Here is a 55,498-nt window from a genome sequence, read left to right as displayed (position 1 = left end):
TGAGCATGGCGCGCAGGTCCAGGCCGGCGGAGCCTGGAGTGGCGTAGGCCGGCAGAGGAAATTCGTTGCCGATGCGGGGGTCGAGGATCTTGGCTTGCAAAGCGTGCATGTAAATTAAACCTGGTTCAGCCGTTGGGCGATAAATGAGATCAGTTGACGGGCAATCTTGCCCTTGCTGGTCTGGGCGAAAAGGGTGGCGTGCAGCTCGCGGTCGATCACGCTGCAGGCGTTTTCCTCGCTGTTGAAGCCGATGCTCGGGTTGGCGACATCATTGGCAACGATCAAGTCGAGGTTTTTGTCTTTCAACTTGCGTGCGGCGTAGTCCAGCAAGTGCTCGGTTTCGGCGGCGAAACCGACGCTGAACGGGCGGTCCGGGCGCGTGGCGATGGTGGCGAGGATGTCCGGGTTGCGCACCATTTGCAGGAGCAGGCCGTCGCCGCTTGTAGGGTCTTTCTTAAGCTTTTGCGGGGCGACAACCTCCGGGCGGTAGTCTGCAACCGCTGCCGAGGCGATAAACAGGTCGCAGGGAATGGCCGCTTCACAGGCCGCCAGCATGTCCCGGGCGCTGACTACGTCGATTCGCGTGACGCGATCGGGTGTTGGCAAGTGCACCGGGCCGGTGATCAGGGTGACGCGTGCGCCTGCCTCGACCGCGGCTTCGGCCAAGGCAAAGCCCATTTTTCCTGAGCTATGGTTGGTGATGTAACGCACCGGGTCGATGTTTTCCTGGGTCGGGCCGGCGGTAATCAGCACATGTTTGCCCGTGAGAGCCAGGTGCTGAAAGCACTCGGCGGCGCACAGCGCGAGGTCGGTGGCCTCAAGCATGCGGCCCATGCCCACGTCGCCACAGGCCTGGCTGCCCGAAGCCGGGCCAAACACTTTGAGGCCACGGCTTTGCAGGAGTTGGGTGTTGGCCTGGGTGGCCGGGTCGCGCCACATGGCCTGGTTCATGGCCGGTGCGATGGCGACGGTGGCGTCGGTGGCCAGTACCAGAGTGGTCAGCAGGTCATCGGCGATGCCCTGGGCCAGGCGGGCGATCAGGTCGGCGGTGGCCGGGGCGATCAACACCAGGTCGGCCCATTTGGCCAGCTCGATGTGGCCCATGGCGGCTTCGGCCGCCGGGTCCAACAGGTCCAGGTGAACCGGGTGGCCAGACAGGGCCTGCATGGTCAGCGGGGTGATGAACTCACTGCCACCACGGGTCATGACCACGCGCACTTCGGCGCCCTGGTCCAGGAGCCTGCGAACCAGTTCTGCGCTCTTGTAGGCGGCAATGCCGCCGCCGACGCCGAGAACGATGCGTTTCCGATACAGACGCTGCATTGGTTTGCCTTTCCAGTTCAGTGATGCCGGTTCAGTGACGCCTGCGATGCCCCCTCCCCAGGGGAAATCACATGCAAAAAAGAGGGCTTAAGATAACACAGCGACCGCCAGGCAACAGCGGCGCGCGTGCAGAGGGAGGCGGGATGAGTATTCGCGATTGGCCTGTGGCGGAACGCCCACGGGAGAAGCTTTTGGAATGGGGCGCGGCGAGTCTTTCGGATGCCGAGTTGTTGGCGATCTTCCTGCGTACCGGGGTTTCCGGCAGAAGCGCAGTCGACCTGGCGCGCCATCTATTGGCGCAATTCGGTGGTCTGCGCCCGCTGTTGGAGGCCAGCCAGACCCTGTTCAGCCAGCACTTGGGGCTGGGGCCGGCGAAATTTGCCCAGTTGCAGGCGGTGCTGGAAATGTCTCGGCGGCATATGGCCGAACGCTTGCGTGACGACTCGGTACTGGAAAGCCCGCTGGCCGTACGTGAGTACCTTAAGGCGTTGCTGCGCCACGAGCCCCACGAGATATTCGGCTGCCTGTTTCTTGACTCAAAGCACCGGGTGCTGGGCTTTGAGGCGCTGTTTGAGGGCACCATCGACACGGCCATCGTTTATCCGCGACAAGTGGTCAAGCGCGCGCTCGCTTACAACGCGGCGGCGCTGATCCTGTGCCATAACCATCCGTCCGGGAGCGTCGAACCGAGTGCGGCTGATCGAAAATTAACCAAGATATTGCAGAAGGCCTTGGAGTCGGTGGATGTGCGGGTGCTCGACCACATCATCGTGGGCGATGGCGACCCGCTGTCGATGGCGGAATACGGGTGGTTATAGCCCCGCCCATTGGGACGGGGCCGGCTCTCAAGGCTTGACGCTGACCTTGGAGAAGTCCTGGCGCCCAAATGGGCTCACCTGATAGCCATTGATATTCTTGCGTGCCAGAGCGAACGCAGTGGGGTGCGCCAATGGCAGCCACAGGGCCTGCTGCTGAATCTGTGCCTGGGCCTGTTGGTAGAGCTTGCTGCGCACACCTTGTTCACTGGTGGTCTTGCCGGCGCTGATCAGCTTGTCCAGGGTCGGGTCGCAGTAGCGGGCGAAGTTGGTGCCGGATTTTACCGCTGCGCACGAGAACTGCGGGGTGAGGAAGTTATCCGGGTCGCCATTGTCACCGGCCCAGCCCATGAACAACAGGTCATGTTCGCCGGCTTTGGCGCGGCGGATCAGTTCGCCCCACTCGATCACGCGAATCTCGGCCTGGATGCCGACCTTGGCCAGGTCCGCTTGCAGCAACTGAGCGCCGAGGTTGGGGTTGGGGTTCAGCAGGCTGCCGGTGGGGCGAGTCCAGATGGTGGTCTTGAAGCCATTCTTGAGTCCGGCTCTTTCCAGCAGCGTTTTGGCCTTGGCGATGTCCTGTGGATAACCCGGCAAGTCCTTGGCGTAGCTCCAGGTATTGGGTGGGTAAATGCCATTGGCCGCTTCGGCTGTGCCTTCAAATACGGCCTTGAGGTAGCTGCCTTTGTCGAAAGCCAGGTTGATCGCCTGGCGCACTTCGGGCTTGTCCAGCGGCGGGTGCTGGCTGTTGATCGCGACGAATGCGGTCATGAAGGCCGGGGTTTTTTCTACTTTGAGCGCGGGATCTTTCTCGGCCTCACCCACATCCAGTGGCTTGGGTGACAGGGCGATCTGGCATTCATCGCGGTGCAGCTTTTGCAGGCGCACGTTGGCATCCGGGGTGATGGCGAAGATCAAGTTATCCACAGCCGGTTTGCCGGCAAAGTAATCCGGGTTGGCTTTATAGCGGACCACGGCGTCTTTCTGGAACCGTACAAACACGAACGGGCCGGTGCCGATTGGCTGGCTGTTGAGTTTTTCGGGCGTGCCGGCCTTGAGCAGCTTGTCGGCGTATTCGGCCGGGTAGATCGAGGCAAAACCCATGCTCAACGCGGCGAGGAAAGTGGAATCGGCGTGATCCAGGGTGAAGCGCACGGTCAATGGGTCCAGGGCGTCGATCTTCTTGACCAGTGTGGGCAATTGCAGCGACTGCGCATGGGGGAAGCCGCTCTGGGCGATCTTGTGCCATGGGTTGGCAGGGTCGAGCATGCGCTCAAAACTGAAGCGCACGTCTTCGGCCGTCAGGGTGCGGCTTGGGGTGAAATACTCGGTGCGGTGGAATTTCACGTCAGGGTGCAGCTTGAAGGTGTACACCAGCCCGTCCGGCGACACTTCCCAGCTGTCCGCCAGGCTCGGCACCAGTTTGCCGGCGGTGGCGTCGTAGTCCACCAGGCGGTTCATCAGCACGTCGGCCGAGGCATTGGTGGTGGTCAGCGAGTTGTACTGCACCACATCGAACCCTTCGGGGCTGGCCTCGGTGCAAACGCTCAAATTAGTGGCCGCAGAGGCCAGCGGCGCGATAAATAGAGGGGCGAGCAATAGGGGTAGGGCAGCGAGGCGCATATTCGGTTTCCTTTGCAGATCGAAGGCCCATCTGCGAGTGCAGTCTGGAAAAAGCCTACCGTAGTGGTCTGATTGATAAATGACTAGCCCATTTTTGCCTGTGCTTTTGGCGCGAATGCTGTTTTGATGGCGCCTCAGCGCGTTTCGTCTTGCACTTTTGTGTGCCGGCGGGCGCGGTAAATCATTCTGTGCGACGAGTGGTCGGCTGTTGCAGCGGCCCCTCCTGGCAACGGTTCGGGCATCTATTGCCAAGATTTACGCCGGTAAAAACACACGGGCTGTTGTTGCATCAGGGTCTTTCTGGTATAAAGCAGCGCTCTTTTCTAGGGGCCCGGTTCCTTCACTGTAGGTGTAGCCGGTAAGACCCTTAAAGAAACGCGGCGCCTGGCGCCAAATGACTGAGAGATTAAGCGGCCAACCCATGCCGGGTTGGGCATGTGGTTTTAGAGGGCTGAGGCATGTCGAGAGTCTGTCAAGTTACCGGTAAGGGTCCGGTGACTGGGAATAACATTTCCCACGCAAATAACAAAACCCGTCGTCGTTTCCTGCCGAACCTGCAGCATCACCGCTTCTGGGTTGAAGAAGAGAAACGTTTTGTTCGCCTGCGTGTATCTGCCAAAGGCATGCGTATCATCGACAAGCGTGGCATCACTGTCGTGCTGGCCGAAATCCGCGCCGCTGGCAAGATTTAAGGAGCTTTATCATGCGTGAATTGATTCGAATGATCTCTAGCGCCGGTACTGGTCACTTCTACACTACCGACAAGAACAAGCGTACTACCCCGGACAAGCTCGAAAAGAAAATGTTCGACCCGCGCGTTCGCAAGCACGTGATCTACAAAGAAGGCAAAATCAAGTAATTGATTTTCTTCCTTGTGAAAAAAAGCCCGTCTCTCACGAGACGGGCTTTTTTTTGTCTGAAATGCGCTGATCAGGCTTTCTGCTCGAACACTACGTAGATCTTGCGGCACGGCTCCAGCACTTCCCAGGTGCCGCTGAACCCGGCGGGGATCACGAAGCGGTCGCCGGCACGCAAGGTCTTGGCATTGCCATCGGCATCACGCAGTACCGAAACCCCCTGCACAATCTCGCAATACTCATGCTCGCTGTAATTGACCTTCCACTGCCCGACTTCACCTTCCCACACGCCGGCGCTCATCTGGCCGCACGGGCTGTTGTAGTGGTTATAAAGGGTCTGCTCGGGGTCGCCCTTGAGAATTTTTTCGGCGGCCGGGCGGTAGCGGTCCGGGGCGGTGTTGGCTTGGCTGAAGTCGACGATATCCTGGATGCTCATGTGCGTGTCCCGTCTGGCCTGCGGTTGGAGAGTCCAAAGTCTATGTTTATTAAAATGAACATCGCAAGGGCGTTTACCGCCGTTATGTCAAATATATTGAAACACCCCCAGCCGCTGGTTTAGGGTGGCAGCTGCCTTGAGCCGAACAGCAGGCTGGCCGGGCAAGAATTCTTTGAGGCTGCCGGGGGACATCACCTGGCCCTTGTATTCAATAAGAGGAGGACACTCGCATGACCACCCTGACCCGTGCCGATTGGGAACAACGCGCCAAGGATCTGAAGATCGAAGGCCGCGCCTACATCAATGGTGAGTACACCGCTGCTGTTTCCGGTGACACGTTCGAATGCATCAGCCCGGTCGATGGCCGCTTGCTGACCACCGTTGCCAGCTGTGACGCCGCCGACGCCCAGCGTGCTGTCGAAAACGCCCGCGCGACGTTCAATTCCGGTGTCTGGTCGCGCCTGGCGCCGGCCAAGCGCAAAGCCGTCATGATCCGTTTCGCCGCGCTGCTCAACGCCAATGCCGAAGAGCTGGCGCTGCTCGAAACCCTGGACATGGGCAAGCCGATTTCCGACTCCCTGGGAATTGACGTGCCTGGCGCCGCCAACGCCCTTAGCTGGAGCGGCGAGGCGATCGACAAGATTTACGACGAAGTCGCCGCCACCCCGCACAACCAGTTGGGCCTGGTGACCCGCGAGCCGGTCGGCGTAGTGGGTGCCATCGTGCCGTGGAACTTCCCGCTGATGATGGCGTGCTGGAAACTCGGCCCTGCGCTGTCCACCGGTAACTCGGTGATCCTCAAGCCGTCCGAAAAATCCCCACTGACGGCCATCCGCATCGCGGCCCTGGCGGTTGAAGCCGGCATTCCAAAAGGCGTGTTGAACGTGCTGCCGGGCTACGGTCACACCGTCGGCAACGCGCTGGCGCTGCACATGGACGTCGACACCCTGGTGTTTACCGGTTCCACAAAAATCGCCAAGCAACTGTTGATCCGCTCCGGCGAGTCGAACATGAAGCGCGTGTGGCTGGAAGCGGGCGGCAAGAGCCCGAACATCGTGTTTGCCGATGCGCCAGACCTGCAAGCCGCCGCCGAATCTGCCGCGGGCGCCATCGCCTTCAACCAGGGTGAAGTCTGCACCGCCGGCTCGCGCCTGCTGGTCGAGCGCTCCATCAAGGATAAATTCCTGCCGCTGGTGATCGAGGCTCTCAAGGGCTGGAAGCCAGGCAACCCGCTGGACCCGGCGACCAACGTCGGTGCCCTGGTGGACACCCAGCAGATGAACACCGTGCTGTCATACATCGAAGCAGGCCATGCCGACGGCGCCAAGCTGGTGGCGGGCGGCAAGCGCACCCTGCAAGAAACCGGTGGCACCTACGTGGAGCCGACGATTTTCGACGGCGTGACCAACGCCATGAAGATCGCCCAGGAAGAAATCTTCGGCCCAGTGCTGTCGGTGATCACTTTCGATAGCGCCGAAGAAGCGGTCGCCATTGCCAACGACACCGTTTATGGCCTGGCCGCAGCCGTGTGGACCGCTGATATTTCCAAGGCGCACCTGACTGCCAAGGCCTTGCGCGCCGGTAGCGTGTGGGTCAACCAATACGATGGCGGCGACATGACCGCGCCGTTTGGTGGTTTCAAACAGTCGGGTAACGGTCGCGACAAGTCGCTGCATGCGTTCGACAAGTACACCGAGCTGAAATCGACCTGGATCAAGCTGTAACTTTCAGGCATTACCGCGGTTAAAAATGTGGGAGCGGGCTTGCTCGCGAATGCGGTATGACAGTCGCAGTTGTTTTGACTGACACACCGCATTCGCGAGCAAGCCCGCTCCCACACTGTTTTGTGTGATCTTGATAATTATCCACAGGAGCGTGGAAATGCGTTGGGCGACTTATTTCGCCGTGCTGGCCTCTGTCCTCAGCGTCGGCCTGGCCCTGGGCGTCAGCATGCCGCTGGTGTCCCTGCGTCTCGAAGGCTGGGGCTATGGCAGCTTCGCCATTGGCGTGATGGCCGCCATGCCGGCTTTTGGCGTACTGCTCGGCGCGAAGGTCTCCAGCCGGATGGCCTCGTGGCTGGGCACCGCCAACCTGATGCGCCTGTGCTTGTGGGCCGGTGCCATCTCCATAGGCTTATTGGCGATCCTGCCCAGCTACCCGGTGTGGCTGGTGCTGCGGCTGATGATCGGCGTGATCCTGACCATCGTGTTTATCCTGGGTGAAAGCTGGATCAACCAGTTGGTGGTTGAGCAATGGCGTGGCCGCCTGGTGGCGCTGTACGGTTGCAGTTATGCCTTGAGCCAGCTGTCGGGCCCGCTGCTGCTGGGCGTACTCGGCACTGACCATGACTATGGCTTCTGGGTGGGCGTTGGCTTGTTGGTGGTCGCGCCGCTGCTGTTGCTGGGGCGTTCCGGCGCTCCAACCGCCGAGTCCTTCAGCGTGACCTTCAGTGACCTGTGGCGCTTCTGCCTGACTTTGCCGGCAATTGCCTGGGCGGTGGCCTTGTTCGCCGCGTTCGAGGCGATGATTCTGACGCTGCTGCCGGTGTATTGCCTGCAGCAGGGTTTCACTGCCGAGATTGCCTTGGCCATGGTCAGCACCGTGGTGGTCGGTGATGCGCTGTTGCAATTGCCCATTGGTGCTTTGGCCGACTACCTGCCGCGCCGCACCTTGTTCTTGAGCTGCGCGGTGTTGTTGCTGGCCTCAAGCCTGGCGATTCCATTGCTGCTGCATACGCAATTGATATGGCCGGTGTGGGTGATCTTTGGCGCCAGCGCCGGTGGGTTGTTCACCTTGTCGCTGATCCTGATCGGTGAGCGTTATCGCGACGACGCGCTGGTGCGCGCCAATGCCCATGTGGCGCAGCTGTGGGGCATCGGTTGCCTGATCGGCCCGCTGGTAGCCGGGGCGGGCAGCCAATGGATCAGCGGGCATGCGCTGCCGTTGCTGATGGCGGCCGGGGCGCTGGGGCTGGTGGTGTTGCTGCTGCGCCAGGGCGCATTCGGCGCCGCACAGCCTGCTTAAACCTTGAAATGCAATCAACTGTGGGAGCTGGCTTGCCTGCGATAGCGGTGTGCCAGCTTGCCCATAAGTACCTGACACTCCGCCATCGCGGGCAAGCCCGGCTCCCACAGTTGAGCTGCACCTTTCTTACAGCATGCGCTCCAGGCCAACACTGGTGGCGAACCACGCATTAAACCTGCGCCACCAACTGCCCGGCTCCCGTGTCAGGGTGTGCAATTGGCCGTTATCCTCGGTCACCCACACCACCTGGCCATTTTGCAGTTTCGCCTCATAGCTCAACGCCGGCGCCATGCCTTGCAGTGCCAGGTTGCGCACGTGTTCCGTCAGCTCGGGGCTGTCCACCAGTACGCCGACTTCGGTGTTCCACAGCACCGAGCGCGGGTCGAAGTTGAACGAGCCGATAAACGACTTTTGCCGATCAAAGATCATCGCCTTGCTGTGCAGGCTGGAGTCCGAGCCGCGAAAGGTGCCGCGGCGAAACAGGTGCGGTCCGCTGCCTGAACTTGAATCGCCCGGTTGGCGGCGCAGCTCGTAGAGTTTCACACCGTGTTCCAGCAACGCCTTGCGATAGGGGGCATAGCCGCCGTGCACGGCGGGTACGTCGGTGGCTTCGAGGGAATTGGTCAGCAGGCTGACTGATACACCCGCATCGGCGCGCCCGGTCAGGTACACCAGCCCGGGTTGCCCCGGTACGAAATACGCCGAAATCATCATCAGCTCATGGCTGACGCCCTCCAGCTCCGGTGCCAGTTGGGTGGTCAACAGCAAGCGTGGATCGGGGTCGGCCTTGGCCAGCACTTTGCTCGGCGCATCCCACAGCGCCTGGTTCCAGGCCCAGATCAGCTCGCGGCGCCAGATGTTCATGCGCGGTTGTGTCTGGTAAGTGCGCAAGCGGTTGTAGAGAGCGTGATTCTGCTGACGCGACTCGGCCAGCGAATCTTGCAGGCGTGCGCGTGCGGCGTTCAGGTCGCCCCTGGATGGGGTGCTTGAGACGAAATCGTCGATGGGCTTGCTCAGCGCGCTGTTCCAGTACTGATCAAAGCTGTGCCCGAGCTGCTCGGCCACCGGGCCGACGCTGAGCATGTCGATATCGGTGAAGTTGAGGTTGGGCTCGGCATCGAAATACTCATCGCCCAGGTTGCGCCCGCCGACAATGGCCACGCTGTTATCCGCCAGCCACAGCTTGTTGTGCATGCGCCGGTGTTGCAGCGACAGGTTGAACAGCCGGCCCATCGCCCGTGTCACGCCGGTGCTGCGGCCCAGGTGCAGCGGGTTGAACAGGCGAATCTGGATCTGCGGGTGGGCGGCGAGGGTGGCAATAACCTGATCGAGGCCGTCGCTGGTGGTGTCGTCCAGCAGGATGCGGATGCGCACGCCACGGTCGGCGGCTTTGAGCAGTTCATCCACGAGCATGCGCGTGCTGATGCCGTCGTGCACGATGTAGTACTGCAGGTCGAGGCTGCTCTGGGCATTGCGGATCAGCTCGGCACGGGCCATGAAGGCTTCGCTGCTATTGGGCAGCAATCGAAAGCCCGAACGACCCTGGTACGGCGCCGCCTGGGCCTGGATCGAGCGGCCGAACGAGGATTGCGCCGCAGGCAGGGCGTCGCTGGGGATGCGCGGTGCATCGACCGTGGCGCAGCCGGCCAGGGCCAGGGCGCTCAGCAGCAAAAACGGTAAAAGCCGTCGAATCATCAAGGGCACTGCTTCCAGGTCGGGGCGGTTGTGGGATATGACGGCAGATTGCGGGGAAAGGTCAGTCGGCCACCTCGGCGAGCATCCTCATCGCGGCGGCGCCGACCTTGCGCACTGCCTCTTCGATCTGCGGCGTTGGCTTGGCAGCGTAGTTCATGCGCAGGCAATTACGGTATTTGCCGGAGGCGGAAAAGATGCTGCCCACTGCCACCTGTACGCCTTGTTCCACCAGCACGCGGTTGAGTTTCAAGGTATCAAAGCCTTCCGGCAGCTCCACCCACAGCATGAAGCTGCCTTGGGGCCGGCTGGCACGGGTGCCTGCGGGGAAATAACGGCTGACCCAATCGAGCATCAAGTCGCGATTACGCTGGTATTGGGTGCGCATGCGCCGCAAATGCGGTTCGAAGTGGCCGTTTTTGAGAAACTCGGCGATGGCGATCTGCGGTTGCGTCGCCGTGGAACCGGTGCTGATGTATTTCATGTGCAGCACCCGCTCAAGATAGCGCCCCGGCGCCACCCAGCCGATGCGCAGGCCGGGCGCCAGGGTTTTCGAGAACGAGCTGCACAGCAGCACACGGCCATCTTCGTCGAAGGATTTGATCGTGCGCGGGCGTGGGTAACTGTAGGCCAATTCGCCATACACATCGTCTTCAATAATCGCCACGTCAAAACGCTGGGCCAGGGTCAGCAGCGCGCGTTTGCGTGCCTCGGGCATGATGTAGCCCAGCGGGTTATTGCAGTTGGGCGTCAGCTGGATGACCTTGATCGGCCACTGTTCCAACGCCAGCTCCAGTGCTTCGAGGCTGATACCGGTGATGGGGTCGGTGGGGATTTCCAGCGCCTTCATGCCCAGGCCTTTGAGGGTCTGCATGGCGCCGTGAAAGCTTGGCGAGTCGACTGCGACAATATCCCCAGGCTCGCAAATCGCGTGAATGCTGGCAGACAGCGCCTCATGGCAGCCGGTGGTGATCACGATATCTTCGGCAGTCAGCTGGCAGCCGGAATCCAGAGACAGTCGGGCGATCTGCTCACGCAACTCCATACAGCCAAGGATATTGTCGTAATACAGCCCCGGCAGGTCCTGGCGTCGGCTCACGCGGGCCAGGCTGCGCAGCAGGGGCTTCATGGTCGGCGACAATACATCCGGCATGCCGCGGCCCATCTGTATGACGTCTTTGCGCGGCACGGCGCGAATCAGCTCCAGCACCTGGTCCCACTGCGAGATTTCCACCGGGCGCTGTGCCGGGCGGCCGATTTCCGGCAGCGCCGGCAACTCGCGTCCGATCGGCACAAAGTAGCCAGACTTGGGCTTTGGCATCGCCAGGCCGTTGTCTTCGAGCAAGCGATAGGCTTGTTGCACCGTGCTCAGGCTCACCCCGTGTTCCACACTCAAGGCCCGCACGGACGGCAAGCGATCGCCGGGGCGATAGAAGCCCTGCTCGATGCGCGTGCCCAGTAATTCGGCGAGGTTGACGTAGAGGGTCATGGTGATCGCTCCGAGGGGACCAGTACAGATAGGCGAAAAATACAGGATTCAGCCCTTCATGGGCAGTATCTGTATGGATTTAATAAACGCGGGTTGAATCTGTAATGGTTTTGCCTGCGCGCCCATCCTAGTCACTCATGGCAACAGGCAAATGAGGGGCAACACGATGAACGGCATGAGCGATGTGCGGCTGATGTTACACAGTCAGCAATTGCAGGCAGGGCAGGCGCGGGCGAAGGCGCCGCGCGAGATCAGCCGCTGGAGTCTGTTCTGGCACCGCCGCCACACGCGCAAAGCCTTGCTGCACCTGACCGGTGAGCAGCTGCGTGACGTCGGGTTGACCGCCGAACAGGCGCGCCAGGAAGGCATGAAGCCGTTCTGGCGCGACTGATCAGAGCAGTTCTTTGAAGCGGTGCCAGAGCATCCCCAGCGCCAACAGCGGCGAGCGCAGATGTTGGCCGCCGGGGAAGGTGATGTGCGGCACCTGGGCGAACAAATCAAAACGCCCCTGCTGTTGGCCGCTGATGGCTTCGGCCAGCAGCTTGCCTGCCAGGTGGGTGGCGTTGAGGCCGTGGCCGGCGTATGCCTGGGCGTAATACACATTGGGATGTTCGGCCAGCCGGCCGATCTGCGGCAGGCGGTTGGCGCCGATGCCGATCATGCCGCCCCATTGGTAGTCGATCTTCACGTCCGCCAGTTGCGGGAACACCTTGAGCATTTTGGGGCGCATATAGGCGCCGATGTCCTGCGGGTCGCGGCCGGAATAGTGGCAGGCTCCGCCGAACAGCAGGCGGCGGTCGGCGGACAGGCGGAAGTAATCCACGGTCACGCGTTGATCGCACACCGCCATGTTCTGCGGCAGCAGGCTGGCGGCCTGGGCTTCACTCAAGGGTTCGGTGGCGATGATGTAGCTGCCGGCGGGCAGCACCTTGCCGCTTAAATGCGGGTTCAGGCCGTTGAGATAAGCGTTGCAGGCCAGCACCAGGGTGTTGGCGCGCACGTTGCCTTTGGCGGTGTGCACCTTGACCTCGGGGCCGTAGTCGATGCGCGTCACTTCGGACTGCTCAAACAGCTTCACGCCCAGCTGCTGCGCGGCGGCGGCTTCGCCGAGGGCCAGGTTCAGCGGGTGCAAATGGCCGGAACCCATGTCGATCATGCCGCCCACATAGCGCTCGGAGCCGATCACGCTGCTCATCTCGTTGGCTTGCAGCAGACGTACTTCATGGCGATAACCGAGGTTGCGCAGTTCTTCGGCGTCTTCGGCCAGGCCGATCAAATCGCGGGGTTTGTTGGCGAGGTCGCAGTAACCCCAGGTCAGGTCGCAGGGGATCTGATAGCGCTCGACCCGCTCGCGCACGATCTCGACGGCTTCCAGGCCCATCAGCTTCATCTGGCGCACGCCGTCGCTGCCGATCACGTTGCTGAACTGGTCCAGGCCGTGGCCGACGCCGCGAATCAACTGCCCGCCGTTGCGGCCGCTGGCACCCCAGCCGAGCTTGCGCGCTTCCAGCAGCACCACGCTAAAGCCGCGCTCGGCCAGCTCAAGCGCTGTGTTTATGCCGGAATAGCCGCCGCCAATCACGCATACATCGGCGCGCACTTCGCCCATCAACGCCGGGTAGTCTGGCTGTGAAACGCTGCTGGCGGCGTAGTAGGACGCGGTGTGCCGGGCGCTGGCGGTCATGGGAGCATCCCTGTTTGGAAAATTTGACGCAGGATACAGCGGTCGGACGAAGCTGTCTGCGCAGCACGTTTTGCGTCAGAATCCACGCCTATTCGCCGTTCGGTAAGTGTTTCGATGAGTTGCAACAGCCAGAAAATCAGCGCGCTGCGCAGGCAGATCCCTTCGTTCGAGTGTGTCCCCGGCTGCCACGACTGCTGTGGGCCGGTGACCACCTCGCCCGAGGAAATGTCGCGCCTGCCCCGCAAGACTGCCGCCGAGCAGGAGGCGGCCATGGACGAGCTGAACTGCGTGCACCTGGGGCCGAATGGCTGCACCGTGTATGACGAGCGGCCGCTGATTTGCCGGTTGTTCGGCACGACCAAGACCTTGCCGTGCCCTAATGGGCGGCGGCCGGTGGAATTGATTCACCCTCGGGTGGAAAAACAGATCCATCAGTACATGGCGAGCACCCGGCAAGTACTGGTCTGACGGATGTACTGGGTCAAAATGTGGGAGCGGGCTTGCTCGCGAATGCGGTGGATCAGTAAAAATTGCTTTAGCTGACACACCGCATTCGCGAGCAAGCCCGCTCCCACATTTGACCGAGTTGTGTCATTTGGTCAGTCAGGTATCGGCAGGTTCAGGCTCTCTTTCACCTCTTCCATCACGATATAGCTCTTGGACTCGCGCACATGCGGCAGCTTGAGCAAAATATCGCCGAGCAATTTGCGGTACGAGGCCATCTCGGAAATCCGCGCTTTCACCAGGTAGTCGAAGTCGCCTGACACCAAATGACACTCCAGCACATGGGGCAACTTCAGCACGGCGCGGCGGAATTCCTCAAAGGTGTCGCCCGACTTGTAATCCAGGCTGATCTCGACAAATACCAGCAAACTCCCCTTCAAATGCTGCGGGTTGAGCCGCGCGTTGTAGCCCATGATGATCCCTTCGCGCTCCAGGCGGCGGACCCGCTCGGTGCACGGCGTGGTCGACAGCCCGACCTTTTCCCCCAGCTCCGTGAACGAAATACGCCCATCGGTTTGCAGGATACGCAGGATATTGCGGTCGATCTTGTCCAGCTCCCGCTTGGTCTGGGTGTTGGTACGCATAGGGGATACGCCTCTGTGAAAAGGGTTTTTGCCGAGAATTGTCGCCAAATATAGGCATTTATATAGTGAAATGCACTGGTCATTGTTTTTTACACTGCGCCCATCATTGCTCGAATAACACACGTCAGCGGCTAAGCCCGTGATGAGGATATAAAAATGCGCGTTCTGGTCTTGGGTAGCGGCGTCATTGGGGTGACCAGTGCCTACTATTTGGCGCGGGCCGGCTTTGAAGTGGTTGTGGTCGACCGTCAGCCCGCCGCTGCCATGGAAACCAGTTTCGCCAACGCAGGCCAGGTGTCGCCGGGTTATGCCTCGCCATGGGCCGCGCCAGGCGTGCCGCTCAAGGCCATCAAGTGGTTGCTGCAACGCCACGCGCCACTGGCGATCAAGGCCACCGCCGATATCGATCAGTACTTGTGGATGGCGCAGATGCTGCGCAACTGCACCCAGAGCCGTTACGCGGTGAACAAAGAGCGCATGGTGCGCCTGTCCGAGTACAGCCGTGATTGCCTCGACGAGTTGCGTGCAGAAACCGGCATTGCCTACGAAGGCCGCAGCCTCGGCACTACCCAGTTGTTTCGCACCCAGGCTCAGTTGGATGGCGCGGCCAAAGACATCGCCGTATTGAAAGAATCCGGCGTGCCGTTCGAGCTGCTCGACCGCGCCGGCATTGCCCGCGTTGAGCCAGCCCTGGCCAGCGTCACCGATATCCTCGCCGGCGCCTTGCGCCTGCCCAACGACCAGACCGGCGACTGCCAGATGTTCACCACGCGTCTGGTGGACATGTGCAAGCAGTTGGGCGTGGAATTCCGTTTCGAGCAGGACATCCAGCGCCTCGACTACGCCGGTGATCGCGTCAATGGCGTGTGGATCGATGGCAAGCTGGAAACCGCCGACCGCTACGTACTGGCCCTGGGCAGTTACTCGCCCAAGCTGCTCAAGCCGCTGGGGATCAAGGCGCCGGTGTATCCGCTCAAGGGTTACTCGCTGACCGTGCCGATCACCAACCCGGCGATGGCGCCGACTTCGACCATTCTGGATGAAACCTACAAGGTCGCGATCACCCGCTTCGACAACCGCATTCGCGTCGGCGGCATGGCTGAAATAGCCGGTTTTGACCTGTCGCTGAACCCTCGTCGACGTGAAACCCTGGAGATGATCGTCAACGACCTTTATCCTCAGGGCGGCGATTTGACCGAGGCCACTTTCTGGACCGGCCTGCGCCCGACCACACCCGACGGCACGCCGATTGTCGGCGCCACCCCGTTCAAGAACCTGTTCCTGAACACCGGCCACGGCACCCTTGGCTGGACCATGGCGTGCGGCTCCGGCCGCTTGCTGGCTGACCTGATGGCGAAAAAAACCCCGCAGATCAGCGCCGAAGGTCTCGATATTTCCCGTTACGGCAGCAACCACCAGGAGTCCGCAAAACATGTCAATCCAGCGCCAGCTCACCAATGAGCGCATGAGCCAGGTCGTTGTTCACAGCGGTACCGTGTATCTGGCAGGGCAAGTCGGCGACGACATGAATGCCGGGATTGAACAGCAGACCCGCGAAACCCTGGCCAATATCGAGCGCTTGCTGGACCTGGCCGGCACCGACAAAACCAAGTTGCTGTCGGTGACGATCTACCTCAAAGACATCGACGCCGATTTCGCCGGCATGAACGCAGTGTGGGACAAGTGGCTGCCTAAAGGCGTGGCTCCGGCCCGTGCGACGGTTGAGGCCAAGCTGTGCGAACCGGAAATTCTGGTAGAGCTGTCCGTGGTGGCTGCGCTGCCTTAAACATAGCTTTTTCCCCCGGCGCCGTGGCTGATAGTCGGCGCCGGTTTTTCTTCACATTACCGCCTAGAAGCCTGCCGCCATGCGTCCTGCCCGTGCCCTGATCGACCTCCAGGCCCTGCGCCATAACTACCAACTGGCCCGTGAAGTCACGGGGGCCAAAGCCCTCGCCGTGGTCAAGGCGGATGCCTATGGCCATGGTGCCGTACGTGTGGCCCAGGCGCTGGAAGCCGAGGCGGATGGGTTTGCGGTGGCGTGCATCGAAGAGGCGTTGGAGCTGCGGGCTGCCGGTATTCGTGCGCCGGTATTGCTGCTGGAAGGTTTTTTCGAAGCTGACGAACTGCCGCTGATCATCGAGCATGATTTTTGGTGCGTGGTGCATTCGTTGTGGCAGTTGGAAGCCATCGAGCAAGCCCGGCTGAGCAAACCGCTGACCATTTGGCTCAAGCTCGACTCGGGCATGCACCGCGTGGGCCTGCACCCCAAGGATTACCACGAGGCGTACCAGCGCCTGCTGGCCAGCGGCAAAGTGGCCAGGATCGTACTGATGAGCCACTTCGCCCGCGCCGATGAGCTCGATTGCGTGCGCAGTGATGAGCAAGTGGCGGTGTTTGAAGCGGCGCGCCAAGGGTTGTCGGCCGAAGTGAGCCTGCGCAATTCGCCGTCGGTGATGGGCTGGCCGACTATGTCCAGCGACTGGGTGCGCCCAGGCATCATGCTCTACGGTGCTACGCCGTTTGGTGAGGAGCAGGCCATTGCCGCACGTTTGCAGCCGGTGATGACCCTGGAATCGAAAGTCATCTGCGTGCGTGAACTGCCGGCCGGTGAGCCGATCGGTTACGGCGCCAAGTTCATCACGCCAAAACCGATGCGCGTCGGCGTGGTTGCCATGGGCTATGCCGACGGCTACCCGCGCCATGCACCGACCGGCACGCCAGTGCTGGTGGCAGGCCAGCGCAGCCAGTTGCTGGGCCGTGTGTCCATGGACATGCTCTGCGTTGACCTCACCGACGTGCCCCAGGCCGGGCTCGGTTCCAGCGTGGAGCTGTGGGGCAAAAATATCCTTGCCAGTGACGTCGCGGCGGCTGCCGAGACTATCCCCTACCAGATTTTCTGTAACCTGCGCCGCGTGCCAAGGCTCTATTGCGGGGCTTAAGCCGCGCCTACGAGCAGAGCCTGCCGGGATTTAGGCCCAAGTGTTGTAAATACTGAACGCTGTCGCCATGATAACGCTCAACTACAACAAAGCCTGAATCCTAGGAGGCTCCTGCATTGGACGTCGGCGAACGACTGCAATCCATCCGTAAACTCAAAGGTCTTTCCCAGCGTGAGCTCGCCAAGCGCGCGGGTGTCACCAACAGCACCATTTCGATGATCGAAAAAAACAGCGTCAGCCCCTCGATCAGCTCCTTGCGCAAGGTGCTGGGCGGCATCCCCATGTCCATGGTCGAGTTTTTTTCCGAGGAGATCCTCCAGGAAAAACCGACGCAGATCGTCTATAAAGCCAATGAGCTGATCGACATCTCGGACGGCGCCGTCACCATGAAGCTCGTAGGGCGCGCGCACCCGAGCCGGGCGATCGCGTTTCTCAACGAGATCTACCCGCCGGGGGCCGACACGGGCGAAGAAATGCTCACCCACGAAGGCGAAGAAACCGGGATTCTGGTGGAAGGTCGGTTGGAGTTGGTGGTCGGACTTGAAACTTTTGTGCTCGAAGCCGGCGATAGCTACTACTTTGAAAGCACCAAGCCGCATCGTTTTCGCAACCCGTTCGACGTGCCGGCGCGACTAATCAGCGCAGCCACACCCGCGAACTTTTGACAGAAGAGGCGTGCTGCCAGCGTTGCAGACACACCCGTCGCTGTAACCGTGTGGCCGAATCTCCCTTTATTTAATAGGGTTGTTTCGGCCTGACGGGCTAACCGTTATACTTTCGCCGCCTGCGAAACCGTGGCCGCAGGCGTGAATAGCCACCATTGAGGGTGAACGCGTGAACCTAATTATGAAAATGCTGGCTGCACCAGCAACCGTACTGGCCCTATGGGCTGTCAGCGCTCAAGCTGCGACCAATGATGAGATTGCCAAGCGCCTGGAGCCTGTCGGCCAGGTGTGTGTCCAGGGCCAGGAATGCAAAGGGATGGAAGTTGCCGTGGCTGCGGGCGGCGGCGGTGGCGCGAAGACGCCGGATGACGTGATTGCCAAGCACTGCAATGCGTGCCACGGCACCGGTTTGCTGGGTGCACCAAAAATCGGTGACACCGCAGCCTGGAAAGACCGCGCCGACCACCAGGGCGGCCTCGACGGCTTGCTGGCCAAGGCCATCACCGGCCTGAATGCCATGCCGCCCAAAGGCACTTGCGCGGACTGCTCGGATGACGAGCTAAAAGGCGCAATCGAGAAGATGTCGGGTCTGAAATAAACCGATCTTCGCCAAAAAGCCGCTGACCAGCGGCTTTTTTGTGCCCGCGATTTGTACTTCGACGCTGTTCATTGCAGCAAAGACCCGGCAAGCTCGGTCCAACCCCTAATCACGGAATGTTCAGGAGGGTCGGATGGTGCAGTTGTGTTCAATCGAGCAAGCAGTTGACGACGTACTGGCGCGCTTGCCGGCGCATATCCACATGGGCATGCCGCTCGGTTTGGGCAAGCCCAACCTGTTCGTCAACGCGCTGTACCGGCGTATCGCCAAGCTGCCGGAGCGCGAGCTGACGATTTACACCGCACTCGCCCTGGGCCGCCCGACCCTGGGTGACGGGTTGCAGAAGCGCTTTCTGGAACCCTTTATCGAGCGGGTATTTGGTGATTATCCCGAGCTGGACTTTCTAGCGGATTTGCACAAGGACAGCCTGCCAAGGAACATCCGCGTGCAGCAGTTCTTCATGCAGCCCGGCAGCCTGCTGCACAGTACGTCGGCGCAGCAGGACTACGTCAGCAGCAACTACAGCCACGCTGCCCGCGATATCAACGCCGCCGGTTTGAACCTGGTGGCGCAATTGGTCGCCAGCAGCGCCGAGCACCCCGACCGGCTGAGCCTGAGCTGCAACCCCGATATCACCCTCGACCTGCTGCCGATGATTGCCAAGCGCCGCGAAGCAGGCGACACCATCCTTGTCGTCGGCCAGGTTCACAGCGATTTGCCCTATATGCCCGGCGATGCCGAACTGGGCATGGACGCCTTCGATTACCTGATCGACGAGAAGGACAGCACCACGCTGTTCTCCACACCGAATATGCCGGTCGGCTTTCAAGACCACTTTATCGGCTTGCATGCCAGCACCCTGGTGCGCGATGGCGGCACGTTGCAGATTGGCATTGGCTCGATGGGCGATGCGCTGACCGCCGCCTTGCTGGCGCGCCAGGCCGATAACGAAGCCTATCGCTTATTGCTGACGGACTTGGATGTGTATCAGTGGGCGCCATTAATCAGCCGCGAAGGCGGTGTCGAGCCCTTTGCCCGCGGCCTTTATGGGTGCAGCGAAATGTTCGTCAACGGCCTGCTGGTGCTGGCTGATGCCGGGATTATTCGGCGCAAGGTCTACCCGGATGTGACGACCCAGCAGCAGGCCAACGCCGGCACCCTGGATGACGCCGCGCAGCCCGACGGTGTTTCCATTCACGGCGGTTTCTTCCTCGGACCGCGCAGCTTTTACCAGCGGTTGCAGGAAATGACTCACGCCAAACGCCTCGAATTCAACATGACCGGCATCAGCTACATCAACGAGCTGTACGGGCAGGAGGAACTCAAGCGTCTGCAACGCCTGGATGCGCGCTTTATCAACAGCGCGATCATGGTGACGTTGCTCGGCGCAGGCGTGGCCGACCAGCTGGAAGACGGCCGCGTACTCAGCGGCGTGGGCGGGCAGTACAACTTTGTTGCGCAAGGCCATGCGCTGGAAGGCGCGCGTTCGATCCTGATTCTGCGCAGCTGGCGCGAGTCGGCGGGGGAGGTCAGTTCCAATATCGTCTGGGAGTACGGGCACTGCACCATCCCGCGGCACCTGCGGGATATCGTCATCACCGAATACGGCATTGCCGATTTGCGTGGTCAGACGGATGCCAAGGTGATCGAGGCGCTGCTTCAGGTCACCGACTCACGCTTCCAGACCGACCTGATCGAACAGGCGCAAAAGGCCGGCAAACTGCCCAAGGACTTCGAACTGGACCCACGCTTTTCCGACAATACGCCGGAGCGGCTCAAGGGCATTCAGGCGCGTCATCGCCGGTTGTTCCCGGAATATCCGTTGGGCACTGATTTTACCGATGAGGAACGGGACCTGTTGCGCGCCCTTAACTGGCTCAAGAGCAAATTCAAGCTGACGGAGATTCTGGAATTGGGCCGGGCGGCACTGGATGCGCCGGAGCCGGAGGCGTTTCCCGAGCATTTGAAGCGGATGCGGCTGGATCAGCCGGAGGGGTTGAAAGAGGATCTGTACCAGCGCTTATTGCTCGCCGGCCTGCAGGCCACCGCGCACTGACAGGCACCAAAAATCAAATGGGGGAGCTGGCAAGCCAGCTCCCCCATTTCTAATCGAGGTCAGGCAGTGATTACTCGATGAAGGTGACGACGCCACCGGCCAACGACTTCACCCGCGCCAGCGACTCCACCCGATAACCCTGCGCATCCAGCTCCGCACGGCCACCCTGGAACGACTTCTCGATCACAATCCCCAAGCCTGCAACGGTCGCGCCGGCTTGCTTGATGATCGAAATCAGCGCCTGGGACGCCTTGCCGTTGGCCAAAAAGTCATCGATCACCAGCACGCGGTCGCTGCTGGTCAGGTGCCGTGGGGAAATCGCCACGGTGCTTTCGACCTTCTTGGTGAAGGAATACACGGTCGCCGACAGCAGGTTTTCGGTCAACGTGAGGGACTGTTGCTTGCGGGCGAAGATCACCGGTACACCCAGGTTCAGACCGGTCATGATCGCCGGGGCGATGCCCGACGCTTCGATGGTGACGATCTTGGTGATGCCCGAGTCCTTGAACCGCGCAGCGAATTCGTCGCCGATCAACTTCATCAGCGCCGGGTCGATCTGGTGGTTCAAAAAGGCGTCAACCTTGAGGACCTGATCGGAAAGCACGATGCCTTCTTCGCGAATTTTCTTGTGCAGTGCTTCCACGGAAAGCTTCCTCTAATGGCGCGGTGTGCGCCGAAAGTAGATTAAAAAGTAGTCGATTCTAGCGCTTTAACATCGCGCGTATGTCCGCCAGGGCGGTGTTGCCGCGAACGGCCTTCACTTCGGTCGGGGTGTCGTCATTGCCTTCCCAGGCCAGATCGTCCGGCGGCAGTTCATCCAGGAACCGGCTGGGCGCACAATCGATGATCTCGCCGTATTGCTTGCGCTTGGCGGCAAAGGTGAAGGCCAGGGTCTGACGTGCACGGGTAATGCCCACGTAAGCCAGGCGCCGTTCTTCTTCGATGGTGTCAGCTTCAATGCTGGAGCGGTGCGGGAGGATTTCCTCTTCCATGCCCATGATGAACACGTAAGGGAATTCCAGGCCTTTGGACGCGTGCAAGGTCATCATCTGCACACCTTCAGCGCCGTCTTCTTCTTCCTGCTGGCGCTCAAGCATGTCGCGCAGCACCAGCTTGCCGATGGCGTCTTCGACGGTCATCTCGCCTTCTTCGTCCTTCTCCAGCGTGTTTTTCAACGCTTCGATCAGGAACCAGACGTTGCCCATGCGGTAATCCGCAGCCTTGTCGCTGGAACTGTTGGTGCGCAGCCAGTTTTCATAGTCGATGTCCATGACCATGCTGCGCAGGGCGCTGATCGGGTCTTCGCCGGCGCATTGCTCGCGCACCTTGTCCATGAAGCGCTTGAAGCGCGACAGGCGATCGGTGAAGCGCGTGTCCAGGTGCTCGCCCAGACCGATTTCGTCGGTGGCGGCGTACATCGAAATCTTGCGTTCGGTGGCGTAGTTACCGAGCTTTTCCAGGGTCGTCGAACCGATTTCCCGACGCGGCACGTTGATCACGCGCAGGAAGGCGTTGTCGTCATCCGGGTTCACGATCAGCCGGAAGTAGGCCATCAGGTCTTTTACTTCCTGGCGTCCGAAAAAGCTGTTGCCGCCTGAAAGGCGATACGGCACCTGGTGGTGCTGCAACTTCAGCTCGATCAGTTTGGCCTGGTAGTTACCGCGATACAGGATCGCAAAATCGCTGTAGGGCCGGTCGGTACGCAGGTGCAGGCTGAGGATTTCCACGGCCACGCGCTCGGCTTCGGCGTCTTCGTTGCGGCAGCGGATCACGCGGATCTCGTCGCCGTGACCCATCTCACTCCACAGTTGTTTTTCAAACTCGTGGGGGTTGTTGGAAATAAGCACGTTGGCGCAACGCAGGATACGGCTGGTGGAGCGGTAGTTCTGCTCCAGCATCACCACTTTCAGGGACGGGTAGTCGTCCTTGAGCAACATCAGGTTTTCCGGGCGCGCGCCACGCCAGGCGTAGATCGACTGGTCGTCGTCGCCTACCACGGTGAACTGGTTGCGCGTGCCGATCAGCATTTTCACCAGCAGGTATTGGCTGGCGTTGGTGTCCTGGTATTCGTCCACCAGCAGGTAGCGGACCTTGTTCTGCCATTTTTCGAGGATGTCGGCGTGTTCCTCGAACAGCTTTACCGGCAACAGGATCAGGTCGTCGAAGTCCACCGCGTTGAACGCCTTGAGCGTGCGCTGGTAGTGGGTGTAGACGATGGCGGCGGTCTGTTCCTTGGGGTTGCGCGCGTTTTCCAGGGCCTGGGGCGGCAGGATCAGGTCGTTTTTCCAGGCGCCGATCATGTTCTTGATCTCATCCACGCCGTCGTCGCCTGCGTACTCCTTTTGCATGATGTCAGTCATCAGCGACTTCACATCGGTCTCGTCGAAGATCGAGAAACCCGGCTTGTAGCCCAGCCGCGCATGCTCCTTGCGGATAATGTTCAAACCCAGGTTGTGGAAGGTACACACCGTGAGGCCACGGCCTTCGCCGCCCTTGAGCAGCGTGCCGACACGCTCCTTCATTTCGCGCGCGGCCTTGTTGGTAAAGGTCATGGCGACGATGTACTGGGCACGGATGCCGCAGTTCTGGATCAGGTGCGCGATCTTGCGGGTGATCACGCTGGTCTTGCCGGAGCCAGCACCGGCGAGCACCAATAGAGGGCCGCCGACGTAGTTCACGGCTTCTTGCTGCCGGGGATTGAGTCGGGACATACAGAAAATTCAGGAGTCGTTGTTCAAAAGGGCGGGCATTTTAACAGGCTGGCAAGATTCTGCTGCTTTAGAACGACGGTGTGACGTACCACTCGATCTAAATTTGCCGGTTTTGATACTTTGCCGCAGGATGTGGGCACTTGTACGACGAATGCTTGCAGCTGTCGTATTTGATAACCCCTATCATTGGTGATTATCAGGCCGCGCGTCATAATGCCCGCCGCCAAAAATTTTGCAGAGTCTAGGGAGCTAGCTTGTCTACGCCTGTCGAACCCTTGCGTTTGCTGCTACTGGCCGATGAGCCAGCGTGGGCAGCGTTGTTGCGCGAGTGCCTGGCGCCGATGGGCGATGGGGCTGTGCTGGTCAGCGCGCCCAACTGGGACTCGGTGAGCCGTCTGTTCGATGACGACCACAGTGCCGTGTTATTGACCACACCCAGCCTGCAACCCGGCCCAGGCCGTTGCAGCCTGCCGTGCATATTGCTGCTGGAGCAGGAACCGCTGGTTTCACCGCTGGGCGTGAGCGATTGGCTGGTCCTTGGTGCATTGGGCACCGATACCTTGCGCCGCTGCCTGCGCCACGTGCGTGAGCGCGGCGTGCTGGAAAACACCCTGCAGCGCCTGGCCGAACAGGACCCGCTCACCGGTATCGCCAACCGCCAGGGTTTCCAGACCTTGCTGGCAGCGCGTCTGGCCGAAAACGAAGGCCGTGGCCTGGCCCTCGGCCATCTGGACCTCGATAACTTCCGTCACGCCAACGACGCCTTGGGCCATCAGGCTGGCGATCGCTTGATCCTGCAAGTGGTCTCGCGGCTCAAGAGCCAGCTCGAAGCCGGCGATCAACTGGCGCGCCTGGGCAGCGACGAATTCGCCCTGTTGATCGACACCCGCCGTGCGCCCCAGCGCGCCGAGTGGATGGCCGAGCGCATTACCGAAGCCATGGCCGAGCCGTATTGGGTGGATGGCGAAAGCCTGCTGATCGGCTGCAGCCTGGGCGTGGCACACGCCCGTGCCCGCGCCGGGGCCGACCCGCTGATGTGGCACGCGCACATCGCCATGCAGCAGGCCAAAAGTACTCAGGGCTGCACCTTTCATATCTTCAATGAACGCATCAACCGCAACGCCCGCAGCCTGGCCGACCTGGAGAGTGAACTGCGCCGTGCGTTGCGTCGCGACGAACTGGAGCTGCATTACCAGCCGCGCCTGGACCTGGACGACGGGCATATCGTCGGCCTGGAAGCTTTGGTGCGCTGGCGCCACGGCGAGCGTGGCCTGTTGCCGCCCAGCGAGTTCGTGCCCTTGGCCGAACAGAGTGGCCTGATTGTGCCGCTGGGTTACTGGGTGATCTCCCGCGCCCTGCGCGACATGCAAGACCTGCGCGAACGCGGCCTGCCGCCATTGCACATGGCGGTCAACCTGTCGTTTCGCCAGTTCCAGGACAGCCAGCTGCTTTCCACGTTGAGCCGGCTGATTGCCGAGCGTGGCGTGGAGGCGCAGTGGCTGGAATTCGAGCTGACCGAAACCGCCGTGATGCGCCGCAGTGACCTGGTCAAGCAGACCATGGACGCCCTTGGCCGCCTGGGTGTGCGGTTTTCCCTGGACGATTTCGGCACCGGTTTTTCCTCGTTCGTGCACCTCAATAGCCTGCCGATTGCCTTGCTGAAGATCGACAAGAGCTTTGTCGGCGGCATGGAAGAGCGCGAAGAAAACCGCAAGCTGGTGCACGCCATGATCAACCTGGCCCACAACCTCAACCTGGAAGTGGTCGCCGAGGGTGTGGAAACCCCTGAGCAGCTGGCGTTGTTGCGGCTGTTTGGGTGTGATCAGGCTCAGGGTTACCTGATCAGCAAGCCGTTGCCGTTGCCGGAGTTGGTGGAGTATTTGACGTTCGGCAAGAGCCAGCAGGCGCTGCTGGGCTAAGGGTTGTAAACCCAATCAAAAATGTGGGAGCTGGCTTGCCTGCGATAGCGGTAGGCCAGCCAGCCAATTTGGCACCTGACACACCGCCATCGCAGGCAAGCCAGCTCCCACATTGACCGAGTACATGCTTCAGTCTGGCTGCATGGCTTGAAATTGCGTGTGCACTTCAGGCTCCTGCCGAATCATCCGCTTCATCTTCGCCTCAAACGCCCACGTCAGGCTGACGGCCGCACACGCCAGCCCAAGCGCCAACCCCCACCACACGCCCGTTGGCCCCCAGCCCAGCGTGAACGCCATCAACCACGCCGACGGCGCGCCGATCAGCCAGTAACACCCGAGCCCGACCAGGAAGGTGGTCTTGGCGTCCTTCAGCCCGCGAATACAGCCCATGGCAATGGTCTGCACGCCGTCGAACAATTCAAACCAGGCTGCCACGGCCAACAGGCTGACCGCCAGCACGATGACGTCATGGAAAGCTGGGTCGTTATGGTCCAGAAACAGCCCGATAAGCGCATCGGAAAACAGCCACAGCACCACGGCAAACCCCAACATCACCAATGCGCCAAAACCGATCCCGACCCGCCCGGCCATGCGAGCCTGCAGCAATTTCCCGGCGCCGTAATGCTGGCCGATGCGCATGGTGATCGCGTAGGACATCCCCGCCGGCACCATGAACGCCACCGAAACGATTTGCAGGGCAATCTGATGCGCTGCCAATTGCGTACTGCCCATGGTGCCCATGCACAGCGCCGCGAAGGCGAACAAGCCGACCTCCACCGCGTAGGTGCCGCCAATCGGCAGGCCCAGGCGCCACAGCTCACGCAGATACTGCGTGTTAAGGCGCAACAGGCCCGTGCCGAGCGGGTAGGCCGCATAAGCGCGGTTGCTGCGGATGTACCACATCAACGCCAGGGCCATGCAGTTGGCGACGATCGCTGTGACCAGGCCGATGCCCATCAAGCCGAGCTTCGGCAGACCGAACATGCCCTCGATCAGCGCATGGTTGAGCAGGTAGTTAATGACGGTGCCGCCCAGGCTGATCACCATCACCGGTGTCGCCTTGCCGATGGCGCTGGTAAAGCCGCGCAACGCCATGAAGCTCAGGTAGCCGGGCAGGGCGAACGGCAGGATGGTCAAGAATTGCCCCGCCGCCTGCACGTTGGTTTCGGTCTGGCCAAACATCAGCAGCACCGGCTTGAGGTTCCACAGCAGCAAACCGGCCACCAACGCCATCAGCCAGGCGAGCCAGAGCCCGGCCTGGGTCAGGCGCGTGGCGCCTTCGATGTCACCGGCACCCTGGCGGATGGCGACCAGCGTGCCGACGGCGGCAATCACGCCGATACAGAAAATCGCCACAAACGAATAACTCGCCGCGCCCAGGCCTCCACCGGCCAGGGCTTCGGGGCTCAGGCGGGCCATCATCAGGGTGTCGGTCAGCACCATCAGCATGTGCGCCAACTGTGAGGCAATCAACGGCCCTGACAGCCGCAGAATAGCCCAGAGTTCAGTACGCACCGGATGTTGCATGATCATCACGCTCAAAAAGTCAGAGGTTGGGGAAAGGGTTGATTCTCGGCGCTCCTGGCGCATTACACAAAAGGATAAAAGCGATCACTCGCATGATTAAAACTCATGCTAGGGTGGGGTATTGCTCTGAGGAGGTTCTTTCATGCCACGTCGTCTGCCTCCGCTGTATGCCTTGCGCGCCTTTGAAGCCGCGTCCCGGCACAACTCATTCACCCGTGCGGCGGATGAGCTTTCCATTACGCAAAGTGCGGTCAGCCGGCATATCCGCACGCTCGAAGAACACTTCGCCTGCCGCCTGTTCCAGCGCAGTGGCCGCAACCTGCAGCTCACCGAAGCGGCGCGTCTGCTGTTGCCCGGCGTGCGCGAAGGTTTCGCGGCGCTGGAGCGCGCCTGCCACACCCTGAACGCCGAAGACGATATCCTGCGCATGAAGGCGCCGCCGACCCTGACCATGCGCTGGTTGCTGGCGCGGCTCAGCCGTTTCCGCGCCTTGCAGCCGGGCAATGAGGTGCAACTGACCAGCGCATGGATGAGCGTGGATGAAGTGGACTTCAACCAGGAACCCTTCGACTGCGCTGTATTGCTGAGCTACGGGCACTTCCCGGCGGATTGGGAGGCCTGTTACCTGTTCCCCGAATTACTGATCCCTGTGGGCGCGCCTAACCTGCTCAATGACGGCCCCTGGGATATCCCGCGCCTGGCAAGCGCTGAGCTCCTGCACCCCACGCCCGACCGCCGTGACTGGCGCAATTGGCTGGAGCGCATGGGTTTGTCGTCTCAGGTGTCGCTCAAGGGCGGGCAGGTGTTCGATACCCTGGAGTTGGGCATGATCGCCGCCGCGCGGGGTTACGGCGTGTCCATGGGCGATTTGCTGATGGTGGCCGAAGAAGTGGCCCAGGGCCGCTTGAGCCTGCCGTGGCCGACGGCGGTGGCCAGTGGGGAAAATTACTACCTGGTGTGGCCGAAAACCCGCCCCGGTGGGGAGCGCTTGCGGCGATTGGCGGAGTTTCTTCAAGGCGAAGTCAACGCCATGGAATTGCCCCAGGTTGAACGCCTTGCCTAGCCCTTCGATGCAATCGTTTGCGCGATACCCCTGTGTATCGCTCAAGTATTGCCCGCGCTTGCCGAAGAAGGTGTGTTGGAACCCCCGTTTCCAGCGTTTCCCACCCGATAATTTGCCGAGCTGCGCTAAGAGATCAGGATGATCCTGGCCCCGGCCAGGAGCTGTCATGTCTCAACCTCGCGCTCGGATCGCCTCCCAGTTAGGCCTTGCCCTGGCCGTCATTTTGGCGGTCGTCATCAGCGGCAGTACGGTATTTGCCCTGCGTTCCCTCGACTCGGCCAACCTCGACACCCGCGAGGAACACCTGGCCAGCGAGGCCCGCTTGCTGGCCGACCAACTCAACACCTTCCACAGCACCTTGCGCGAGAGCACTCAGCGATTGAGCGGGCTGTTTGAAAAGCGCTTTGGCGCCGGCTTGAGCGTGCGCCCGGACCAACAGGTTGCGGTGGCCGGTGTGCAGACCCCAAGCCTGCTCCTGGGCGATGAGGTGTTGAACAACAACTTCGCAGAGGTGGACGAGTTCAAGCAGATGTCCGGCGGGGTGGCCACGGTGTTTGTGCGCAGTGGCGAAGACTTCATCCGCATCAGCACCTCACTGACCAAACAAGACGGCAATCGCGCTATCGGGACTGTGCTGGATCACCAGCATCCGGCCTACCAGCGCCTTTTGGCCGGGCAGAATTACATTGGGCGGGCGGTGTTGTTTGAGCGTGCCTACATGACCCAGTACAGCCCCGTGCGCGATGCCGCCGGCAAGGTGATCGCCGTGTTGTTTATCGGCTTTGATTACACCGACGAGCAAAAGGCCCAGTTCGACAACCTCAAACGCTTCCGTATCGGCCACACCGGCTCGCTCGCCTTGTTGGACGAGCAGAAGCACTGGCTGGTGCCGCCGGCGGGTGTGCAGGCGCTGGATCAGGCGGTCCCGGTGATGCTCGATCTGGCCAAGAGCCCAGGCAAAGGCCGCTTCTGGAGCGACAAGGACGAAGACTTCTACAGCGTTGCGGTGCCGTTCGATGGCGGGCCGTGGTCGGTGGTGGCGAGTATGCCGAAGTCCGAAATACGTGCAGTCACGTGGGCAGTCGGTATTCGCCTGGTGATCGGCAGCGTGCTGGCGATGTTGCTGGCAGTAGGCGCGGCGGTGTGGTTGCTGCGCAGCAAATTGCAGCCTTTGAGCGACTTGGTACGCCAGGCCGAAGCCTTGGGCGCCGGCGATTTGAGCGCGCGCTTGAATGTGTCCAGCCATGACGAAATCGGCCAGTTGGCGAGCAGCTTCAACCAGATGGGTGAGGCGCTGTCGACCATGGTCTCGCACATCCGTAAAGCGGCCGAAGAGGTCAACAGCCGGGCTCAGGCGTTGTCCGGCCTGTCGGGTGGGGCCTATGAGGGCATGGAGCAGCAGTCCGGCGAAATCACCAGCATGGCCGGCGCAGTGGAAGAGTTCAGCGCCACCTCGCTGAACATCGCCGACAACATGGGCAATACCGAGCGACTGGCCCAGGAAAACGCCCAGCAGACGCGTATTGGCCGCACCTCGATGCAAGAGGCGTCGTCGTCGCTGGAGCATATCGCCACCGCCCTCAACAGCACGGCCACGGTGATCAACACCTTGGGCCAGCGCTCCCAGGAAATTGGCGGGATTGTCGGCGTGATCACCTCGATTGCCGAGCAAACCAACCTGCTGGCGCTCAACGCCGCCATCGAGGCGGCGCGGGCCGGTGAACAAGGCCGGGGCTTTGCGGTGGTTGCCGACGAAGTGCGCAACCTGGCCTCGCGCACGCGCCAGGCCACCGACGAAATCTCGGTGATGATCCAAAGCATCCAGCAGGAAACCGGCAACGCCATCAGCACCATGGAACACGGCAACGCGTTGATGCAGGAAGGCCTGTCGCGCAACGCCGACGTGGCCTCGGCCCTGGCGCGCATCGACGAGCAAAGCCGTTCGGCAGGCCAGCAGTTTGCCGCCATTACCACTGCGACCCAGGAGCAGAGCAGCACGGCCAACGTGCTGAGCAGCAACTTGCAGAGCATTGCATTGGCCAACAGCGAACAGCGCGAAGTGGTGTCCAACCTGGCCATTACCGCCAAGGAACTGGAAACCCTGGCGGCAGGCTTGCGGCAGGAGGTCGACCGTTTTCGTTAAGGCTTAATGCTCGCCTAGGCCTGGGTCCACGCGCTTGCCGATATCCTTGAGGCGCGCCAGTTGGTCGACCATCCCCGGTGCCTCGTCCATGCTGGTGACGAAGGTCCACAGACAGGTCAGGACCGCGTGTGCTGTGTTTCCCCGCATAGGCTTAACCCATTGCGGCGGGCCGGTACTGCAAGGCTTCCTGCAAATGATGCCGGGCGATATTTTCCACCCGCTCAAGGTCCGCCAGGGTGCGCGCCACCTTGAGCAAACGGTGGGCTGCGCGCAGGGACAAGGTCAGTCGTTCGCAGGCGCTTTCCAGCCAGCTTTCATCGGCCTTTGCCAGTTGGCAGTGCTTGCGCAGGCCTGGCAGGTCCAGGAAGGCATTGGCGCAGCCTTGGCGTTTTTGCTGGCGCTCACGGGCCTCGGCGACTTCCGTCGAGGCTGTTGCGGTATTGTCGCCATCCTGTGGGAGCGGGTTCAGCGCGGTGGCTTCCCGGGCAACAGTGAGGTGCAAGTCGATCCGATCCAGCAATGGCCCCGACAGCTTGTTGCGGTAGCGCTGGATTTGCTCCGGCGTACACCGACAGCGCCCGCTGGGTTCGCCCAGGTAGCCGCAAGGGCAGGGGTTCATGGCGGCCACCAATTGAAACCGTGCCGGGAAACTCACCCGGTCACGGGCGCGGGAGATCACGATGTGCCCGGATTCGAGCGGCTCGCGCAGCACTTCCAGCACCTTGCGATCAAACTCCGGCAGCTCATCCAGAAACAGCACGCCATGATGGGCCAGGGTGATTTCCCCCGGCTGCGGTTTTGACCCGCCGCCTACCAGCGCCGGCCCCGACGCCGAATGATGCGGCTGACGGAACGGGCGGTGCGGCCAATGGCTCAATGGCGCCAGGCTGACCACTGACTGAATGGCCGCCACTTCCAGGGCTTCCTGCTCACTCAAGGGCGGCAGCAAGCCAGGCAGGCGGCTGGCGAGCAAGGTCTTGCCGGTACCGGGTGGCCCGCTTAACAGCAGGTTGTGCGCGCCGGCCGCCGCGATCAGCAGTGCACGCTTGGCGGCCAATTGGCCTTGCACCTCACTCAAATCCGGGTAGGGCTTGTTCAAGTACAGCAAACCGTCGGATTTATACGGCTCAATCGGCACAACCCCATTCAGGTGCGCCACCACTTGCAGCAAGTGGTCCACCGCAATCACCTTCAACCCCGACGCCAGGCACGCCTCCTCGGCATTCGCCCGCGGCACTATCACGGTGCGCCCGGCCTTGCGTGCGGCCAGTGCGGCCGGCAGCACACCCTTGACCGCCCGCACCTCACCCGACAGTGCCAATTCCCCCAGGCATTCCACGTCATCGAGCATCAATGCCGGCACCTGCACGCTGGCGGCCAGGATGCCCAAGGCAATCGCCAAATCAAAACGCCCGCCATCCTTGGGCAGGTCGGCGGGCGCGAGGTTGAGGGTGATACGACGGGCCGGGTATTGCAGGGCGCAGTTGAGGATGGCGCTGCGCACGCGGTCCTTGCTTTCCTTCACGGCGGTTTCCGGCAGGCCCACCAAGGTCAGCGAGGGAAGACCATTGGCCATATGCACTTCGACGGTAACGGCGGGGGCTTCTACGCCAATTTGGGCACGGCTGTGGACGATGGCGAGGGACATGCTCGTTCCTTGAGTGGGAGGCCGCTTCCTGCGGGTTTTTCAAGGGTAGACGAGGTGAGATGCTTTCGAGGGCGGGAGGTTTTACTGAACGTATCCAAAGAGCGATGCAAAACAGCTGTGGGAGCGGGCTTGCTCGCGAATGCGGTGGGTCAGCCAACATCCAGGTGTCTGACAGATTGCATTCGCGAGCAAGCCCGCTCCCACATTTTGACCGAGTTGTGACCGTTATTCGGCAGCGGGTGCCAACCGCGCTTCCAGCTCCGCTACCTTCGCTTCCAGACTCTCCAGCCGCGCACGGGTGCGGGCCAGTACGACCATCTGGCTGTCAAATTCTTCCCGGCTCACCAGGTCGAGCTTGCTGAAGCCGCTTTGCAGCAGGGCCTTGAACTGGCTTTCGATTTCGTTGCGGGGCAGCGGGGTTTCGCCGCTGAACAGGCGAGAGGCGTGGCCGCTCAGGGCGTCGAGGAGGTCTTTGGGCGCGAGCATGGGAAATATTCCGGAAAACTGTTGGCCGGCAGTGTATCACGCAGCGTCTATAGTCTTTTTTACGGCCGCGGGCGCACGCTTTTCGCGCAGAGGGCCGGGCGGTGGCGCACTGTTTTTGTGCGCATTGGTGCCGCGCAAACGCCCTGCGGGTGGGCATAAGTGGGCAAAGGACTGATTTCAGTGATTTTTACGGAGCTGGCAAGGTTTCTGCTTAGACGATCATGACCCATGCACTGATGCAGTCGCTGTGACGAATGCAGTGCGCCGACGGATCAGGGGTACAGGTTTCGTCACCAGTGGTTCGCTGGCGTCGCGACGGCAAATGCCGAGGCGACGACGCGTTACAAAGCCAGGCACTGCGCTTAGACTTGAGACGGGTTTGTTTTCCTGGGGCAAGTCCACCAATTCGGGAGAGAGTTTTCATGAAGCTAGTCACTGCCATCATCAAGCCGTTCAAGTTGGACGATGTTCGCGAGTCACTGTCCGAGATCGGCGTGCAGGGCATTACCGTTACTGAGGTCAAAGGCTTCGGTCGGCAGAAGGGTCACACCGAGCTGTATCGCGGCGCGGAATACGTGGTCGATTTCCTGCCAAAGGTGAAGATTGATGTCGCCATTGACGACAAGGATCTTGACCGGGTTATCGAGGCGATAACCAAGGCGGCCAACACCGGCAAGATCGGTGACGGCAAGATCTTTGTGGTCAATCTGGAACAGGCTATTCGCATCCGTACCGGCGAAACCGATACCGACGCAATCTAAGCCGCCAAACCCCCAACGCCCCAGGAGAAAACAATATGACTCTGCGTAAATTCGCAGGGCTAGGAGCCCTGTTGTCCCTCGTAATGCCAGCCCTGGCATTGGCGGCGGACCCAGCCCCTGCTCCAGTCCTCAATTCCGGCGACACGGCATGGATGCTCACATCCACCGCGCTGGTACTGTTCATGACCATTCCGGGCCTGGCGCTTTTCTACGGCGGCATGGTGCGCTCCAAAAACATTCTTTCCGTGATGATGCAGTGCTTCGCCATCACCGGGCTGATCACCATCCTGTGGTTCGTTTACGGCTACAGCATGGCGTTCGACACCACCGGTATGGAAGCAGGCGTCGTCAACCTCAACTCGTTCGTGGGCGGCCTGTCCAAACTGTTCCTGTCGGGTGTAACACCGGCGAGCATCACCGGCCCTGCGGCGCTGTTCCCTGAGGCGGTGTTCGTCACCTTCCAGATGACCTTTGCCATCATTACCCCTGCGCTGATCGTCGGTGCATTCGCCGAGCGTATGAAGTTCTCTGCGATGCTGATCTTCATGGGCGTCTGGTTCACTCTGGTCTACGCGCCGATTGCCCACATGGTGTGGGGCGGTCCGGGTTCGTTGCTGGGCGACTGGGGCGTGCTGGACTTTGCAGGCGGCACCGTGGTGCACATCAACGCCGGTGTGGCCGGCCTGGTGGCGTGCCTGGTACTCGGCAAGCGTAAAGGCTTCCCGACCACTCCAATGGCGCCTCACAATCTGGGTTATACCCTGGTCGGTGCAGCCATGCTGTGGGTTGGCTGGTTCGGCTTCAACGCAGGCTCTGCTGCTGCTGCCAACGGCACTGCCGGCATGGCGATGCTGGTGACTCAAATTGCTACCGCTGCCGCCGCACTGGGCTGGATGTTCGCCGAGTGGGTCACCCACGGTAAGCCAAGCGCACTGGGCATTGCCTCGGGCGTCGTGGCCGGTCTGGTTGCAATCACCCCGGCTGCCGGCACCGTAGGCCCGATGGGCGCCCTGGTCATCGGCCTGGCGGCAGGCGTGGTGTGCTTCTTCTGCGCCACTACCCTGAAACGCAAACTGGGCTACGACGACTCCCTGGACGCCTTCGGCGTGCACGGTATCGGCGGTATCCTCGGCGCGATCCTCACTGGCGTGTTCGCAGCGCCATCGCTGGGCGGCTTCAATGCGGCCACCACTGACATCGCGGCGCAAGTCTGGATCCAGTGCAAAGGCGTGGGTTTCACCGTGATCTACACGGCCATCGTGACCTTCATCATTCTCAAAGTGCTGGACATGGTGATGGGCCTGCGGGTGACCGAAGAAGAAGAGGCGGTGGGCCTCGACCTGGCGCAACACAACGAACGCGGCTACAACTTGTAAGTACGCGAAAAAAAGATGCCCGGCTTGCCGGGCATTTTTTTGTCTGGGGTTTGTCTGTGGCTAAAGGCGGATGGGTTTTTTGCCGAGTTTGTGATGGGATCCACACGGCACTTTTAAGGGTGCGAAAGTCTTACGTGCATGTAGGCGTATTCGACACTTTGTTTTTTCCCAGACCGCGCTAGAATGCGCGCCGATGGGCGGAGAACTGTATGTGGCAACAGACCCTGATTACCCTGCGGGCCAAGCCCCGGGGCTTTCACCTGGTAACGGATGAGTTGCTTGCCGGCGTGCCTGAGTTAAAGGCTTGCCGAGTAGGCCTGTTGCATCTGTGGCTGCAGCACACCTCGGCCTCGTTGACCATCAACGAGAATGCCGACCCGGCGGTTCGCCGTGACTTCGAGCGTTTTTTCAACTCGCTGGTGCCGCAAGGGCGTGCTGGGTTCGAACATAACGACGAAGGTCCGGATGATCTGCCGGCGCACTTCAAGGCCAGTCTGCTGGGCTGCCAGTTGAGTTTGCCGGTCAAGGCCGGCCGCTTGGCGATAGGGACTTGGCAAGGTGTTTATCTGGGCGAGCACCGAGATCATGGCGGTGCTCGTAAAGTCCTCGCCACGTTGCACGGTGATGGGGCATAAGCCACTGGAAACCCGGTGGATATTGATTTTTTTCCGGCGACCTCGACAGAGGGTGAAGCTGGGCTATAACTAATCTGCTTTTCGCAAGTCATGAGGTAGAACATGAGCGACGATGATCTGGAAAACGACGACCTTGAAGTAGGTGACGACGATGAGGCCGAAGAAGGCCTTGAAGCGGCAGCTGAAGACGTTGCTGACGACGACGGTGGCGATGATGCACCCGCCCCGGTGGCCAAAGGCAAAGCCAAGGCCGCTGTCTCGGTAGACGAACTGCCGAGCGTTGAAGCCAAGAACAAAGAGCGCGATGCGCTGGCCCGTGCGATGGAAGAATTCCTCGCTAAAGGCGGCAAAGTGCAGGAAGTCGAGGCCAACGTGGTGGCAGACCCACCGAAGAAGCCGGATAACAAGTACGGCAGCCGACCTATCTGAGGTCAGCAGCTGCTTGTGAGAAAAAGCCCGCCGTCGCTGCGGGCTTTTTCATGCCAGAAACAAATTCTTAAAATTCACCACATACCAAAGTGGGAGCAGGCAAGCCAGCTCCCACATTTTGATCTTCAGCGTGACTGCCAGCTGCGCAGCAGCTCCGGCAATTCCGTCAGGCTGCGAATCTCGGCATCCGGCAGCTTATCCGCTTCCCACGCCTTGCCCGTCGGATTGAACCACACCGCGCGAAGCCCGGCCTGCTGCGCCCCGGCGATGTCATCGCCAGGATGATCGCCAATATGCACGGCTTGACTTGCATCCACGCCACCGCGTTGCAAGGCTTCCTGAAACAGTCGCGCATCCGGCTTGGCGATGCCGATATCCTCGGCGCGCAGGGCAAAGTGGAAGTAATCCGCCAGGCCTACGCGTTGCACGTCGGCATTGCCGTTGGTGATCACGCCCAGCAGGAAGTGCTGGCGCAGCGCCTGCAGCATGGGCTCCGCTTCCGGGAACGGCGTGAGCTGGTGACGGGCGTGAATAAACGCTTCGTAGCACACGTCCGCCATCTGCGTAGCTTCAGGCTGTGGGTAACCCGCCTCTTCAAACGCGTGCGTCAGGACCTTGTGACGCAGGACGCTGATGCGATATTTAAGCTCTGGATGGCGCTCCAACACCTGTTGGCGAAGGCTGGCGAAATGCTCCAGGGGCAAGTCGCCAACCTTGGAGGCGTTAACCGCCAGCCATTCGCGCATCGACGCCTCGGCGTTGATGATGACGGGTACGTTGTCCCAGAGCGTGTCGTCCAGGTCGAAGGTGATCAGCTTGATACTCATGAGTCGCCGCCCTTGATGCGTTTGGCCCGTGGATGGGCGCTGTCGTACACCGTCGCCAGGTGCTGGAAGTCGAGGTGGGTATAGATCTGCGTGGTCTTGATATCGGAGTGGCCGAGCAGCTCCTGCACGGCGCGCAGGTCCTGGGACGACTCCAGCATATGGCTGGCAAAGGAGTGGCGCAGCATATGCGGGTGCAGGTTTTGCCCCAGTTCGCGCTCGCCGGCCGCCTTGACCCGCACCTGAATCGCCCGTGGCCCCAGGCGTCGGCCTTGCTGGCTGACAAACACCGCGTCGTCGGCCGGGTTGGTCAACAGGCGCAGCGGCAACCACAGCTGCAAGGCTTCGCGGGCCTTCCTGCCCACCGGCAACACGCGGGTCTTGCTGCCCTTGCCGAGCACTTGCACCAGGCCGTCCGCCAGGTCCAACTGATCCAGGTTCAGGCCGGTCAGCTCCGACAGGCGCAGGCCCGAGGAGTAGAACAGCTCCAGAATCGCCTGGTCACGATGGGCCAGGAAGTCGTCCTCAACAGCGCCGTCCAGCAATTGCAGGGCACGGTCGGTGTCGAGGGTTTTGGGCAGGCGCCGTTCGCCCTTGGGCGGCGACAGGCCGTTGGCTGGGTCGTGGTCGCACAGGCCTTCGCGGTTAAGGTAATGATAGAGGCCGCGTACCGCCGAGAGCAGGCGTGACAGGCTGCGCGAAGATTGGCCCGCCTGGTGCAACCGCGCGATCAGGCTGCGCAGGCTCTGGATATCCAGCGCCTTCCAACTGCTGATCTGTTGTTTTTCGCAGTACGCCAGGACCTTGTTCAAGTCCCGTCGATAGGCTTCCAGGGTGTGGGGCGACACCTGGCGCTCGTTGCGCAGGTGAGCGCAATAAGCGTCCAGGTGCCGTTCCATGGCTAGCGCACCGCGCGCAGGGTAGTGGTGTGGCGCGGCAAGACGCGGCCCAGCACTTCGGCGATGTAGGTCAAGAACAGCGTGCCCACCGAGCTTTTGTAGTGCGCAGGGTCACGGCTGGCAATTGCCAGCACGCCGTGCAAGCCTTGATGGCTGAGGGCGACTACGGCGGTGGAGCCGATTTGCTTGCGCTGTTCGGCGCCAAACAGGAAATCCAGCTCGTGTTCACGCAAGGTGCCGCTGATGGTCTTGCCTTCCGAGAGCAGGCCGCCGATTGCGGTTTGCGCGTCGCTGCCGCTGACCCAGCGGCCCACCGGCATCGGGTTGTCGCTGAACAAAATCAGGCTGACAAACGGCACCTGGAAGTCCTGGCGCAGGCTGTCTTCCACGGCGATGACCGTTTCTTCCAGGCTGTTGGCGTCCATCAGGGTCAGGATCAGGCGGCGGGTCTTGTCGAACAGGCGGTCGTTGTCGCGGGCCACATCCATCAGGTGTGAAAGCCGATGGCGCATCTCGATATTGCGCTCGCGCAGGATCTTCATCTGCCGCTCCACCAGCGACACGGTATCGCCACGCTGGTGGGGGATGCGCAGGGCGGGCAGCAGTTCTTCGTGTTCGACGAAGAAGTCCGGATTAGCCTCAAGGTACGCCGCGACAGCAGCGGCCTCCAGACTTTCGCTTGGGGTTGCTTGGGCGGGTACTTGAGGCTTATCGGTCATTAGCTTGGCTCACTCATAGACGGACCTGTCCTTCGTATACACGCGAGGCCGGCCCGGTCATCATCACCGGGTGGCCAGGGCCTGCCCACTCGATGGACAGACGTCCACCAGGCAGGTCGATCAGCAGCGGCGAATCCATCCACCCCTGGCTGATCGCGGCGACGGCTGCGGCGCAAGCACCGGTGCCGCACGCCTGGGTTTCGCCGGCGCCGCGTTCCCATACACGCAGTTGCGCACGGGTACGGTCGATCACCTGCAAAAAGCCCACATTGACCCGTGCCGGAAAGCGCGGGTGATGCTCGATCTTCGGCCCCAGCTCATGCACCGGGGCGTTATTGATGTCGTTGACCCGCAGCACGGCATGGGGGTTGCCCATGGAGACGGCTGCGATGTCGACGGCTTTGCCTTCTACGTCCAGCACGTAACTGGCGGCCTGCTCAGTGGCCTGAAACGGAATATCCGCCGGCACCAGGCGCGGCGCGCCCATGTTGACGCTGATCTGGCCGTCGCTGCGAATATCCAGCTCGATCACGCCGCTCTTGGTTTCGACGCGAATCTGGCGCTTGGCGGTCAGGCGCTTGTCCAGCACAAAGCGCGCAAAGCAGCGCGCGCCGTTGCCGCATTGTTCCACTTCGGAACCGTCGGAGTTGAAGATCCGGTAACGGAAATCCACCTCCGGGTTGCTCGGCGCCTCAACGATCAGCAACTGGTCGAAACCGATGCCGGTGTGACGGTCGCCCCACTGTTTGGCGTGCTTGGGCAGGATGTGCGCGTGCTGGCTGACCAGGTCAAGGACCATGAAATCATTACCCAGCCCGTGCATCTTGGTAAAACGCAGCAGCATGGCTTACTCCGGCAGCAGGCTTTCGCCAGCATACAACTCGGCTACCGTCTCGCGGCGACGCACTTCAAACGCTTGATCACCGTCCACCAGCACCTCGGCGGCACGGCCGCGGGTGTTGTAGTTGGAACTCATGACAAACCCGTAGGCACCGGCCGAATGCACGGCCAGCAGGTCGCCTTCCTCCAGCGCAAGCTGACGATCCTTGGCCAGGAAGTCGCCGGTCTCGCAGATCGGGCCGACGATGTCGTAGGCACGGCCTTCACCCTCGCGCGGGGTTACGGCAGTGACGTCCATCCACGCCTGGTACAGCGCCGGGCGGATCAGGTCGTTCATCGCCGCATCAACGATGGCGAAATCCTTGTGTTCGGTGTGCTTGAGGTATTCGACCTGGGTCAGCAGCACGCTGGCGTTGGCAACGATATAACGGCCCGGCTCGAACATCAGGGTGAGGCCACGGCCTTCGGTGCGCTCGCGCACAGCCTTGATGTAATCGGCGATCAGCGGCGGTTCTTCATCGCGATAACGCACACCCACGCCGCCGCCAAGGTCGATGTGTTGCAGGTAGATGCCGCACTCGCCAAGGCGTTCGGTCAGTGCCAACAGGCGGTCGAGCGCATCGAGGAACGGCGGCAGGGTGGTCAGTTGCGAGCCGATATGGCAGTCGACGCCCAGCACTTCCAGGTTCGGCAGCTGTGCGGCACGGATGTACACGTCCTCGGCGTCGGCAATGGCGATGCCGAACTTGTTCTCTTTGAGACCGGTGGAGATATACGGGTGCGTGCCGGCATCGACGTCCGGGTTGACGCGCAGGGAGATCGGCGCGCGAACGCCCATCTCGGCGGCGACCACTTGCAGGCGCTCCAGCTCGTCGGTGGATTCGACGTTGAAGCAATGCACGCCCACTTCGAGGGCGCGACGCATGTCTTCGCGGCTCTTGCCGACGCCGGAGAAGACGATTTTGTCGGCCTGGCCGCCGGCAGCCAGAACACGTTCCAGCTCGCCACGGGAAACGATGTCAAAACCAGCGCCGAGACGCGCCAGGACATTCAGTACACCCAGGTTGGAGTTGGCCTTGACCGCGTAGCACACCCTGTGTGGAACGCCTTGCAGTGGGTCGGTGAACGAGCGGTATTGGGCTTCGATGTGCGCACGCGAGTACACATAGGTCGGGGTGCCGAACTGCTCGGCAATCGCGGACAGCGCCACGCCTTCCGCGAACAGCTCGCCGTCCCGGTAGTTAAAAGCGTCCATGATGTTCCCTTAGTAAGTGTCGTGCTTATGCGCTTTTGCAGCTTTTTGCGACGACTGTGCCTGGTCGTTCGGGTCTTTGCTGTCATCGGGCAGGTACAGCGGGCCTTTTTGACCACAGGCACTAACGAGGCAAGCGACCGCGACGAGCGCAGCAAGGGAAGAGATCAGGCGCTTCATGGCGAAATCCTTGAATATGCATTAATTGCGCCCGAGTATACCGACCACCCGCCAGCTTGCCTATGCGCCGTAATACCCGTCCGGCGGGGGTTTGCCGAGCATGCCGCGATTCGGCCTACGCTAAATGAGGATATTTCACGCGGCTGCGGGTAATGAAATCGGTATCCTTTGCAATCATCATGGCGCGTCCGTATCGTGCGCCGCTTGAGCGTGACCAGACACTTTTCGAGGTTCCCACAATGAGTTTGACCGAAGCCCGTTTTCACGACCTGGTGGATTCGACCCAGCAGGCGCTGGAAGATATTTTCGACGACAGCGGCCTGGATGTGGACCTGGAAAACTCGGCTGGCGTGCTGACCGTCAAGTTTGAAAACGGCACCCAACTGATCTTCAGCCGTCAGGAGCCGCTGCGTCAGCTTTGGCTGGCGGCGCGTTCGGGTGGTATTCACTTTGAATACGACGAAGAGAGCGGCAAGTGGCAATGTGACAAAAGTGAAGAGTTGTTGGGCGAAATGCTTGAACGCCTGGTTTGGGAACAGGCCGGCGAAAAGCTGGACTTCGACGAGATCTGATCGTGACCCAGCCTGCACCTGTACGTCCGCCCAAGCCGCTGTTCAGCAATGTCAGCCCGGCAGTGCCGTCACCTTGTATCAGTTTGTGTCGCCTGGACGAGCAAAAAGTCTGCCTCGGCTGCTACCGGCACGTGGAAGACATCCGTGAATGGCGCTCCGCCGACGATGCCCGGCGCCGCGTGATTTGCGCCGAGGCCGAACAGCGCAGGGCGCGCGCCTGAGGCCGTCTTGTTTATTTGTGACGCTGTGGTAGTGTCCGGATACGCCTCAACTCATCGAGGCCCGTGAGAACCCCGCCTTTTCCTGGCGGGGTTTTGCTTTTTTGTGCAGAAAAAAGGAGTCTGCCTGAATCATGACCGCACCTTCCATCATTCTTACCCGTCTTGACGTGCAGCGTCTTGAGCAACTGATCGACCGCATGGACGAGACTCAACCGGGTGTTGTCGCGCTGCAAGCCGAGCTCGACCGTGCCGAAGAAGTGGTTGGCCACGATGAAGTGCCTGCAAGTGTCGTGACCATGAACTCCAGCGTACATTGCCGTGAGCAAGGCAGCGGCAAGGACTACCACCTGACCCTGGTTTATCCCAAGGATGCCAACGCCGACGAAGGTAAAATTTCGATCCTGGCACCGGTAGGCAGCGCCTTGCTTGGCCTGCAAGTGGGCCAGCACATCGACTGGCCGGCGCCGGGCGGCAAGACGCTGAAGCTTGAACTGCTCAGCGTTGAAGGCCAGCCCAAGGATGGCGGCGCCTTCCCTCTCTAAATCTGGCTCAGCGCCGCATTCAGCGACAATTCCAGCTCGGCCTTGTAACGCAGATACAAGTTGCTCGGGCTTTGCACATCACCGAGCAGGCCGGACAGGTCCAGGTCGGTGATGTAGCAGCGGTAACGCTCGGTCTCCCGGCGCTGCCCGACGATTTCCTGGGCCACTATGGCAAACAGTTGGTCGCCGAACTCCAACTCGGAAAACTCCCGTTGATTGCAGTACAGCGTGATGCCGACCTGGCCGGGTGCGGCTTTGCCGATAATCGCTTGCACGTCATAAAACGGCTTGTTGGTCGGGTTCTGCGGCGCCGGTCGAGGCTCAATGCCGCGCGCGCGTTGATTGCCAGACGGCAACAGTTGGTAATACAAAATCTGCACTTCACCCAGCGGCTGTTGTGCGTCCAGCGGCGCCAGCGCTTCGCGGCGATAGATGATCGTTTGCAGGAAGCGCTGCAGTGGCGCCAGCAGGCTTTGCTCATCATGAAACGGCAAGCGTTGCTGCCACAGCGCGTTGAACTCATCCAGCACATACAGCTGGGCGAAGCCTTCATTGACCCGGTAGAACACCTGCACACAATCAGCCAGGCCCATGGGCAGCAGCAGGGCCAATTCGTGGTCTTCCAGGGCCATGGCGTCCAGGTGCAACGGGCTGTAGCTGGCCAACTCTTCGCTGAGGTAGGCGATCAGCGCATCCTGGTTGGGTAGGGGCACGTGAGTGGCCTGGCCCGGCGTCAGTTCCATCACGTGATAGTGCTGCTGCACCTGCAGCAGGTAGCGATGATTGGACTGGCCAAGCAGCAGGTTCTGCACGGTATCGAAGATTTCTTCCACGCGCTGGGCAATGAACTGCGCACGGTTGTGGCAGAAGCAGCGCACCCGCAGGCGTGGCAGGTGGTTCGGCGGCAGCTGATTGAGGTAGTCGCGCAGGCAGTCGAGCAGTGCGTGAGGGCCGTCGTAGCGGCTGACCAATACCTCGTTCCAACTGTTGAGCGTGACCTGATCCAGCGTCAGCACCAGGTTGTCGCGCACACCGGCGTAGCTCAGGGAATCAGTGCGCTCGGTGGTCATCAGGATATTCAAGTCGCGGTGATGCTTGAGCGGGTCGACGCCGACGTTGACCAGCAACAGCACCTCTTCCGGTACCGCCGAGCGCAGCAGGCGGTCTTCATCGACGCTGGCCAGGGGCAGGGCGATCGTCTGTTGCAGGCAGCCCAGCAGGTTGAACAGCTCGAATTCGGTCATGTCGCTGACGCCTGGGTGCAAGGCCAGGCGTGTGCTGCTGTCGATCACACCGTTGCGATGGCACCAGGTGAGCATTTCCAGCAGATCGCGGCTGCGCTTGATCGGCGCGAAGTGCTCCCATTCCAGCGCCGTGAGGTTGCCGTTGTACAAGCCCCAGTGGTGCTGACCGGGTTCTTTGCGGTTGGGCGATTGCACCAGGGTCAGGGTGTCTTCGGCCAAGTCCGGGGCGATGCCGGGGTTGATGAACTCGACCTTGCCGGCCTTGCGCTCAAACGCGGCATACAGGCGCCGACCCAGTACATTGAGGTCGCGCTTGTTGATCAGGCTGACGGTCTGCTCGGTGCGGGCGAATTGGGTGAGAAAGCGGTAGCTGTAATTGAGTTCGCTGACCAGTGCGCGGCGCTCTGAGGCGACCTGGCGCACTTTCCACTGGCTGCGGCTGTCAAGCAAGGCCAGCTGGCGCTGGTCCCAACCCCATTCATGGGCCAGGCGTTCCAACAATAGCCGCTGCCAGCTGGTGCTGCGCTGGCCGGCGCTGAGCTTGCGATTGACCTTCAAGTACAGCGCACGGCGCACCAGCTCCAGGCGTTCGGGTTCATTGCGCGCCTTGAGGTATTCCTCGATACGGCGGTAGACCACGATATAGGGGTCCAGCTCATCCAGGTCCATCTGATTGGCAAACACCGCACGTTTGAAGCGCAGGCTCAAGCAGTGCACGTTGGGGTGCTCGCTGGCGTACACCTCGGTCAGCAGCAGCTTGAGCACCGATTTGTAAGGCGACTCGATGCCCTTGAACAGTTGCCACAACCCCGCGCCGATAAATTCGCCCGGCGGGATGTGCGCCAGGTGGCCGAGGTCCAGGGTTTCATCGGCGCGGATAAAACGTTTGGAGATCAGCGCGTGGGTGAATTCGGCGTAGCGGGTTTCTTCATAGACCGGTACCAGCCACCAGATTGGCGTGCGTCCGGCGAGCCAGATGGCGGTGCGGTAGAACTCATCCAGCAACAGGTAATGCTGAGTCGTACCGCAGTCGTCGGAGCTCAGTTGGGTGTCGCGCTCGCCTGAAACAAAGCGCGTCGGCTCGATCAGGAAGAAATGCGCCTCGGCGCCCATGGTCAGCGCCCAGGCTTCCAGCAACTGGCACTTTTTGCGCAGCTCGGCGAGTTCGCTCTCGCCAAGGTCCGCAGCGTGGCAGACCCACACGTCCATGTCGCTCTGGTCCGCCTGGGCCAAGGTGCCGAGGCTGCCCATCAGGAACAGACCATGGATCGGCTGCGGCGGGTTGCCATGGCGCGGCTTGTAGGAGAACGAGCGGGTCAGGCGCTGGGCTTCGGTGAGGGCCTGGGCGTCGGGTTCGAAGTTTGACAGGCCCGCTGGCGTGCTGCCCGAGACATAGCCGGGCAACAGCGGGTGGTTGACGTGAAAAAACAACGGCAGCACGGTCAGCACGCTCTGTTGGCGTGGCGTCAGCCCTTCGACGGCCCGGGCCATGCGGCCTGCATTGAGGGCCATAAAGCGCGCGCGCAGCTGGGCCAGTACCTTGCGGTCGATGCCTTCGTCCAGGTCGGGGCGGATTTCATGGGTGCGGGTCATGTCTGAGTCGTTGGCTCGCAGAGCCCGACGTGGGCGGCCGTGTAGGAGTTTACAGCCAGAAGCGTAGGAGGTTTAGATGATATGTGGCTTTTTGACGTCAGAATTTTGTGCCGCCCACAGCAACGCCCTCAGAGTCCGCAGCAGACGGACTCCATGGGCGAAAGTAAGGTGTCAGGCAGCTTCTTTGGTGGTAGCGGTAGTCAAGATGGTCAGCAGGGTTTGCGCTTGTTCTGCGGCGTCCCGGCCAAGGCTGGTCAGGTAGCCCCCGTCCGGCTGGTCGATAAGGCCTTTGGCATGAAGGCGTTTGGCAGCGGCGATGGCAGTAGACGCGGCGGTCTGGTGGACTTTCAGACCTTCCTTGGTGCTGTCCAGATTGAAGAGTGCAAGGATTTCCAGTTCGGCAACCAACTCAGGGGTATACGACATAAGGACTCCAGACTTTCTAAGAATTTATTAGAGGCTAGCAGGCCATAAGGTGAACGCACTTTGTCGAACTGTCCAGTGTGTTGCCGCTTGTTGGATTTATTGCTTTTCGGGCGGCAATTCCGGCAGAGCACGCAGTGCAGTTTCATACCATTCGGTATTGAAGGCTCGGTCCTCTTCCAGCAGGGCGTCGATCTCCACTGCAAGCACGTGGGCCATCAGTTGCAGGATCTCTTCACGTTCGTAGCCCACCAGGGTCAGCTTGTTGAAGGTGGCCTTGGCCGCTGGCGGGGTTTCGCTTTCGATCTGGTTTTCGATGGCTTCGATCAGGGTGGTTTCGGCGAATTCTTCTTCGTCGTTGTCGATATCGGTTGGCTCGCTCATGGCAGGCTCCTCAAGGAAAGGGCGCCAGTCTACCGCCATTCAGGCAACTGATGCTGCTGGTCAAGCGGGCTGCAGGGATCTATAACGCTTGCAGCCAACCCCACACCCGGCATGGAGGCATTCGCAATGCTCAAGCTTTACGGATTTTCGGTCAGCAACTACTACAACATGGTCAAACTGGCGTTACTGGAGAAAGGCCTGCCATTCGAAGAAGTGCCGTTTTACGCAGGCCAAACCCCTGAAGCCCTGGCCGTCAGCCCGCGCGGCAAGGTGCCGGTGCTGGGGGTCAAACAAGGCTTTATCAACGAAACCAGCGTGATCCTCGAGTACATCGAGCAAACCCAGGAAGGCCCGTCATTGCTGCCCGCCGACCCGTATCAGCGCGCCGAGGTGCTGGCGTTGTGCCGGGAGATCGAGCTGTACATCGAGTTGCCCGCCCGCGCGTGTTTTGCCGAGGCGTTCTTTGGTATGCCGGTGCCGGACGCGATCAAGGACAAAAGCAAGGCTGAGTTGTTGCTGGGGATTGCTTCTTTGGGCCGGCACGGCAAGTTCGCGCCCTATGTGGCGGGTGAGCGTTTCACGATTGCCGATCTGTATTTCATGTACAGCGTGAACCTCGCCTGCGCGGTGGGCGAGAAGCTGTTTGGTGTGGATTTGCTGGCGGATTTGCCGAAGGCCAAGGCGTTGCTCGAGCGCCTGCATGAGATGCCCAACGCCAAGAGGGTGGCGGCGGACAGGGAGGCGGCGATGCCGTCGTTTATGGCGATGATTGCGGCCAAGAAGTAGTCGCCCACGGCCCAATCAAATGTGGGAGCGGGCTTGCTCGCGAAAGCGGTAGATCAGTCGACATCTCTGGCGACTGACACTCTGCATTCGCGAGCAAGCCCGCTCCCACATTTTGACCGAGTTGGTCTTAGGGGATTACCGGCTGGCGAGCAGTTCCTGGCCGCGCACAACGGCTGCCTTGACCTGCGCCGGCGCAGTGCCGCCCACGTGGTTACGGGCATTCACCGAGCCTTCCAGGGTCAGCACGGCGAACACGTCCTGTTCGATCTGGTCGCTGAACTGACGCAGTTCTTCCAGGCTCATTTCCGCCAGGTCCTTGCCGGTGTCCACGCCGTATTTAACAGCATGGCCGACGATTTCATGGCAGTCACGAAATGGCAGACCACGACGCACCAGGTAGTCCGCCAGGTCGGTGGCGGTGGAGAAACCGCGCAGCGCCGCTTCACGCATGATCGCGTGCTTGGGCTTGATCGCCGGGATCATGTCGGCAAACGCACGCAACGAGTCGCGCAGGGTGTCGGCGGCATCGAACAGCGGCTCTTTGTCTTCCTGGTTGTCCTTGTTGTAGGCCAGAGGCTGGCCTTTCATCAAGGTCAGCAGGCCCATCAGCGCGCCGAACACGCGGCCGCTCTTGCCACGCACCAGCTCCGGTACATCGGGGTTTTTCTTTTGCGGCATGATCGAGCTGCCGGTGCAGAAGCGATCCGGCAGGTCAATGAACTGGAATTGCGCGCTGGTCCACAGCACCAGCTCTTCGGAGAAACGCGACAGGTGCATCATCGCAATGCTGGCGGCGGCGCAGAATTCGATGGCGAAGTCGCGATCCGACACGCCGTCCAAAGAGTTGCCGCCCACGGCGTCGAAACCCAGCAGTTGCGCGGTGTATTCGCGGTCGATCGGGTAAGTGGTGCCGGCCAGCGCGGCGCTGCCCAACGGCATGCGGTTGGCGCGCTTGCGGCAGTCCACCAGGCGCTCGTAGTCGCGGCTGAGCATTTCGAACCAGGCCAGCAAATGATGGCCGAAGGTCACGGGCTGCGCGGTTTGCAAGTGGGTGAAGCCGGGCATGATGGTGCCGGACTCACGCTCGGCCTGCTCCAGCAGGCCTTTTTGCAGGCGGGTGATTTCGGCCAGGATCAGGTCGATCTCGTCACGCAGCCACAGGCGGATATCGGTGGCCACCTGGTCGTTACGGCTGCGACCGGTGTGCAACTTCTTGCCGGTCACACCGATGCGATCGGTGAGGCGCGCTTCGATATTCATGTGCACGTCTTCCAGGTCGACGCGCCAGTCGAACGTGCCGGCTTCGATCTCACCGCGGATGGTGGTCAGGCCGTCGATGATGCTGTCGCGCTCGGCGTCGGTCAGCACGCCGACCTTGGCCAGCATCGTGGCGTGGGCGATCGAGCCCATGATGTCGTGGCGGTACAGGCGCTGGTCGAAGGTGACGGAGGCGGTGAAGCGCGCGACGAAGGCGTCGACGGGTTCACTGAAGCGGCCGCCCCAGGACTGGTTGGTCTTGTCGGTGCTCATGGATTCGCTCGTGATCTGCTTAAAAGAGGCGTGGAGGTGTGCCGCCGATAATAACAGGGTTGCCCGTGGAGGCGATGCTGCGGGTGATCGGCATTTTTATTTGCGCCAAGGATGGCTAAGTGCCTTGCCGTCGAACGCATCCGGGACGAGACTGGAGGCAGGCGTTAATTGAAACGATATTTGACGATTGAGCAATATCGTCTCAGCGAGCGTCTACAGTTGCACTGATAGAGCATGAATGCACCAAAGTCGGGTGATGCGGTCATAGCCCAGACTATCCATTAAAAAAGGGGGGTATTCGGATTGTGTATCAGCAAACCCTACGACGATGCCCAAAGGCAGCAGGTCTTGGGCGCAATTGAACAGGTCCGGGTAAATTTGGGTGCCGCTGCCGGGGCACTTTTTGCCGCTCGCGCTAGTCTTAGCGTGGATCGCTGTGACGCAAGTCACCGCACCTGTCTACGCTATCCTTGTGCGAGACTCACGCAGGAATCCAGCGCAATATGAATGTCCTGATCGTTGATGACGAACCCCAAGCCCGCGAGCGACTGAGCCGTTTGGTCAGTGAACTCGAGGGTTATACAGTCCTTGAACCGAGCGCCACCAATGGCGAAGAGGCGTTGACGCTGATCGACAGCCTCAAGCCGGACGTGGTGTTGCTCGATATCCGCTTGCCGGGCCTTGATGGCCTGCAAGTCGCCGCCCGTTTGAGTGAGCGAGAGTCGCCACCTGCCGTGGTGTTGTGCGCCGCACAAGAAGAGTTTTCCACCGAGACCCTGGAAGCCAGCGGTGTCAGCTTTATCGTCAAGCCGGTGACGGGTGAAGCATTGCTTAAGGCGCTCAAGAAGGCCGAGCGCCCGAACCGCGTGCAACTCGCTGCGCTGACCCAGCCGGCTGCCCAAAGTGGCAACGGGCCGCGCAGCCATATCAGCGCACGGACCCGCAAGGGCATCGAACTGATCCCGTTGGGCCAGGTGGTCTACTTTATTGCCGATCACAAGTACGTGACCCTGCGACACGAGGCCGGCGAAGTCCTGCTCGACGAGCCGCTCAAGGCCCTTGAAGATGAATTCGGCGACCGCTTCGTACGCATCCACCGCAACGCACTGGTGGCCCGCGAGCGAATAGAACGCCTGCAGCGCACGCCTTTGGGGCACTTCCAGCTGTTCCTCAAAGGGCTTAACGGCGATGCCTTGATCGTCAGCCGACGCCATGTCGCCGGCGTGCGCAAGATGATGCAGCAGCTTTAGCCCAAGGGCTGTAGCGAGGCCTGCATTCCTTTATCCCGGTGCGATGTGGCCAGGGAGGCCCCGCACTTGCTGATTCAAATCAAAGCGTGTTTGCCTGAGCTGTTATTATCTGCCGTATCTATTCAGTACGGATTGATCCATGTCCTCTCGCGAAATCCGCATCGCCACCCGTAAAAGCGCCCTGGCCTTGTGGCAGGCCGAATACGTCAAAGCGCGCCTTGAACAGGCCCACCCAGGCCTCAAAGTGTCCCTGGTGCCCATGGTCAGTCGCGGCGACAAGCTGCTCGACTCGCCGCTGTCGAAGATCGGCGGCAAGGGCTTGTTCGTCAAGGAGCTGGAAACCGCACTGCTGGAAAACCAAGCCGACATCGCCGTGCACTCGATGAAAGACGTGCCCATGGACTTCCCTGAAGGCCTGGGCCTTTTTTGCATCTGCGAGCGCGAAGACCCGCGTGATGCGTTTGTTTCCAACACCTACGCGTCCCTGGATGACCTGCCGCTGGGCAGCATCGTCGGCACCTCCAGCCTGCGTCGTCAGGCCCAATTGCTGACCCGTCGCCCGGACCTGCAGATTCGTTTTTTGCGCGGCAACGTCAACACCCGCCTGGCCAAGCTGGATGCCGGCGAATATGACGCGATCATCCTTGCGGCTGCCGGCCTGATCCGCCTGGGTTTTGAAGACCGTATTACGTCGGCCATCAGCGTTGAAGACAGCTTGCCCGCCGGCGGGCAGGGCGCAGTCGGCATTGAATGCCGCACCGCCGACAGCGAAATACATGCTTTGCTCAAACCCCTCGACCACCACGACACCGAAGTGCGTGTCACTGCTGAACGTGCCCTCAACAAGCACCTCAACGGTGGCTGCCAGGTGCCGATTGCCTGCTACGCGGTGCTTGAAGGTGAAAACCTCTGGCTGCGTGGCTTGGTCGGTGATCCGGACGGTGGCACGCTGCTCACCGCCGAGGTGCGTGGGCCTCAGCGTGACGCGACGGCCTTGGGCATCCAGGTCGCAGAGGAGCTGCTGGGCAAGGGCGCCGGCGCCATTCTGGAAAAAGTCTATGGCGAGGCCGGCCCACAGTGACGGATTGGCGCGTGCTGCTGACGCGGCCCGCCGAAGAGTCGGCGGCCGTGGCTGCGTTGTTGGCCGAAGCCGGTATTTTCAGCAGCAGCTTGCCGTTGCTGGATACCGAAGCCTTGCCCGTCACGCCCGAGCAACAGGCAGTTTTTGCTGAGCTGGGCCGCTATAGCGCGGTGATTGTGGTGAGCAAGCCGGCGGCACGCCTGGCTGTGCAGCAGTTGCAGCAGCCCTGGCCATCGTTGCCGTGGTTCAGCGTGGGCGCTGCCACCGCGCAGGTTCTGGCCGATCACGGTCTCACCGTTCACTATCCGCAAACCGGCGACGACAGCGAAGCCTTGCTTCAATTGCCGGCCTTGCGCGAGGCTGTGGCACGGCCCGGTGCGCGGGTGTTGATCCTGCGTGGCGAGGGCGGCCGGGAGTTGCTGGCTGAGCGTTTGCGTGAGCAAGGTGCTAGTGTCGATTATCTGGAGTTGTATCGGCGTTTCCTCCCGGCCTACGCTGCCGGGGTGCTGATGCAACGCATCCAGTTGGAACGCTTGAACGGCCTGGTGGTCAGCAGTGGGCAGGGTTTTTTACACCTGCAAGCCCTGGCCGGCCCCGATTGGCCGAAGGTGGCGCAGCTGCCGTTGTTCGTGCCCAGCCCTCGCGTGTCTGACATGGCGCGGGCCGCTGGTGCAGAAAAAGTTGTGGATTGTCGCGGCGCGAGTGCCGCGGCTTTGTTAGTGGCGTTGCGCAGCGCTGCCTCTTAAGGCATGCGGCGCCCACTCTCTGATACGCAAAGGACGGATACGTGAGCGAAACAGCCTTGCCTAAAGATGAAACCCAACCCGCACTTGATGCGCCGGTTGAGTCACAGGTCGCCGCGCCACGCCGTGGCAATGGCCTGGCGGTTGTGGCCCTGTTGCTCGGTGCTGCAGGCGTTGCCGCCGGCGGTTGGGGGATCTGGCAGGTCCGTGCCCTGCAAGCCAGCAGCCAGCAACAGCTGGGCCAGGTGCAGACCCTTGATGATCAATCCCAATCCCTCAAGCAAAGTCAGCAACAACTGGCGGCGCGCCTGGCGCAGTTGCCTGGGGCGGACGAGCTTGAGGAGCGCCGCCGGCTGGTCGCCCAATTGCAGGGTGACCAGCAGCGCCTGAGCCAACGCCTGGAAACCGTGCTGGGCGCCAGCCGCAAAGACTGGCGCCTGGCCGAAGCTGAACACCTGATCCGCCTGGCCAGCTTGCGTCTCTCTGCCTTGCAGGACATCAACAGCGCCCAGTCACTGGTGCAGGGTGCCGACGAAATTCTGCGTGAACAAAGTGACCCAGGCGCCTACGCCGCCCGTGAGCAGTTGGCCAAGAGCCTTGCCGCGCTGCGCAGTACCGAGCAACCCGACCGCACCGGCCTGTACCTGCAACTGGCCGCACTGCGTGATCAGGTCGTGGCGCTTGCGGCTATCGCACCGGAGTATCAGCTCACCGAACCTGCTGCCGAAGGGCGCTCGACCACCGATACGGAAAATCGCCTGAAGCAGTGGTGGGAGCAGATCTCTCGCTACTTCCGTATCGACTTCAACCCTGATGACAACATTCGTCCATTGCTCGCCGGCCAAGGCCTGAATCAGGTGCGCCTGGCATTGAGCCTGGCGCTGGAACAGGCGCAGTGGGCCGCGCTTAACGGCGAATCGGCGGTGTACAGCCGCTCGCTGGGTGAGGCGCGCAGCGTGCTGCAGGACAACTTCAACCAGGACAATCCGCAGAGCAAGGCGATGCTGGCGCGCATTGCCGAGCTCGAGCCCAAGGCTGTCTCGGTGGTGACGCCGGACCTGGCCACCAGCCTGGCCGCGGTGCAGGCCTACCTTGAGCGCCGTCATCTGTCTGCCGATGAAGCCAAGGCGTCGGCGGGCACGCCGGCGACCCAGGAGTAGAGCCGATGAAGCGTTTCTATGTGATCCTGGTGCTGGCGATTGCGATCGCTCTGGCACTGGGCGTGGGTATTTCGAAACACACCGGCTACGTGCTGATTACCTATCCCCATCTGCTGCATTACGAGTCGAGCCTGTGGGCCACGCTGGTGGCGGTGTTTGCCGTTGTGCTGGTGATCTACCTGCTGCGTGTGCTGCTCAGTTTGCTCACCACTTCTGGTGGCGTGGTCAACCCGTGGTCGCGGCGTAACCGCAGTCGCCGTGTGCAGATAGCCATTGAACAAGGCCAGATGGACCTCGCCGAAGGCCGCTGGGCCAGCGCCGAACGGCACCTGCACCGCGCCGCTGAAGCCGAGCGCCAGCCGCTGCTGTACTACCTTGGCGCCGCACGGGCTGCCAACGAACAGGGCCGCTATGTGGAGTCCGACGGTTTGCTGGAGCGTGCCCTGGAACGCCAGCCACAGGCGGAACTGGCTGTGGCCCTGAGTCATGCGCAACTGCAGATGGACCGTGGCGACACTGAAGGTGCGCTGGTGACGTTGCAGGCCATGTACGAGCGTCATCCGCATAACGCGCAGGTCTTGCGCCAATTGCAGCGTCTGCATCAGCAGCGGGGCGATTGGCCGTCGGTGATTCGCTTGTTACCCGAACTGCGCAAGGACAAAGTGCTTCCCGCCGCTGAGCTGGCCGAACTTGAGCGCCGTGCCTGGGGCGAAAACCTGGGGCTGGCGGTCGAGCGTGAACAGCAGGGCGAAGCCGGGTTGCAGTCTTTGGAGCGAGCGTGGGAGCAACTGACCTCCGCCCAGCGCCAAGAACCGCAACTGGTGTTGGCTTACGCTGAACAACTGCGTCGGCTGGGTGCTGACGCCAAGGCCGAAGAAGTGCTGCGTGGCGCCATCAAGCGCGGCTATGACAGCCATCTGATTCGGCTTTACGGTTTGTTGCGTGGCAGTGACCCAGGTCGACAGCTCAAATTCGCTGAAGGCTGGCTCAAAGACCATCCAGGGGATGCCAGCCTGTTGCTGACACTGGGTCGCCTGTGTCTGCAAAATAGCCTGTGGGGCAAAGCACGCGACTACCTGGAAAGTAGCCTGCAAGTGCAGCGTAATCCCGAAGCCTGTGCTGAGCTGGCGCGCTTGCTGGCCCAGTTGGGCGACACCGAGCGCAGCAACCAGTTGTTCCAGGAAGGCCTGGGGCTTCTGGACAGCCGCTTGCTGGCATCACCGTTGCCGGTGCCTGCGCGAGTGTAGGAATGAAAGCCAAGGTTGGCCGGACCTTTCTGAGGGCCAACCTTTCTTTATCGCGTAATCCCTGGGCGCTAAAGCGTCACGTAGTAAATTCCTACCGCCAACTGCTTGAAGTCATCCAGGTTCTGACGGCATATCCCCAGGCGGTTGCGGAATAGTCTGCTCTAACGCGTATTGAAAGGAGTCAGGCCTTTACTCTACCGTAAGGGTCTATCTCCTGCGGTACGGATAACAATGTCTTTGGCCCCTTCACGCTCTCTGTTTCTCCTGGCGTTCTTGGCTGGTTCGCTGACGTTGGGTGCGTCTTTTTATCTTGAATTCGGCGCACTCTTGCGTCCTTGCTTCCTGTGCCAGGTGCAGCGCATCTTTTTGGCAGCCTTTACGCTGATCAACCTGGTAGCGACCCTACACAACCCGAAACGCTCCGGGGTCTACCTGTACGGGTTGGCCAGTATGGGCTGCGCATTGCTTGGGGCTATCACTGCAGTACGTCAAGTGCTGCTACAAAATGCCGCGCCGGAGCAGGTCAACGAGTGCTGGCCCAGCCTTCACTACATGATTGAAAACCTGTCGTTATGGCAAGCACTGCAACTGAGTGTAAAAGGCACCGTGGACTGCGTGGAACTCAACTGGACACTGTTTGACCTGAGCCTGCCCGAATGGAGTCTGCTGTTCTTTTTGGCGATGCTGGTGCTCGGCATCATGCAGTTTTCTCGATTGTTGGCGGGCCGTCGTTTGCACCCTGCGAAGTACTGAAAATTCGCCGTAACGTGTAGGACGGGATTAAACACTTGTATGAACTTTCTCTCCTGCGTACCTTGAAGCCATAGTCATGCGGGCATAATCTGGCCCGCACGCGTTATCGAAACCGTTTGTGACATGCGGCCTTGTCCGGCTCCCGCCTCAATGTTTGAGGTGTTACGCGGGCACAGGCGGCAGCGCCCCTATAGGGAAGAGAGATCACCATGCTGGAAAGTTGTCAGAATGCTCAGGAACGCTGGGGTGGAGTGCACAAGCTGATCGACAGCTGGTTGAAGGCACGTCACGAACTGGTTCGAGCCTTTGATGCTCTTGGCGCCAAGCCCGAGGCACTGGCTGAGAATCGCGAACCGCTGCAGGATTTTTGCGGTGTCTTGGTGGACTACGTGTCGGCCGGCCATTTTGGTGTCTACGAGCAACTGACCAAGGAAGCGGAAGCTTTTGATGATCAGCGTGGCCTTGACCTGGCAGAGACGATCTACCCGCGCATTGATGTGATCACCGAGAAGCTGCTGGCCTTCACCGATCTGTGTGATGCTGGTAATTGTGTTGCTGAAAAATTCAAAGAATTGGGCGCGCTGTTGCATGAGCGCTTCGAGTTGGAAGATTGCCTGATCGAAGTGCTGCACAACGCTCACAAGGAAGAGTCAGCCGCCCAGGCTTGACCCTCGAAGTGAGATAAAAAAAACGGTGCGCATGGCGCACCGTTTTTTATTGGGTCAGTGGCGAGTGCCGAGCAATTCGATCTCGAACACCAGTGGCGTATATGGCGGGATCAACTCGCCTGCACCGTCGGCGCCATAGGCCTGGGCAGAGGGAATGACCAAGCGCCATTTCGCGCCCACCGGCATCTGCTGCAGCGCGCTGCTCCAGCCGCTGATCACACTGTCCAGGCGAAACCATTGGGGCTGTGTGCTCTTGTCGAAGACTGTCCCATCGGGCAGCCGTCCAACGTAATTTACGTGCACCTCATCACTTGCCAGCGGTTTGCTGCCGTTGCCGGGCGCCAGCTCGGTGAGCAGGATGCCATCTGCCAGTTCACGCACGCCGCTGACGGCTTTTTCCTTGGCTAAGAATTGCTGTTCGGCAGCGAGGGCTTTTTCGCTTTGTGGAGCCTCGGCGTCGGCAGCGTTTTGTGCTTCGTGTTCGGCGAGGATCTGTTCGATGCGTGCATTATCCAGTGCCAATGGCTTGCCCTGGTAGGCTTGCTTGAGGCCATCGAGCAGGGCTTGGATCTGCAGGTCGGGAACCTGCTGGCGCAGGCGCTCGCCAAGGCTTGCACCCAAGCTGTAGGCAAGGTCGTGTGGGTCTTGGGCAGTGGTTTTTGACGGTGATTGCTCGCCTGCATTGGCCAGGCCAATCGCCAAGCCAAGCACTAAAAAAAGATAACGCGACATGCTGCTTCTCCCGCCGAAAGTGCGACGAATTATGCCAGTGTGAGTGGGCAAAAAGTGGCGCCGTTTTTTGTTATATCGATAAGAATTTATTCACGGTGCAACGCAAGGCAAACGATACTGTCAACATGCCCTAGCGGCGGTAAGAGCAGAGGGCTAGTATGAGCCGCACCCACGTCAGCCAGGAGGTAAACCATGTCGGCCAAACAGAAGCCTGTTAATACCCCGTTGCATTTACTCCAACAACTTTCGGGCAGCTTGCTCGAACATCTGGAAAGCGCATGTTCCCAAGCGTTGGCCGATGCAGAAAAACTGCTCGCCAAACTGGAAAAACAACGCGGTAAAGCGCAAGAAAAGCTGCACAAATCCCGCACCAAACTGCAAGACGCCGCGACTGCCGGCAAAGCCAAGGCACAAGCCAAAGCCAAAGACGCCGTCAAAGAACTTGAGGACCTGCTGGACGCCCTCAAGGATCGCCAAGCTGAAACCCGCACTTACATTTCTCAACTCAAAAAAGATGCTCAGGAAAGCCTGAAACTGGCCCAGGGCGTTGGTCGAGTGAAAGAAGCGGTGGCTAAAGTATTGGGCGCTCGTACACCGGCAAAAGCTGCCGCATCGAAAGCTCCAGCCAAGGCAGCGGCCAAGCCAGCTGCTAAAACCGCTGCTGCGAAACCAGCCGCCAAGCCAGCTGCTAAAACCGCTGCTGCAAAGCCAGCCGCCAAGCCAGCTGCAAAAACTGCTGCTGCGAAACCAGCCGCCAAGCCAGCTGCTAAAACTGCTGCTGCAAAGCCAGCGGCCAAGCCAGCTGCTAAAACCGCTGCTGCAAAGCCAGCGGCCAAGCCAGCTGCTAAAACCGCTGCTGCAAAGCCAG

General features: G+C 61.0%; 57 protein-coding genes (1 of these 57 running past the window's edge). 32 read left to right on the top strand and 25 right to left on the bottom strand.

Annotated elements, in window-relative coordinates; genetic code table 11:
• Together dut and coaBC are read right to left on the bottom strand one after the other, a co-directional pair.
• On the bottom strand, positions 1-109 hold the 5' end (the start) of the coding sequence (gene dut / locus BFP92_RS27420; protein WP_056860833.1) for a dUTP diphosphatase. Its footprint begins 347 nt before the window's first position; 109 of the gene's 456 nt are visible here — the first part of the coding sequence; its start codon is at positions 107-109; the stop codon falls past the left edge of the window.
• Between the two features lie 5 nt (positions 110-114).
• Positions 115-1,323 carry a bifunctional phosphopantothenoylcysteine decarboxylase/phosphopantothenate--cysteine ligase CoaBC gene (gene coaBC, locus BFP92_RS27415; protein ID WP_015886530.1) on the bottom strand — a complete coding sequence of 403 codons (1,209 nt, stop codon included), beginning with the start codon at positions 1,321-1,323 and terminating at the stop codon, positions 115-117.
• Positions 1,324-1,466: 143 nt separating this feature from the next.
• Between coaBC and radC the strand changes: the two genes are divergently transcribed.
• Positions 1,467-2,141 (top strand): RadC family protein, encoded by a 675-nt coding sequence (gene radC / locus BFP92_RS27410; RefSeq protein WP_056860832.1) that lies wholly within the window; start codon positions 1,467-1,469, stop codon positions 2,139-2,141.
• Between the two features lie 27 nt (positions 2,142-2,168).
• On the opposite strand, the gene BFP92_RS27405 is transcribed toward radC, so the two are convergent.
• Complete coding sequence (locus tag BFP92_RS27405; RefSeq protein WP_056860831.1) at positions 2,169-3,761, bottom strand: ABC transporter substrate-binding protein; 1,593 nt, start codon at positions 3,759-3,761, stop codon at positions 2,169-2,171.
• A gap of 458 nt (positions 3,762-4,219) precedes the next feature.
• Between BFP92_RS27405 and rpmB the strand changes: the two genes are divergently transcribed.
• Positions 4,220-4,453, top strand: coding sequence for a 50S ribosomal protein L28 (gene rpmB / locus BFP92_RS27400; RefSeq protein ID WP_003176907.1), 234 nt, complete (start codon positions 4,220-4,222; stop codon positions 4,451-4,453).
• Between the two features lie 11 nt (positions 4,454-4,464).
• Positions 4,465-4,620 carry a 50S ribosomal protein L33 gene (rpmG, locus tag BFP92_RS27395; RefSeq protein WP_003176906.1) on the top strand — a complete coding sequence of 52 codons (156 nt, stop codon included), beginning with the start codon at positions 4,465-4,467 and terminating at the stop codon, positions 4,618-4,620.
• Between the two features lie 71 nt (positions 4,621-4,691).
• Here the strand turns inward: rpmG and BFP92_RS27390 are convergent, their stop codons facing one another.
• Positions 4,692-5,054: a cupin domain-containing protein gene (locus tag BFP92_RS27390; RefSeq protein ID WP_058421140.1), complete on the bottom strand. Its 363-nt coding sequence runs from the start codon at positions 5,052-5,054 to the stop codon at positions 4,692-4,694.
• A gap of 230 nt (positions 5,055-5,284) precedes the next feature.
• On the opposite strand from BFP92_RS27390, the gene BFP92_RS27385 reads away from it, so the two are divergent.
• Positions 5,285-6,778: an aldehyde dehydrogenase gene (locus tag BFP92_RS27385; RefSeq protein WP_065931898.1), complete on the top strand. Its 1,494-nt coding sequence runs from the start codon at positions 5,285-5,287 to the stop codon at positions 6,776-6,778.
• Between the two features lie 157 nt (positions 6,779-6,935).
• Positions 6,936-8,078, top strand: coding sequence for an MFS transporter (locus tag BFP92_RS27380; protein ID WP_058421142.1), 1,143 nt, complete (start codon positions 6,936-6,938; stop codon positions 8,076-8,078).
• A gap of 126 nt (positions 8,079-8,204) precedes the next feature.
• Here BFP92_RS27380 and BFP92_RS27375 read toward each other — a convergent pair whose 3' ends face one another.
• Both BFP92_RS27375 and BFP92_RS27370 read right to left on the bottom strand, forming a co-directional pair.
• Positions 8,205-9,773 carry a phospholipase D family protein gene (locus BFP92_RS27375; protein ID WP_065931897.1) on the bottom strand — a complete coding sequence of 523 codons (1,569 nt, stop codon included), beginning with the start codon at positions 9,771-9,773 and terminating at the stop codon, positions 8,205-8,207.
• Positions 9,774-9,834: 61 nt separating this feature from the next.
• Entirely contained in the window at positions 9,835-11,259 is a 1,425-nt protein-coding gene (locus BFP92_RS27370; RefSeq protein WP_065931896.1) for an aminotransferase-like domain-containing protein, read from the bottom strand.
• Positions 11,260-11,425: 166 nt separating this feature from the next.
• On the opposite strand from BFP92_RS27370, the gene BFP92_RS27365 reads away from it, so the two are divergent.
• Positions 11,426-11,650, top strand: coding sequence for a DUF1127 domain-containing protein (locus tag BFP92_RS27365; protein WP_065931895.1), 225 nt, complete (start codon positions 11,426-11,428; stop codon positions 11,648-11,650).
• Here the strand turns inward: BFP92_RS27365 and BFP92_RS27360 are convergent, their stop codons facing one another.
• Positions 11,651-12,943, bottom strand: a complete 1,293-nt coding sequence (locus BFP92_RS27360) for an NAD(P)/FAD-dependent oxidoreductase (RefSeq protein WP_065931894.1) — start codon at positions 12,941-12,943, stop codon at positions 11,651-11,653. It lies immediately after the preceding gene.
• Between the two features lie 114 nt (positions 12,944-13,057).
• Here BFP92_RS27360 and BFP92_RS27355 point away from each other — a divergent pair, with 114 nt between their 5' ends.
• Positions 13,058-13,411, top strand: coding sequence for a YkgJ family cysteine cluster protein (locus BFP92_RS27355; protein WP_065931893.1), 354 nt, complete (start codon positions 13,058-13,060; stop codon positions 13,409-13,411).
• Between the two features lie 131 nt (positions 13,412-13,542).
• On the opposite strand, the gene BFP92_RS27350 is transcribed toward BFP92_RS27355, so the two are convergent.
• Complete coding sequence (locus BFP92_RS27350) at positions 13,543-14,031, bottom strand: Lrp/AsnC ligand binding domain-containing protein (RefSeq protein WP_003176896.1); 489 nt, start codon at positions 14,029-14,031, stop codon at positions 13,543-13,545.
• 156 nt (positions 14,032-14,187) lie between these two features.
• Between BFP92_RS27350 and dadA the strand changes: the two genes are divergently transcribed.
• From dadA to BFP92_RS27320, 6 genes are all read left to right on the top strand, one after another.
• Complete coding sequence (gene dadA / locus BFP92_RS27345; RefSeq protein ID WP_017135861.1) at positions 14,188-15,492, top strand: D-amino acid dehydrogenase; 1,305 nt, start codon at positions 14,188-14,190, stop codon at positions 15,490-15,492.
• Entirely contained in the window at positions 15,464-15,817 is a 354-nt protein-coding gene (locus BFP92_RS27340; RefSeq protein ID WP_056860823.1) for a RidA family protein, read from the top strand. Before dadA ends, BFP92_RS27340 begins: the two co-directional genes overlap by 29 nt.
• Positions 15,818-15,896: 79 nt before the next feature.
• Positions 15,897-16,970 carry an alanine racemase gene (gene alr, locus BFP92_RS27335; protein WP_065931892.1) on the top strand — a complete coding sequence of 358 codons (1,074 nt, stop codon included), beginning with the start codon at positions 15,897-15,899 and terminating at the stop codon, positions 16,968-16,970.
• A gap of 116 nt (positions 16,971-17,086) precedes the next feature.
• Positions 17,087-17,635 (top strand): cupin domain-containing protein, encoded by a 549-nt coding sequence (locus BFP92_RS27330; protein ID WP_017135864.1) that lies wholly within the window; start codon positions 17,087-17,089, stop codon positions 17,633-17,635.
• Between the two features lie 181 nt (positions 17,636-17,816).
• Complete coding sequence (locus BFP92_RS27325) at positions 17,817-18,233, top strand: c-type cytochrome (protein ID WP_065931891.1); 417 nt, start codon at positions 17,817-17,819, stop codon at positions 18,231-18,233.
• Positions 18,234-18,366: 133 nt separating this feature from the next.
• Positions 18,367-20,289: an acetyl-CoA hydrolase/transferase C-terminal domain-containing protein gene (locus BFP92_RS27320; RefSeq protein WP_065931890.1), complete on the top strand. Its 1,923-nt coding sequence runs from the start codon at positions 18,367-18,369 to the stop codon at positions 20,287-20,289.
• Positions 20,290-20,359: 70 nt separating this feature from the next.
• Here BFP92_RS27320 and BFP92_RS27315 read toward each other — a convergent pair whose 3' ends face one another.
• Positions 20,360-20,932, bottom strand: a complete 573-nt coding sequence (locus BFP92_RS27315; RefSeq protein ID WP_053258645.1) for a xanthine phosphoribosyltransferase — start codon at positions 20,930-20,932, stop codon at positions 20,360-20,362.
• A 58-nt stretch (positions 20,933-20,990) separates the two neighbouring features.
• Positions 20,991-23,000 (bottom strand): DNA helicase Rep, encoded by a 2,010-nt coding sequence (gene rep / locus BFP92_RS27310; RefSeq protein WP_056860818.1) that lies wholly within the window; start codon positions 22,998-23,000, stop codon positions 20,991-20,993.
• A gap of 254 nt (positions 23,001-23,254) precedes the next feature.
• On the opposite strand from rep, the gene BFP92_RS27305 reads away from it, so the two are divergent.
• Complete coding sequence (locus BFP92_RS27305; protein WP_065931889.1) at positions 23,255-24,919, top strand: putative bifunctional diguanylate cyclase/phosphodiesterase; 1,665 nt, start codon at positions 23,255-23,257, stop codon at positions 24,917-24,919.
• Positions 24,920-25,048: 129 nt separating this feature from the next.
• Here BFP92_RS27305 and BFP92_RS27300 read toward each other — a convergent pair whose 3' ends face one another.
• Positions 25,049-26,452 (bottom strand): NorM family multidrug efflux MATE transporter, encoded by a 1,404-nt coding sequence (locus BFP92_RS27300; RefSeq protein WP_065931888.1) that lies wholly within the window; start codon positions 26,450-26,452, stop codon positions 25,049-25,051.
• A 136-nt stretch (positions 26,453-26,588) separates the two neighbouring features.
• On the opposite strand from BFP92_RS27300, the gene BFP92_RS27295 reads away from it, so the two are divergent.
• Entirely contained in the window at positions 26,589-27,509 is a 921-nt protein-coding gene (locus BFP92_RS27295; protein ID WP_065931887.1) for a LysR substrate-binding domain-containing protein, read from the top strand.
• A gap of 166 nt (positions 27,510-27,675) precedes the next feature.
• Positions 27,676-29,652, top strand: coding sequence for a methyl-accepting chemotaxis protein (locus BFP92_RS27290; RefSeq protein ID WP_065931886.1), 1,977 nt, complete (start codon positions 27,676-27,678; stop codon positions 29,650-29,652).
• A gap of 3 nt (positions 29,653-29,655) precedes the next feature.
• On the opposite strand, the gene BFP92_RS31870 is transcribed toward BFP92_RS27290, so the two are convergent.
• The 3 genes from BFP92_RS31870 to BFP92_RS27280 all read right to left on the bottom strand — a co-directional run bounded on the left by BFP92_RS31870 (position 29,656) and on the right by BFP92_RS27280 (position 31,786).
• Positions 29,656-29,799, bottom strand: coding sequence for a hypothetical protein (locus BFP92_RS31870; protein ID WP_163005477.1), 144 nt, complete (start codon positions 29,797-29,799; stop codon positions 29,656-29,658).
• A gap of 4 nt (positions 29,800-29,803) precedes the next feature.
• Positions 29,804-31,300, bottom strand: coding sequence for a YifB family Mg chelatase-like AAA ATPase (locus tag BFP92_RS27285; RefSeq protein ID WP_065931885.1), 1,497 nt, complete (start codon positions 31,298-31,300; stop codon positions 29,804-29,806).
• A gap of 225 nt (positions 31,301-31,525) precedes the next feature.
• Positions 31,526-31,786, bottom strand: coding sequence for an accessory factor UbiK family protein (locus tag BFP92_RS27280; protein WP_065931884.1), 261 nt, complete (start codon positions 31,784-31,786; stop codon positions 31,526-31,528).
• Between the two features lie 422 nt (positions 31,787-32,208).
• Between BFP92_RS27280 and glnK the strand changes: the two genes are divergently transcribed.
• From glnK to sutA, 4 genes are all read left to right on the top strand, one after another.
• On the top strand, positions 32,209-32,547 hold the full coding sequence (gene glnK, locus BFP92_RS27275; protein ID WP_002555808.1) for a P-II family nitrogen regulator: 339 nt from the start codon (positions 32,209-32,211) through the stop codon (positions 32,545-32,547).
• A 35-nt stretch (positions 32,548-32,582) separates the two neighbouring features.
• Entirely contained in the window at positions 32,583-33,923 is a 1,341-nt protein-coding gene (locus BFP92_RS27270) for an ammonium transporter (RefSeq protein ID WP_056860809.1), read from the top strand.
• A 209-nt stretch (positions 33,924-34,132) separates the two neighbouring features.
• The gene (locus BFP92_RS27265; RefSeq protein ID WP_017135898.1) at positions 34,133-34,558 is read left to right on the top strand and encodes a secondary thiamine-phosphate synthase enzyme YjbQ; all 426 of its coding nucleotides are present in this window, start codon (positions 34,133-34,135) and stop codon (positions 34,556-34,558) included.
• 102 nt (positions 34,559-34,660) lie between these two features.
• A complete protein-coding gene (sutA, locus tag BFP92_RS27260) occupies positions 34,661-34,987 on the top strand; it encodes a transcriptional regulator SutA (protein WP_056860807.1) in 327 nt (108 codons plus the stop codon).
• Positions 34,988-35,112: 125 nt separating this feature from the next.
• On the opposite strand, the gene BFP92_RS27255 is transcribed toward sutA, so the two are convergent.
• From BFP92_RS27255 to BFP92_RS30830, 6 genes are read right to left on the bottom strand one after another with little or no spacing between them, the layout of a single operon-like run.
• Positions 35,113-35,814, bottom strand: a complete 702-nt coding sequence (locus BFP92_RS27255; protein ID WP_065931883.1) for an HAD family hydrolase — start codon at positions 35,812-35,814, stop codon at positions 35,113-35,115.
• Positions 35,811-36,710, bottom strand: coding sequence for a tyrosine recombinase XerC (xerC, locus tag BFP92_RS27250; protein ID WP_065931882.1), 900 nt, complete (start codon positions 36,708-36,710; stop codon positions 35,811-35,813). Before xerC ends, BFP92_RS27255 begins: the two co-directional genes overlap by 4 nt.
• A 2-nt stretch (positions 36,711-36,712) precedes the next feature.
• Positions 36,713-37,429, bottom strand: coding sequence for a DUF484 family protein (locus BFP92_RS27245; protein ID WP_056860805.1), 717 nt, complete (start codon positions 37,427-37,429; stop codon positions 36,713-36,715).
• A gap of 13 nt (positions 37,430-37,442) precedes the next feature.
• Positions 37,443-38,273, bottom strand: a complete 831-nt coding sequence (gene dapF / locus BFP92_RS27240) for a diaminopimelate epimerase (protein ID WP_056860804.1) — start codon at positions 38,271-38,273, stop codon at positions 37,443-37,445.
• A 3-nt stretch (positions 38,274-38,276) separates the two neighbouring features.
• Positions 38,277-39,524, bottom strand: coding sequence for a diaminopimelate decarboxylase (gene lysA / locus BFP92_RS27235; protein WP_065931881.1), 1,248 nt, complete (start codon positions 39,522-39,524; stop codon positions 38,277-38,279).
• Positions 39,525-39,533: 9 nt separating this feature from the next.
• Positions 39,534-39,701 (bottom strand): LPS translocon maturation chaperone LptM, encoded by a 168-nt coding sequence (locus tag BFP92_RS30830; protein WP_017134995.1) that lies wholly within the window; start codon positions 39,699-39,701, stop codon positions 39,534-39,536.
• 239 nt (positions 39,702-39,940) lie between these two features.
• Between BFP92_RS30830 and cyaY the strand changes: the two genes are divergently transcribed.
• From cyaY to rnk, 3 genes are all read left to right on the top strand, one after another.
• On the top strand, positions 39,941-40,273 hold the full coding sequence (gene cyaY / locus BFP92_RS27230) for an iron donor protein CyaY (RefSeq protein ID WP_065931935.1): 333 nt from the start codon (positions 39,941-39,943) through the stop codon (positions 40,271-40,273).
• Positions 40,274-40,275: 2 nt separating this feature from the next.
• On the top strand, positions 40,276-40,494 hold the full coding sequence (locus BFP92_RS27225) for a DUF1289 domain-containing protein (RefSeq protein ID WP_056860802.1): 219 nt from the start codon (positions 40,276-40,278) through the stop codon (positions 40,492-40,494).
• A gap of 131 nt (positions 40,495-40,625) precedes the next feature.
• Complete coding sequence (gene rnk, locus BFP92_RS27220) at positions 40,626-41,036, top strand: nucleoside diphosphate kinase regulator (protein ID WP_065931880.1); 411 nt, start codon at positions 40,626-40,628, stop codon at positions 41,034-41,036.
• Here rnk and BFP92_RS27215 read toward each other — a convergent pair.
• The 3 genes from BFP92_RS27215 to BFP92_RS27205 form a co-directional block, all read right to left on the bottom strand.
• Positions 41,033-43,873 (bottom strand): class I adenylate cyclase, encoded by a 2,841-nt coding sequence (locus BFP92_RS27215; protein WP_065931879.1) that lies wholly within the window; start codon positions 43,871-43,873, stop codon positions 41,033-41,035. The two genes, rnk and BFP92_RS27215, sit on opposite strands and share 4 nt — an antisense overlap.
• 171 nt (positions 43,874-44,044) lie before the next feature.
• Positions 44,045-44,299: a TIGR02647 family protein gene (locus BFP92_RS27210; RefSeq protein WP_065931878.1), complete on the bottom strand. Its 255-nt coding sequence runs from the start codon at positions 44,297-44,299 to the stop codon at positions 44,045-44,047.
• 96 nt (positions 44,300-44,395) lie between these two features.
• A complete protein-coding gene (locus BFP92_RS27205; RefSeq protein WP_056860799.1) occupies positions 44,396-44,680 on the bottom strand; it encodes a hypothetical protein in 285 nt (94 codons plus the stop codon).
• 126 nt (positions 44,681-44,806) lie between these two features.
• Here BFP92_RS27205 and BFP92_RS27200 point away from each other — a divergent pair, with 126 nt between their 5' ends.
• On the top strand, positions 44,807-45,466 hold the full coding sequence (locus BFP92_RS27200; RefSeq protein WP_065931877.1) for a glutathione S-transferase family protein: 660 nt from the start codon (positions 44,807-44,809) through the stop codon (positions 45,464-45,466).
• A 135-nt stretch (positions 45,467-45,601) separates the two neighbouring features.
• On the opposite strand, the gene argH is transcribed toward BFP92_RS27200, so the two are convergent.
• Positions 45,602-46,996 carry an argininosuccinate lyase gene (gene argH, locus BFP92_RS27195; protein ID WP_065931876.1) on the bottom strand — a complete coding sequence of 465 codons (1,395 nt, stop codon included), beginning with the start codon at positions 46,994-46,996 and terminating at the stop codon, positions 45,602-45,604.
• 503 nt (positions 46,997-47,499) lie between these two features.
• On the opposite strand from argH, the gene BFP92_RS27190 reads away from it, so the two are divergent.
• The 7 genes from BFP92_RS27190 (at position 47,500) to BFP92_RS27160 (ending at position 53,898) form a co-directional block, all read left to right on the top strand.
• Positions 47,500-48,246, top strand: a complete 747-nt coding sequence (locus BFP92_RS27190; protein ID WP_065931875.1) for a LytR/AlgR family response regulator transcription factor — start codon at positions 47,500-47,502, stop codon at positions 48,244-48,246.
• A gap of 139 nt (positions 48,247-48,385) precedes the next feature.
• Entirely contained in the window at positions 48,386-49,327 is a 942-nt protein-coding gene (hemC, locus tag BFP92_RS27185) for a hydroxymethylbilane synthase (protein ID WP_056860795.1), read from the top strand.
• Complete coding sequence (locus BFP92_RS27180; protein ID WP_065931874.1) at positions 49,324-50,073, top strand: uroporphyrinogen-III synthase; 750 nt, start codon at positions 49,324-49,326, stop codon at positions 50,071-50,073. Before hemC ends, BFP92_RS27180 begins: the two co-directional genes overlap by 4 nt.
• A 41-nt stretch (positions 50,074-50,114) precedes the next feature.
• Entirely contained in the window at positions 50,115-51,230 is a 1,116-nt protein-coding gene (locus BFP92_RS27175) for a uroporphyrinogen-III C-methyltransferase (protein ID WP_065931873.1), read from the top strand.
• 5 nt (positions 51,231-51,235) lie between these two features.
• The gene (locus BFP92_RS27170) at positions 51,236-52,477 is read left to right on the top strand and encodes a heme biosynthesis protein HemY (RefSeq protein WP_065931872.1); all 1,242 of its coding nucleotides are present in this window, start codon (positions 51,236-51,238) and stop codon (positions 52,475-52,477) included.
• A gap of 231 nt (positions 52,478-52,708) precedes the next feature.
• Entirely contained in the window at positions 52,709-53,230 is a 522-nt protein-coding gene (locus BFP92_RS27165) for a disulfide bond formation protein B (protein ID WP_065931871.1), read from the top strand.
• 209 nt (positions 53,231-53,439) lie between these two features.
• Entirely contained in the window at positions 53,440-53,898 is a 459-nt protein-coding gene (locus BFP92_RS27160) for an Rsd/AlgQ family anti-sigma factor (RefSeq protein ID WP_058421163.1), read from the top strand.
• Positions 53,899-53,952: 54 nt separating this feature from the next.
• Here the strand turns inward: BFP92_RS27160 and BFP92_RS27155 are convergent, their stop codons facing one another.
• The gene (locus BFP92_RS27155) at positions 53,953-54,630 is read right to left on the bottom strand and encodes an FKBP-type peptidyl-prolyl cis-trans isomerase (RefSeq protein WP_065931870.1); all 678 of its coding nucleotides are present in this window, start codon (positions 54,628-54,630) and stop codon (positions 53,953-53,955) included.
• 192 nt (positions 54,631-54,822) lie between these two features.
• Here BFP92_RS27155 and BFP92_RS32240 point away from each other — a divergent pair.
• Positions 54,823-55,498: AlgP family protein (locus BFP92_RS32240; RefSeq protein ID WP_239694331.1), on the top strand; the 676-nt coding region annotated here is incomplete at its 3' end.

The organism is Pseudomonas sp. 58 R 3 (assembly GCF_900006605.1).
GTDB classification, from domain to species: domain Bacteria; phylum Pseudomonadota; class Gammaproteobacteria; order Pseudomonadales; family Pseudomonadaceae; genus Aquipseudomonas; species Aquipseudomonas salomonii.
Note: the sequence above shows the minus strand (reverse complement) of the source record. Positions and strands in the feature narration are given on the sequence as shown.

Coding starts and splice junctions, on each gene's coding strand:
- coaBC (WP_015886530.1), bottom strand. CDS start 1,323: ATGCAGCGTCTGTATCGGAAACGCATCGTTCTCGGCGTCGGCGGCGGC.
- radC (WP_056860832.1), top strand. CDS start 1,467: ATGAGTATTCGCGATTGGCCTGTGGCGGAACGCCCACGGGAGAAGCTT.
- BFP92_RS27405 (WP_056860831.1), bottom strand. CDS start 3,761: ATGCGCCTCGCTGCCCTACCCCTATTGCTCGCCCCTCTATTTATCGCG.
- rpmB (WP_003176907.1), top strand. CDS start 4,220: ATGTCGAGAGTCTGTCAAGTTACCGGTAAGGGTCCGGTGACTGGGAAT.
- rpmG (WP_003176906.1), top strand. CDS start 4,465: ATGCGTGAATTGATTCGAATGATCTCTAGCGCCGGTACTGGTCACTTC.
- BFP92_RS27390 (WP_058421140.1), bottom strand. CDS start 5,054: ATGAGCATCCAGGATATCGTCGACTTCAGCCAAGCCAACACCGCCCCG.
- BFP92_RS27385 (WP_065931898.1), top strand. CDS start 5,285: ATGACCACCCTGACCCGTGCCGATTGGGAACAACGCGCCAAGGATCTG.
- BFP92_RS27380 (WP_058421142.1), top strand. CDS start 6,936: ATGCGTTGGGCGACTTATTTCGCCGTGCTGGCCTCTGTCCTCAGCGTC.
- BFP92_RS27375 (WP_065931897.1), bottom strand. CDS start 9,773: ATGATTCGACGGCTTTTACCGTTTTTGCTGCTGAGCGCCCTGGCCCTG.
- BFP92_RS27370 (WP_065931896.1), bottom strand. CDS start 11,259: ATGACCCTCTACGTCAACCTCGCCGAATTACTGGGCACGCGCATCGAG.
- BFP92_RS27365 (WP_065931895.1), top strand. CDS start 11,426: ATGAACGGCATGAGCGATGTGCGGCTGATGTTACACAGTCAGCAATTG.
- BFP92_RS27360 (WP_065931894.1), bottom strand. CDS start 12,943: ATGACCGCCAGCGCCCGGCACACCGCGTCCTACTACGCCGCCAGCAGC.
- BFP92_RS27355 (WP_065931893.1), top strand. CDS start 13,058: ATGAGTTGCAACAGCCAGAAAATCAGCGCGCTGCGCAGGCAGATCCCT.
- BFP92_RS27350 (WP_003176896.1), bottom strand. CDS start 14,031: ATGCGTACCAACACCCAGACCAAGCGGGAGCTGGACAAGATCGACCGC.
- dadA (WP_017135861.1), top strand. CDS start 14,188: ATGCGCGTTCTGGTCTTGGGTAGCGGCGTCATTGGGGTGACCAGTGCC.
- BFP92_RS27340 (WP_056860823.1), top strand. CDS start 15,464: ATGTCAATCCAGCGCCAGCTCACCAATGAGCGCATGAGCCAGGTCGTT.
- alr (WP_065931892.1), top strand. CDS start 15,897: ATGCGTCCTGCCCGTGCCCTGATCGACCTCCAGGCCCTGCGCCATAAC.
- BFP92_RS27325 (WP_065931891.1), top strand. CDS start 17,817: ATGAAAATGCTGGCTGCACCAGCAACCGTACTGGCCCTATGGGCTGTC.
- BFP92_RS27320 (WP_065931890.1), top strand. CDS start 18,367: ATGGTGCAGTTGTGTTCAATCGAGCAAGCAGTTGACGACGTACTGGCG.
- rep (WP_056860818.1), bottom strand. CDS start 23,000: ATGTCCCGACTCAATCCCCGGCAGCAAGAAGCCGTGAACTACGTCGGC.
- BFP92_RS27300 (WP_065931888.1), bottom strand. CDS start 26,452: ATGATCATGCAACATCCGGTGCGTACTGAACTCTGGGCTATTCTGCGG.
- BFP92_RS27295 (WP_065931887.1), top strand. CDS start 26,589: ATGCCACGTCGTCTGCCTCCGCTGTATGCCTTGCGCGCCTTTGAAGCC.
- BFP92_RS27290 (WP_065931886.1), top strand. CDS start 27,676: ATGTCTCAACCTCGCGCTCGGATCGCCTCCCAGTTAGGCCTTGCCCTG.
- BFP92_RS31870 (WP_163005477.1), bottom strand. CDS start 29,799: ATGCGGGGAAACACAGCACACGCGGTCCTGACCTGTCTGTGGACCTTC.
- BFP92_RS27285 (WP_065931885.1), bottom strand. CDS start 31,300: ATGTCCCTCGCCATCGTCCACAGCCGTGCCCAAATTGGCGTAGAAGCC.
- BFP92_RS27280 (WP_065931884.1), bottom strand. CDS start 31,786: ATGCTCGCGCCCAAAGACCTCCTCGACGCCCTGAGCGGCCACGCCTCT.
- glnK (WP_002555808.1), top strand. CDS start 32,209: ATGAAGCTAGTCACTGCCATCATCAAGCCGTTCAAGTTGGACGATGTT.
- BFP92_RS27270 (WP_056860809.1), top strand. CDS start 32,583: ATGACTCTGCGTAAATTCGCAGGGCTAGGAGCCCTGTTGTCCCTCGTA.
- BFP92_RS27265 (WP_017135898.1), top strand. CDS start 34,133: ATGTGGCAACAGACCCTGATTACCCTGCGGGCCAAGCCCCGGGGCTTT.
- sutA (WP_056860807.1), top strand. CDS start 34,661: ATGAGCGACGATGATCTGGAAAACGACGACCTTGAAGTAGGTGACGAC.
- BFP92_RS27255 (WP_065931883.1), bottom strand. CDS start 35,814: ATGAGTATCAAGCTGATCACCTTCGACCTGGACGACACGCTCTGGGAC.
- xerC (WP_065931882.1), bottom strand. CDS start 36,710: ATGGAACGGCACCTGGACGCTTATTGCGCTCACCTGCGCAACGAGCGC.
- BFP92_RS27245 (WP_056860805.1), bottom strand. CDS start 37,429: ATGACCGATAAGCCTCAAGTACCCGCCCAAGCAACCCCAAGCGAAAGT.
- dapF (WP_056860804.1), bottom strand. CDS start 38,273: ATGCTGCTGCGTTTTACCAAGATGCACGGGCTGGGTAATGATTTCATG.
- lysA (WP_065931881.1), bottom strand. CDS start 39,524: ATGGACGCTTTTAACTACCGGGACGGCGAGCTGTTCGCGGAAGGCGTG.
- BFP92_RS30830 (WP_017134995.1), bottom strand. CDS start 39,701: ATGAAGCGCCTGATCTCTTCCCTTGCTGCGCTCGTCGCGGTCGCTTGC.
- cyaY (WP_065931935.1), top strand. CDS start 39,941: ATGAGTTTGACCGAAGCCCGTTTTCACGACCTGGTGGATTCGACCCAG.
- rnk (WP_065931880.1), top strand. CDS start 40,626: ATGACCGCACCTTCCATCATTCTTACCCGTCTTGACGTGCAGCGTCTT.
- BFP92_RS27215 (WP_065931879.1), bottom strand. CDS start 43,873: ATGACCCGCACCCATGAAATCCGCCCCGACCTGGACGAAGGCATCGAC.
- BFP92_RS27210 (WP_065931878.1), bottom strand. CDS start 44,299: ATGTCGTATACCCCTGAGTTGGTTGCCGAACTGGAAATCCTTGCACTC.
- BFP92_RS27205 (WP_056860799.1), bottom strand. CDS start 44,680: ATGAGCGAGCCAACCGATATCGACAACGACGAAGAAGAATTCGCCGAA.
- BFP92_RS27200 (WP_065931877.1), top strand. CDS start 44,807: ATGCTCAAGCTTTACGGATTTTCGGTCAGCAACTACTACAACATGGTC.
- argH (WP_065931876.1), bottom strand. CDS start 46,996: ATGAGCACCGACAAGACCAACCAGTCCTGGGGCGGCCGCTTCAGTGAA.
- BFP92_RS27190 (WP_065931875.1), top strand. CDS start 47,500: ATGAATGTCCTGATCGTTGATGACGAACCCCAAGCCCGCGAGCGACTG.
- hemC (WP_056860795.1), top strand. CDS start 48,386: ATGTCCTCTCGCGAAATCCGCATCGCCACCCGTAAAAGCGCCCTGGCC.
- BFP92_RS27170 (WP_065931872.1), top strand. CDS start 51,236: ATGAAGCGTTTCTATGTGATCCTGGTGCTGGCGATTGCGATCGCTCTG.
- BFP92_RS27165 (WP_065931871.1), top strand. CDS start 52,709: ATGTCTTTGGCCCCTTCACGCTCTCTGTTTCTCCTGGCGTTCTTGGCT.
- BFP92_RS27160 (WP_058421163.1), top strand. CDS start 53,440: ATGCTGGAAAGTTGTCAGAATGCTCAGGAACGCTGGGGTGGAGTGCAC.
- BFP92_RS27155 (WP_065931870.1), bottom strand. CDS start 54,630: ATGTCGCGTTATCTTTTTTTAGTGCTTGGCTTGGCGATTGGCCTGGCC.